Below are 57,671 nucleotides of genomic sequence, written 5' to 3' on the forward strand. Positions count from 1 at the left end.
AGGTGAAACCGGCGCCGGCAAGACCATGGTGGTGACCGCCGTCGGGCTCTTGCTCGGCGCCCGGTCCGACGCCGGCGCCGTGCGCAGCGGCGCGAAGAGCGCCTCGGCCGAGGCAACGGTGAAGCTCGACGCCGGGCACCCGGCTGTGGCGCGCGCCCGAGAGGCCGGCGCTGACGTCGAGGAGTTCGACGGTGCAGCGGAGCTGCTGCTCGCCCGCAGCGTGGGCGCGGACGGCCGCAGCCGCGCATACCTGGGCGGACGCGCCGCGCCCGTGGGTGTCCTCGGCGAGATCGGCGAAACCCTCGTGGTGGTTCATGGCCAGTCCGGGCAGATCCGGCTCAAAAGCCCGGTGGCCCAGCGCGAGGCGCTGGACAAATTTGCGGGGCAGAACCTCGCGGCGGAACTCGGCTCCTACCAGGAACTTTATGCCCAGTGGAAGTCCAGCCAGGCCGAGCTCGACGAGCTGCGCAGCGCTGCCAGGGAACGCCTCCGCGAGGCCGAGTCCCTGGAGGCTGCCCTGGCCGAGATCGACGGCGTGGATCCGCAGCCAGGGGAGGATGAGTCCCTCAAAGCGGAGGCCGTCAAACTCGCCAATGTCGAGGAACTTCGGATCGCTGCTACAACCGCGCACCAGGCACTCATCGCCGAGGACTTCGGTGACGGCAATGACGCCACGGCGCTGGTCGATGCCGCTAAGCGCACCCTCGAGCACGTCGCGGAACACGACGAGGAACTCGGGTCCGCGGCCGGACGGCTGGCAGAGGTGGGGTTCCTGCTCAACGATATCGCCACCGAACTCGCAAGCTACCAGACGTCCCTGGATACCGAGGGCCCGGAACGGCTCGCGGAGATAGAGGACCGCCGGGGGGCCCTCGCGAAGCTGGTGCGGAAATACGCACCCAGCATTGACGAAGTGCTGGTGTGGGCCGAACAGTCCCGGGAGCGGTTCCTGGAACTCCAGGACGACTCCAGCCGGATCGAGGCGCTGGACGCCGCCGTGGCGAGTGCCGGGACGGAGCTGGTCAAGCGGGCCGCGGGAATCAGCAAGCTGCGCAAAAAGGCCTCCAAGGACCTCTCTGCCCGCGTCAGTGCCGAACTCAAGGCCCTGGCGATGGCCGACGCCACGCTCGTGATCACCATCGAATCCGGCGGGCAGCCGGGGCCGCATGGTGCGGACGAGATCGCGTTCCTGCTGCAGCCTCATTCAGGCGCCCCCGCCCGTCCGCTCGGCAAGGGTGCCTCCGGCGGTGAACTGTCGCGCGTCATGCTCGCCATCGAGGTGGTGCTGGCCGCCGTCGATCCTGTTCCCACGTTCGTCTTCGACGAGGTGGACGCCGGCGTGGGTGGGCGTGCCGCCGTCGAGATCGGCCGACGCCTGGCGATGCTGGCCCGGCATGTCCAGGTTCTCGTGGTCACCCACCTGCCGCAGGTGGCGGCCTTCGCCGACCATCACATCCGGGTCACCAAAACCTCGGTGCGGGGAGCTGACGGAGCAACGGCGACCGGCTTCACCTCCAGCGACGTCAAACTCCTTGACGCCGGTGAGCGCGTCCGGGAGCTGGCCCGGATGCTCGCCGGCCAGGAGGATTCCGAATCCGCGCAGGCCCACGCCCAGGAGCTGTTGGACGACGCCAGGCTCCTGCCGCAGCAGGCCTGACCACCGTAAACGGCGGACCCGTACGGCAACCACAATTCCAGCGGGATGCCGGCAACCGACTCTTGAAAGGCCGAATCGATGATAGGCTCGAACTCCGTGGTGCAGCGATCAAATTCCCGTGTAAATTCCCGGTTTCCGGGCTCGTCCAAGACGACCAAACACATCTTCGTAACCGGTGGTGTGGCGTCCTCGCTCGGTAAGGGACTGACGGCTTCGAGCCTCGGTCACCTCCTGCGGGCACGCGGCTTGTCTGTAACTATGCAAAAGCTCGATCCCTACCTGAACGTGGATCCGGGCACGATGAACCCCTTCCAGCATGGCGAAGTTTTCGTCACCGACGACGGCGCCGAGACGGACCTCGACATTGGCCACTACGAACGCTTCCTGGACGAGAACCTCGAGGGTTCGGCCAACGTCACGACCGGCCAGGTCTACTCCACCGTCATCGCCAAGGAACGCCGCGGCGAGTACCTTGGTGACACCGTCCAGGTCATCCCGCACATCACCGATGAAATCAAGCGCCGCATGCGGCTTCCCGCCGAGGGCAAGCACGCCCCCGACGTCATCATCACCGAAATTGGCGGCACCGTGGGCGACATCGAGTCGCAGCCGTTCCTCGAATCCGCCCGCCAGGTGCGCCAGGACATCGGCCGCGGAAATGTCTTCTTCCTGCATGTCTCGCTCGTGCCCTACATTGGCCCGTCGCAGGAACTGAAGACCAAGCCAACCCAGCACTCCGTTGCCGCGCTTCGCTCCATCGGCATCCAGCCCGAGGCGATCGTGATCCGGTCGGACCGGGACGTTCCGCAGCCGATGCGCGACAAGATCGGCCGCATGTGCGACGTCGACATCGACGCCGTCATCGGCTGTCCCGACGCCCCCAGCATCTACGACATCCCCAAGACGCTGCACTCCCAGGGCCTGGACTCCTACATCGTCCGCGCCCTGGACCTGCCGTTCAAGGACGTCGACTGGACCAGCTGGGACAAGCTCCTCGACGCGGTCCACAACCCCAAGCACGAGGTGGAGATTGCCCTGGTGGGCAAGTACATCGACCTGCCGGACGCCTACCTGTCGGTGACCGAGGCTTTGCGGGCAGGCGGCTTCGCCAACGACACCAAGGTCAAAATCCGTTGGGTGCCCTCGGACGAATGCGACTCCCATGAGGGTGCGCTCAAGGCCCTGGCGGGAGTGGACGCCATCTGTGTCCCCGGCGGCTTCGGCATCCGCGGACTGGAAGGCAAACTCGGTGCGCTCAAGTACGCCCGGGAATCCAAGCTCCCGGTCCTGGGTCTCTGCCTGGGCCTGCAGTGCATGGTGATCGAATACGCCCGCAACGTCGTCGGCCTGGAGGGTGCTTCCTCCTCCGAGTTCGAGCCGGCTTCCAAATACCCCGTGATCGCCACGATGGAAGAGCAGCTGGACATCGTCGACGGCAAGGGTGACCTCGGCGGCACCATGCGTCTGGGCCTGTACGAGGCCAAGCTGGACGAAGGGTCCGTCGTTGCCGAGACCTACGGCACCACCAAGGTCAGCGAACGTCACCGCCACCGCTACGAGGTCAACAACAAGTACCGCGAGCAGATCGCAGCCCATGGCCTGGTGTTCTCCGGAACCTCGCCCGATGGCAAACTGGTGGAGTATGTCGAACTTCCCCGCGAAGTCCACCCGTACTACGTCGCCACGCAGGCGCACCCGGAACTCAGCTCACGCCCCACCCGGCCGCACGCGCTGTTCGCCGGGCTGGTCAAGGCAGCACTGCAGCACCAGAAGGGCGGCGGCCAGCCGGCTTCTGCCGCCAAGGCTGCTGCCAAGGCGACTCCGGCAGAGTTAAAGTAACCTCCACCAGAACCGAAGGACGGCGCGATGCCCGGTATGTCTGAGACCCCCAATGCTGCACGGCTGGTTTTGGATGAACCGAGCCCGCGCCGTCTTTTGTCGTCGGAAACGGTCTACGAAGGCCGGATCTGGGACGTCGTCAGCGACACGTTCCAGCTCCACGACGACGGCGGTCCGCTCGTCCGCGACTACATCGAACACCCCGGCGCCGTCGCCATACTGCCGATGAATGCGGACGGGCACGTGTTGCTGATCAAGCAGTACCGGCACCCCGTCGGCATGGACCTTTGGGAGATCCCGGCCGGGCTCCTCGACGTCGAAGGCGAGGACTTTGTGGCCGGTGCGGCGAGGGAGCTCGCAGAGGAAGCGGACCTGGTTGCCGGCCGATGGAACGTGCTGGCAGACTTTTTCAATTCCCCCGGGTCCTCCAGTGAAGCCATCCGCATCTACCTCGCCCGGGACCTCAGTGACGTGCCCGGCCACGAACTCCATGTCCGCACCGACGAGGAAGCCGAAATCGAGCTCCACTGGATCCCCCTCGACGCAGCTGTTGTGGCGGTGCTGGAGGGTCGCCTCCACAACCCGTCCGCCGTCGTCGGGGTCCTGGCCGCCGCAGCCGCCCGTGCCGAGGACTTCAAGAGCCTCCGCCCCGGCGACGCGCCGTGGACTGCTCATCCCAGCCAGCGCTGATGACAGAACCGCTGATCACCGCACCGGAAGCCCCGGCCAGGACCCCCACGGCGATCGACCGCGCCATGACGGACTACCTCCAGCACATGGGGGTGGAGCGAGGATTGGCGGCGAACACCCTTTCCGCGTACCGGCGGGACCTGGCGCGCTACGCCCGGCATCTCGACCACACCGGCCGGCAGCGCCCTGGTGAGATCACCCGGCACGACGTCACCGGTTTCGTCCGCGCCCTTTCCGACGGCTCCGACGGCGGCTCTGCCTTGGGTATCCGCTCAGCGGCCCGGACAGTGGTGGCCGTGCGCGGGCTCCACAAGTTCTGGGCACTCGAAGGTCTCACGCCTACCGACCCGGCGAGTGACGTCCACCCGCCCATGCCCGGAAAGCGACTGCCCAAAGCCATCAGCGTCGACGAGGTCACCAGGATCCTGGAAGCGGTGGGCACCGATACGGCCACCGGCCTGCGGGACCGGGCCCTGCTGGAGTTCCTCTATTCCACCGGCGCCCGTATCAGCGAAGCCGTCGGGCTCGACGTCGACGACATCTCCCTCGACACCGCCGGGGACGAAGGGCCCCCGATCGTCAGGCTGTTCGGGAAAGGTTCCAAGGAGCGGCTGGTCCCGCTGGGCTCCTTCGGTGCCCGCGCGCTTGACGCCTACCTCGTCCGCGGCCGCCCCCTGCTGTCCGCCAAGGGAAAGGGGACCCCGGCGCTGTTCCTGAACGCCCGCGGCGGACGGATCAGCCGGCAAAGCGCCTGGACCATTCTCAAAACAGCTGCAGAGAAGGCAAACATCACCAAGGACGTCTCGCCGCACACCCTGCGGCACTCCTTCGCCACGCATTTGCTGGAGGGCGGAGCCGACGTCCGGGTGGTCCAGGAGCTGCTCGGCCATGCCTCTGTCACCACCACGCAGGTCTACACCCTGGTCACAGCCGACACTCTGCGGGAAATCTACGCTGCCGCCCATCCGAGGGCGCTGGGATAGGGCCACAGCACTCCGGCTTCGCCGGGCCCGCTATAGGCTGGATTCATGGCGTCCACTCCGGTCACACTTTGTTTCCTCCTCCGCGACGCCGGCTCCGGCACCGAGGTCCTCTTGGGCCTGAAACGGACCGGGTTCGGCACCGGCAAGATTGTGGGGGTCGGCGGCCACGTCGAAGCAGGCGAGACTGATGCCGAGGCCGTGGTCCGGGAAGTCCGGGAGGAAGCAGGCGTCGTCGTCCGGCAGGAAGATCTGGCGCACGCGGGACTGGTCGAGTTCATCTTTCCGGCACGGTCGGAGTGGAACATGTCGTGCCGGCTGTTCACCACCCGGCGCTGGGAGGGCGAGCCCGCAGAAAGTCCGGAACTCACACCGGAGTGGTTCGATGTCGCGGCCCTTCCGCTGCATCAGATGTGGCAGGATGCGGAGCACTGGTTGCCGCCGGCGCTGGCCGGCGGCAGGATCGACGTCGTGGTGGTCCTCAACGAGGACAACGAGACCGTTGCGTCGGTCCGGCATGCTTCGACCCGGGCTGAGCCCGGTATCCACTCAGACTCCTTCGGCGAGCCGTGATCCGCAGCGCTTCACAGTGCCGATAACCTGCAATCCGGACAACCAAGGCTACCGGGGGACTGACATGGACTTGACCAACACCCACACCAGCAACAGCAGCACAAGAACAGCCGCTTTCAGCGCTGACACACCGCCGCCTGGTTCCGCCGCCCCTGCAGCCGCCCGACGCCGGCGGCCCTGGATCGCGGCGTTCGCGGCCGGCGCCGTCGCAACGGTTGCGGCCGGTGCCCTGGTGGCCTGCGGCCCGGGCCCGGCGCCGGGCGTGACCGCCGGGAGTGAGGCGGTTCCTTCCGCCTCGGCGCCGCCCGCGGCGGCAGCGAGCAGTGCTGCCCCGGTGAGCCCGAGCGCCCGGCCAACCGCCAGCCCACGTGTTCCAACTGTCCTGCCCAGTGTCAGCCCGAGCGTCCAGCCCAGTGCCAGCCCGGGCGTCCAGCCGCCGGCGAGTGCAGTTTCCGGAACCACCAACGGGCGCTACGTCAGTGCCTCAGCCGGAGCCTCCTTCGCCCTGCCCGACGGCTGGACGGTGGAAGAGTCCGCAGCCCGGACCGCCGGTTCTCCGGGAACCACCATTGTTGTGTTTAACGAAGCCAGGATGCAGGTTGCCGAGCTCAACCACGGCAGAGCCGGCGGGGCCGGCGGGGTCGGCGGCGCCTGCGGCCCGGGCCCGTACCCGATGACCGAGTTGGACACGGCCCCCGTCCTGGACAACCCGTGGGCAACCGCGGCGGGTGTGCGGTTTTCCTATCGGGTGCTCGATCTGCAGGCCGACGGCGGCGCTTTCGACTACCAGATTGGGCTGGTCGACAACGTCAGCGGCCAGCTGCAGGACACCTGCCTGATGTACTCCTTCGTGGCCGGCGCGCCCCAGGGCACGCTGTCCTTTGCGGACCGGGCCTCCCAAAGCCCCCGGCACGATGATCCCATCTTCAACTCGATGGCCGAGGCGAAGGCCTACCTGCTGACACCCGAGTATCGGAAGCTCAAGGCCATGATCCTCAGCCTGGAGATGCAGAACTAGGAGCCGACGATGAACGGCCGGTCACCCGAGGGTGACCGGCCGTTCATCGTCGGCGCGCCGCCGTGTGGCTGGTCGGCGCTCACCAGGTGTTCGCGCCCTACTGCAGGTGCCGTTCCTCAACGCCGTTGTACTCGCTCAAGGGACGAATGAGTGAGTTCGAGTCCAGCTGCTCCATGATGTGCGCCGTCCAGCCGGTGATGCGGCTGGCGACGAACAGGGGCGTGAAGGTGGGGGTGTCGAAGCCCATGAGGTGGTACGTGGGACCGGCGGGGTAATCCAGGTTCGGCTTGATCGACTTGGCCTCGTCCATCGCCGACTCCAGACCGTTGTACAGCCCCAGCAATTCCGGCCGGCCGTAGTGCGCAATCATCTTGTCCAGGGCGGCCTTCATGGTGGGTACCCGGGAGTCGCCGTGCTTGTAGACCCGGTGGCCGAAGCCCATGACCTTTTTCTTCTTGGCCAGGGCATCTTCCATCCAGGCTTTCGCGCGGGTGGCTGCCTCGTCCAGGGACTCCTCAGGGCGGATGCCGATCTCGTCGAACGTGTGCATGACGGCCTCATTCGCGCCGCCGTGCAGCGGGCCCTTCAGTGCGCCGATCGCCCCGGTCACGGCCGAATGCAGGTCCGACAGGGTCGAGGTGATCACACGGGCCGTGAACGTCGAGGCGTTGAAGGAGTGCTCGGCGTAAAGGATCATCGAGACGTTGAAAGCCTCCACGACCTCCTGTACAGGCTCTTCGCCGAAAGCCATCCACAGGAAGTTCGCGGAGTAATCCAGGTCCTCCCGGGGAGCAACGACCTCCTCACCGTGACGGCGGCGCTGGTCATAGGAGACCACCGCCGGCATCGCGGCAAACAGATCCACGGCCTTTGCCATGTTGGCCTCGCGCGAGGAGTCCTCGGCCAGCGGGTGCCGGGCGCCCATCACGGAAGCCGCAGTCCGGCAGACGTCCATCGGGTGCGCGGTGGTGGGCAGCGCATCGATGACCTGCTTGATGACAGGATCCAAAGCCCGCCCGGCGCGTTCCCGGGCCGTAAACTCCGCCAGCTGTCCGGGAGTCGGCAGCTCACCGTTCCAGAGCAGGTAGGCGACTTCCTCGAAACTGCACTTGGCGGCCAGCTCCTGCACAGGGTAGCCGCGGTAGAGCAGTGAATTGGTGTCGGGGTTCACCTTGGAGACCGCGGTGTAGTCCACCACGACGCCGGCGAGGCCCTTTTTGATGTCTTGTTCAGCCATTGCTGAAACTCCTTTGTTCCTGTCGCCTGTCGAACCGGCCGGAGCCGGAAGTCCGATGCGGGGCTTAGTGGCCGGGGATCTGGAAATTGAAGACCCCGGTGTCGAAGCTGTTGTAAGCCTCGTAGTCGACGAGGTCATACAAACGCGCCCGGGTCAGCATGTTCCCGACCTGGGCCTCCTGGGTACCGTCAGCCTTAATCGTCTCCAGCGTACGCTCCGCAGCGCCCATGGCACTACGGAGCAAGGTCACCGGATAGATGACCATGTTGACGCCGACGCCGGCGAGTTGCTCCACCGTGAACAAGGCACTCTGGCCAAACTCGGTCATATTGGCCAGGATCGGCACGTCGACGGCGTCCCGGATGGCCTGGAACTCGCTAAGATCCTTCATGGCTTCCGGGAAGATGGCGTCAGCCCCGGCCTCAACGAGAGCCACTGCGCGGTCCTGCGCGGCCTTGAGCCCGTCGGTGGCACGGATATCGGTCCGGGCCATGATCAGGAAGTTCGGGTCCCGCCGGGCGTCGGCCGCGGCCCGGATCCGCTTGGTGGCGGTGTCCAGGTCCACGACGTTCTTCCCGTCGAGGTGACCGCAGCGCTTGGGATTGAACTGGTCTTCGATGTGGCAGCCGGCGAGGCCTGCGTTCTCGAGTTCCTGCACAGAACGGGCCACATTCATCGGCTCACCAAAGCCGGTGTCGGCGTCAACGATGCTCGGCAGATCGGTCATGCGGGCGATCTGCCCGGCACGGGTGGCCACCTCGGTGAGCGTGGTCAGCCCGATGTCCGGCAGGCCCAGATCGTTGGCCAGCACGGCACCGGAGATGTAGACCCCGGCGAAGCCCTTTTCCTCGATCAGCCGCGCCGAGAGCGGGTTGAATGCGCCCGGGAACTGCTGGATGGTCCCGGACGCCAGAAGCTCGCGGAACGTGATCCGCTTCTGCTCGGCGGTGACTTTCGAATACAGCATTAGAAGAGTCCCTTCGGTGCTGCTGCCAGGTCGATCACGCCGTCGGCAGCCCGGATGTTCAGCTGGTCCAACTCACCGGCGGCCAGTTCGGGCAGGCGTGCGGCGGCGGCCAGGAAGCGTTCAATCTCCGCTTCGTCGACAACGCCGGCGGCGAGGGTGCGGAACTTGTGCACGTACTGTTCCCGTGCGAACGGCCGGGCGCCCAGCGGGTGCGCGTCGGCGACGGCGATCTCATCGGTGATGACCGTGCCGTCCTTGAGGGTGATCACCACGGTGCCGCCAAAGGCCTTCTCGGCGATGTCCAGGGAGTGGTACCGGCGGGTCCATTCCGGATCCTCGACGGTGGTGACCTTGTGCCAGAGTTCCACGGTGTCCGGGCGGGCCGCGCGCTCCGGGGCGTAGGAATCCACGTGGTGCCAGGCGCCGTCCTGCAGAGCCACCGTGAAAATGTACGGGATGGAGTGGTCCAGCGTTTCGCGGCTCGCAGTGGGGCTGTACTTCTGCGGGTCATTGGCGCCGGAACCAATCACATAGTGCGTGTGATGGCTGGTCTTGATGAGCACGGATTCCACGTTGGCCGGGTCGGTAACCTCCGGGTGCCCGCCGTGGAGCTTGCGGGCCAGATCGATCCACGCCTGGGCCTGGTATTCGGCGGAATGTTCCTTGGTGTAGGTGTCCAGGATGGCCCGCTTGGCCTCGCCCGGCGTCGGCAGCGGCACGGTGTAAGAGGCATCCGGGCCGTCAAGCATCCACGCGATGACGCCGTCTTCGCCCTCGTAGATCGGTACTGGGGAGGTCTGGCCGCGCATGGCACGATCCGCGGCCTCGACGGCCATTTTGCCGGCGAACGCGGGCGCGTGTGCCTTCCAGGTGGAGATCTCACCCTTGCGGGACTGCCGGGTGGCGGTGGTGGTGTGCAACCCCTGGCCGACGGACTGGAAGATGGTCTCGACGTCGAGTCCCAGCAGGGTGCCGATGCCGGCGGCGGCGGAGGGGCCCAGGTGCGCCACATGGTCGATCTTGTGCTTGTGCAGGCAGATGGCCTTGACCAGGTTGACCTGGATCTCGTAGCCGGTGGCGATCCCGCGGATCAGGTCCCGGCCGGTGGAGCCGACGTGCTGGGCTACGGCGAGGATCGGCGGGATGTTGTCGCCGGGGTGGGAGTATTCCGCGGCGAGGAACGTGTCATGGTAGTCGAGTTCGCGGACGGCGACGCCGTTGGCCCAGGCTGCCCATTCGGGCGCGACGCGCTCTTCGATGCCGAAGACTTTCGAACCCTTGCCGCCGGTGGTGGGGCCGTGGGTCAGGGCCTGGGCGCGGGCGGCGACGATCGGTGCCCGGTTCAGTGAGGCGATGGCGACGGAGGCGTTGTCGATCACCCGGTTGATCACCATGTCGGTGACCTCGTCGGAGACGGCGACGGGATCCGCGGCCACCGTGGCGATCTTGAACGCGAGCTGGTCCTCGCGGGGCAGGTTTTCCTCGCTCTTGTAAACGCGGACGTGGTGTTCCTTGACCATGATGCTCCTTCGTTAGTGGGGTTCGTGGGTGGCTTTGACATGGGACAGACTGCGGTGCAGATGAAGGGTGGTGGCGGCCTCGGCGAGGCGCGGGTTTCCGGCGGCGATCGCCTCGGCAATGGCGGCGTGCTCGGCGGCGGCAGCTGTGAGCCGTTCGGCGTCGTCCGCCGCCAACCGCCGGACCCGGACCAGGTGGACACGCAGGCCGCGCATCGCCTGGGCGAGATAGGAGTTCTTGATGGCGGCGTCAATGGCGGCGTCCAGTCGACCCACCAGAGAGTAGTACTCATGCCGGGCGGGGTCATCGCCGCTGATCAGCGCGGGGGCCCGGCGCAGCTCGTCGCGGAGCTGTTCGAACGTGACGGCGTCGCCGCGTTCGGCCGCCAGGGCCGCGGCTTTGCCCTCGAGGGTTTCGCGCAGTTCGAACAGTTCGTCGATGTCCTCCAGTGAGATATCGGTGACGACGACGCCGCGGCCGCCCGCCGTCGTCGTCAGGCCCTCCGCGGTGAGCCGGCTCAGGGCCTCCCGCAGCGGGGTGCGGGAGATGCCCAGCCGTTCGGACTGCTCTACTTCCGCGAGAACAGTCCCGGGCAGGAGGCGCCACTCGATTATGTCCTCGCGCAGGGCCGCGTAGGCCTTGTCGCTGGCGCGCATCCGAACTCCTTTGGTGGGTGACGTTGTCCAGTGTATACACGGCCGCAACATTTGCCCACTATATCCGGACTGGAAGCGGAATTGCCGCATTCATGTATACAGACGTCTTGTCTTGGACGTACCGCCGGGACTACCATGAGCTCCATCACATCGTCGTGGACGGGACTCATCTTCATGGTTACCAAGAACTACCAGGACAGCTACGCACGCAGCCTGGCTACGCCCGAAGCATTCTGGCTGGAAGCCGCGGACAAGGTCTCCTGGACTACGCCGCCGCAGCAAGCGCTGGATTCCGGCAGGGCGCCGCTGTACAACTGGTTTCCCGACGGCATACTCAACACCTCCTACAACGCGCTGGACCGGCACGTCGAGGAGGGGCGCGGCGGGCAGGACGCCCTCATCTACGACTCCGCCATGCTGGGCACGCAGCAACGATTCAGCTACGCCGAGCTGACGGACCTCGTGGCCCGGTTCGCCGGGGTCCTGCGCAGCCAGGGCGTGGGCAAGGGCGACCGCGTCGTCATCTATATGCCGATGATCCCCGAGGCGGCCATCGCCATGCTCGCCACGGCCCGGCTCGGTGCTGTCCACTCCGTCGTATTCGGCGGATTCGCCCCCAAGGAACTCGCCGCACGGATCCGTGACGCGGCGCCCGCAGCGGTGGTCACGGCCTCCGGGGGAATCGAGCCCTCGCGCCGGATCGAGTACCTTCCCGCCGTCGCGGAAGCCCTGGGCCTGGCCGGGGTGCCGGAAACCCCGGTCCTGGTCAAAAGCCGGGAGGGTTTCCTCTCCTCCGCGGCCGACCACGCCGGCTGGCTCGACTGGGACTGCGCAATGGCCACCGCCGCCCCGGCCGCCCCGGTGGATGTCCAGGCCACCGACCCGCTGTACATTCTCTACACCTCCGGAACCACCGGCACGCCCAAGGGCGTGGTCCGGGACAACGGCGGCCACGCAGTGGCGCTCAGCTGGACCCTCGAAAACATCTATGACATCGGCCCCGGCGACGTGATGTGGACTGCCTCCGACGTCGGCTGGGTGGTGGGGCACTCCTACATCGTGTACGGCCCGCTGCTGGCCGGCGCCACCACCGTCCTCTACGAGGGCAAGCCGGTGGGCACCCCCGACGCCGGCGCCTTCTGGCGCGTCATCCAGGACCACAAGGTCAACGTGCTGTTCACCGCCCCCACTGCCCTGCGGGCCATCCGGAAGGCCGACCCGGAGGCCGAGCTGCTGGGGAACTACGACATTTCCAGTCTGCGGACCCTTTTTGCGGCCGGCGAACGGCTGGACACCGACACCTTCCACTGGGCCTCCCGGATCCTGAACGTCCCCGTGGTGGACCACTGGTGGCAGACCGAGACCGGCTGGGCCATCTGCGCCAACCCGCGTGGTTTGGACGGGCTGCCGGTCAAAGCGGGCTCGCCCAGTGTCCCGATGCCCGGCTTCAAGCTCAACATTGTCGACGGATCGGGGGAAGACGTTGAGGCCGGGACGGAGGGCAACATCGTCCTGGCGCTTCCGCTGCCCCCCGGCACGCTGACCACCTTGTGGGGCAACGACGAGCGCTACATTTCCTCGTACCTGCAGGCGTTTGAGGGGTACTACGCCACGGGAGACTCCGGCTACCGGGATGCGGACGGGTACCTCTTCGTCATGGGCCGCACGGATGACATCATCAACGTCGCCGGGCACCGGCTCTCCACCGGAGCCATGGAACAAGTGATTGGCCAGCACCCGGCCGTGGCCGAGTGCGCCGTGATCGGGCTTGCGGACCCGCTCAAGGGCCAGCGTCCCAGCGGCTACGTGGTCCTGAAGTCCGGCGTGGATGTGCCCGAAGAGATCCTCGTCAAGGATCTGATTGCCCTGGTCCGGCGCGACATTGGCGCCGTCGCGGACTTCAAGCACGTCACCGTGGTGGAGGCCTTGCCGAAGACCCGCTCGGGCAAAATCCTGCGCAAGACCATGCGCCAGATTGCCGACGGCGACGACTACGTCGTGCCCTCAACCATTGAGGATGCCGGCGTCATAGACCAGCTCCTCGGGGCCCTGCGGCCGTCACAGCCGATGATGCCCTAGCAGGGCGCTGCGTTGGCATCCCGACGGCGGGGGAGTCGGCGGCAGGGTCCCTATGCCCCCGGCCGGGTCCAGCGGTATTCGTTTTCCGGCCGCCCGGGCGCGCCGTAGCGTGCCATCCGGGACACAGTGCCGGCGTCGGCGAGGTATTCGAGGTAGCGCCGGGCGGTCACCCGGGACATGCCCAGTGCCTCCATTACCTCGCTGGCCGACACCGCGCCGGACTGGCGCTTCAAAAAGTCCTGCACGGAGTCCAGCGTGGACGCGGAGAGCCCCTTGGGCAGCGGCAGCTCAGACGGAGCCCGCAGGCTGGCAAATGCCTGGTCCACGTCGCTCTGAGAGGCGCCGGGACCTGCCGGTCCCGCGGCGGGGGAGGCCAGTTGCTGCCGGAAGAGCCGGTAACTGGTGAGCTTGTCCGCGAACGTGGCAAACGTAAACGGCTTGATCAGGTACTGGACGACGCCGGTGGCCACGGCGCTGCGGACAATCGTCAGTTCCCGGACGGCGGTGATGGCGATGATGTCCGCGAACAGCCCGGCAGCACGCATGCGCCGTGCGATGTCGAGCCCGTGCAGGTCCGGCAGATTCATATCCAGCAGCACCAGCTCCACCGGAGTGCCAGCGGCCGCGAAGTCCGTCATGAGGCGGAGAGCGGACTGGCCGTCCGGAGCCGAGCCGGCCAGGACAAACCCCTCCAGCCGGCCGATGTAGGCGGCGTGGGCCGCCGCAGCGATGGGCTCGTCTTCGACGACGAGTACACGGATCTCGCTCATTGCTGTCCCTCTGTGGTCACTGTCGCCGGCGATGCAGCCGGCGACACTGCCGGCGGCGCCGGCAGTGTGACGCGGAACAGGGCCCCGGCCGGGCTCGTGATTGTCATGGTACCGCCCAGCCGCTGGACCGCCTGCCGGACCAGGGCAAGGCCGAGCCCCCGCCCGAAGGGCCCCGGTGTTTTGGTGCTGAAACCGTGCCGGAAAATGGCCTCCACGGCCTGCGGATCAATGCCCGGTCCGCTGTCCTCCACCGTGATGTCCAGGGACTCCGCGCCCGCCTCCACGGTGAGTTCCACGAGTTTCGGAGCCGGCGACTCGGCGGCGGCGTCAATCGCGTTGTCCAGCAGGTTGCCCAGGATCGCCACGAGGTCCTGCACGGCCAAACCGGTCACAGCCGGTTCTCCGGTGCCGTTCCCCACGGTGTTGAGCGTCAGTTCGACGCCCCGCTCATGGGCCTCGGCGGCTTTGCCCATGATGAGGGCTCCCAGCACGGGTTCGTCCAGGGAGCTCACCAGGTCATCGGTCAGCCGCTGGCTCAGCTCCAGGTCCTGGGTGGCGAACGCCAGTGCTTCCGTGCCGCGTCCGAGCTCCATCAGCGACACGATCGTGTGGAGCCGGTTGGCGTGCTCGTGGGTCTGGGCGCGCAGGGCATCGGAGAGGGTGCGCATGGTCTCCAGCTCGCTGCCCAGGGATTCGATTTCCGTGCGGTCGCGGATGGTGGCTACAGTCCCGTAAACGGCCGGGCTGGTCCGTCCGCCGGCGGAACGGGGTCCGATGGCGGGACCCTGGTTCACCACGAGGATCCGCGGGCCGGTCAGGTGGATCTCGTCCAGCGTGGTCCGGCCGGACTCGAACAGCTCCCTCAGGCTGGGTGCCAGGGGGAGCTCAGCGAGCGACGGCGCGTCCCGCCCGCCGCCCTCGGACGCGCCGCCGGCGTCGGACGCGCCCGGCGGAAGTTCCAACAACTCCGCGGCCTGGTCGTTGTACATGACAACCTTGCCCTTGGGATCAATGAGAATGACGCCCTCCCGCACGGAGTGGAGCACCGATTCGTAATACGCGAAGAGCTGGGCGAGCTGCTCGGGGCCCCAGCCGCGCGTGACCCGGCGCAAATACCGCCCCAACAGCCAGGACGCCACCGATCCGCCGGCCAGCAGGGCCAGCGCAATCGCGATGAGAGCCGGCAGCCGGCCGGAGACGGCAACGTCCACGGTGCGGACGGTTACGCCCGCCGCCACCAGCGCCCGCACCGTGCCCTCGGCGTCCTTGACCGGAGCGATGGTCCGCACGGAGGGGCCCAGAGTGCCGGCCATGATCTCGGTAAACACCTGGCCCTGCAGTGCGGCGTCGATCGAACCAATGTACGGCCGGCCCAGTTCCTCTTCACGGGGATGCGTCCACCGGGTGCGGTCCGGTGCCATGATCGTGATGAAATCAGCGTCGGCGTCCGCCATCACCTTCAAGGCATACGGCTGGAGCAAGGCAGCAGGATCTGCAGCGCTCGCCGCGTCCAGCACCAGCGGGTTGTCCGCCACCGCCGTCGCGACGGCGGCCATCCTGCGGCCGGCTTCGTCGTAGGCATGGTCGCGTGCATCGACAAAAGTGGCCGTGCCGACGACGGCCGTCAAGCTGAGGATAAACAGCAGATGCGCCACGAAGAGCCGCCTGGCGATGCTCCAGCGGTGGATCATCAACACCCTCCATGACCAATATGAACGCAACGGTGATGCGCGTCACTGAATCCCCAATGATGGTGGAACACGCAGAACGGACGCGATGGGCCCACAGCCGGTGCCGCACCAACGTCCAGCCTATCCAAGGAGAACACCATGACCTCTCAACGAGGAGAGTCAGCGGCAAAGGTCGCGACGCCGGTCAAGAAGCGCAAGAGGCTCGACAAGTCCCATTATCTCTACATCGCGGTCATCGTGGCCGTCGTCCTGGGCGCCCTCGTCGGGCTGATGTTCCCGGAGGTCGGCAAGTCCCTGAAGCCGCTGGGTGACGGATTCATCAAACTCATCAAAATGATGATCGGCCCGGTTATTTTCTGCACCATCGTCCTGGGCATCGGTTCCATCGCCAAGGCGGCCACTGTGGGCAAGGTCGGCGGCCTGGCCCTCGGGTACTTCATGGTGATGTCCACCTTCGCGCTGGCCATCGGCCTGGTCGTTGGTAACCTGATCCACCCGGGCGAGGGCCTCAAGCTCGCACCCTATGACCCGAACAAAAAGGCGGCCACCGACAGCACGGTCGACTTCCTGCTGGGCATCATCCCGGGCGACATCCCGGTCCTGCCGACGCTGCTCGCCGCTCTGCTGGTGGGCTTCGCCCTCCAGCAGATGGGCAAACAGGGCGCTCCCATCCTCAAAACCATCGGGTACGCCCAGGCCCTCGTGTTCCGCATTTTGGTCATGATCATGTGGCTGGCCCCGGTCGGCGCCTTCGGTGCGATCGCCGCCGTCGTCGGCGCCACGGGCGTGCAGGCCATCTTCAGCATGGCCACCTTGATGATTGCTTTCTACATCACCTGCGCCCTCTTCATCGTCGTGATCCTCGGCGGCCTGCTCAAGATTGTCGCCGGCGTCAACATCTTCCGGCTGATGAAGTACCTGGGCCGCGAGTACCTGCTGATCTTCTCCACCTCATCCTCCGAAGCTGCGCTGCCCCGCCTGATCGCGAAAATGGAACACCTCGGCGTGTCCAAGCCCGTTGTTGGTGTCACGGTCCCCACCGGCTACTCCTTCAACCTGGACGGCACCGCGATTTACCTGACAATGGCTTCACTGTTTGTCGCCAACGCCATGGGCACCCCGCTGGACCTCGGTGCGCAGGTGTCGCTGCTGATCTTCATGATCATTGCTTCCAAGGGTGCCGCCGGCGTCACCGGCGCCGGCCTGGCCACGCTGGCCGCCGGACTCCAGGCGCATGCGCCCCAGCTCCTGGGCGGCGTGGGCATGATCGTGGGCATCGACCGCTTCATGTCCGAAGCCCGGGCCTTGACGAACTTCACCGGCAACGCCGTGGCCACCGTGCTGATCGGCACGTGGGTCAAGGAGATCGACGGCGGACAGGTCGAGCGAGTCCTCTCCGGCAACGAGCCCTTCAACGAGCAGACCATGATCGCCGGCCACGGTGAGATTGGCGAGGAAGCAGCGCCCAAGCAGCCGGTTCTGGCCAACGCCTGAGCCGCTCCGGACCGCACCGGACCGCCCGGACGCCGCAAGGCCTCCGGGCGGTTTTCCGTGCCGCGGTCGGAACGTTAGACTTCTACCAGAGGGTTGAGGCTCAGGCAAGAGCCGCTGTCAAGGTTCGTGGATTACCGTGTCGGGAGCTGTAACCTTGGGAGGAATAAGCTCCATGCTGGATCTTCAGCGGAGCGCTACAAGCACCACCATCACCGTCATCGAAAGTGTGGATAGATACGTGAGCAGCGAACAGGGTTCAGCAACTCTGGAAGGCACCGGACTCGATCTGGAAGACGCCGTCATGGGCCCCACGGGGCGCCCTCACCGCGAGTTTCCGGAGCCCACGCCACTGTCGTCCCACGGCCCGGCGCGGGTTATCGCCATGGTGAACCAGAAGGGCGGGGTGGGGAAAACCACCTCCACCATTAACCTGGCCGCCGCGCTGGCGGAATTTGGCCGCCGTGTGCTGGTAGTGGACTTCGACCCGCAGGGGGCTTTGTCCGCCGGGCTCGGCATCAACCCACACGAACTGGACCTCACGGTCTACAACGTGCTGATGGACCGCAAAGTGGACATCCGGGACGCCATCCACAAGACCGGCGTCGAGAACCTGGACCTGCTTCCGGCCAATATCGACCTCTCCGCCGCGGAAGTCCAGCTTGTCAACGAAGTCGCACGCGAACAGGTGCTGGACCGGGCGCTGAAGAAAGTCGAGGATGACTACGACGTCGTCCTGATCGACTGCCAGCCTTCGCTGGGGTTGTTGACCGTCAACGCGCTGACGGCCTCCCATGGCGTCATCATCCCGCTGATTTGCGAATTCTTTGCCTTGCGCGCGGTCGCCCTGCTGGTGGAGACCATCGATAAGGTCCAGGACCGGCTCAACCCGCGGCTCCAGGTCGATGGCGTCCTTGCCACCATGTACGACGCCCGCACCCTGCACAGCCGCGAGGTCATCTCCCGGCTCGTGGAGGCCTTCGGCGACAAGGTCTTTGAAACCGTTATCAAACGGTCCATCAAGTTCGCGGATGCCACCGTCGCCGCAGAGCCCATCACCAGCTACGCCGGCAACCACATCGGCGCCGACGCGTACCGGAACCTGGCCAAAGAGCTCATTTCGCGCGGCGGCGCACCCTAGTCAGGACCGTGGCAGAAACAGGCACTCCGGCGGCGGAGCTCGCTCCGGCCGGCAGGAAACCGGGTTTCGAGGTCCGGCTGGCCAACTTCACCGGCCCGTTCGACCTTCTGCTGGGCTTGATTTCCAAACACCAGCTGGACATCACGGAAGTGGCACTGTCCACCGTCACCGACGAGTTCATCAAATACACCAAGGGCCTGCAGAGCCTCGGTGCGGAATGGGCCCTCGATGAAGCCAGCGAGTTCCTCGTCATCGCGGCCACCCTGCTCGACCTCAAAGCAGCCCGGCTGCTGCCGGCCGGTGACGTTGAGGACGAGGACGACATCGCGTTGCTGGAGGCCCGGGACCTGCTTTTCGCCCGGCTCCTGCAGTACAAGGCGTTCAAGCAGGTGGCTGGCATGCTCGGTTCCACCCTCGAACGTGAGGCCGATCGATATCCGCGCCAGGTGGCACTGGAGGGACATTTTGCAGCGCTGCTGCCGGAACTGCTCTGGCGGCACACCCCCCGGCAGTTTGCGGCCCTGGCCGAGGCAGCGCTCCGGCCGAAAGAGGCGGCGCCCACCGAGGTGGGCCTGGCCCACCTGCACGGCAGCCCCGTCAGCGTCAAGGAACAGGCAGAACTGCTGGGCCGCCGGCTGCGGCGCGGCTCCCCGCTGACTTTCCGGGCCCTGGTCGCGGACGCCGAATCCACCCTCGTCGTGGTGGCACGCTTCCTGGCGTTGCTGGAGCTGTTCCGGGACCATGCGGTTTCGTTCGAGCAATTGCTCCCGCTGGGGGACCTGACAGTGCGGTGGACCACCACAGCCGGGGCCTGGAGCAGCGAACACGTGAGCGAAGAATACGGAGAACAGCCATGACCGATGCCCCCGCCCGCGCCGGATCCGATCCGGCAGAATCCAGGGGTCCCGGTGCGGAGACCCTCCCGGGCGGCGCCCGTGCGGCCCTTGAGGCTGTCCTGATGGTCATCGATCAGCCGGCAACCGCGACCGAGCTCGCCGCAGGACTGGACGTGACCGTCGACGCCGTCGAAGCACTGCTGGCGGACCTGCAACGGGAGTATAACGGCTATACTGTTAATGCCCCGGCTGTGGACGACGCCAGTTTCATCGGTTTCACCTCCACCCCCCGGGGTTTTGAATTGCGGAATATCGCCGGAGGCTGGCGGATTTACTCGCGCGCTGATTTTGCCGACATCGTCGGCAGGTTCGTGCTGGAGGGACAGAGTGCCAGGCTGACGCAGGCGGCGCTTGAAACGCTCGCCGTCATCGCTTACCGCCAGCCCGTTTCACGGGCGCGGGTGTCTGCAATTCGAGGAGTCAACGTTGACTCTGTCGTTCGGACGCTGACACAGCGGGGGTTGATCGAGGATTCGGGAACGGATCCCGAATCCGGGGCCCTCCTGTACCGGACGACGCCGCATTTCCTGGAGCGGATGGGAATCGGCTCGGTAGCGGACTTGCCGCAACTTTCCCCCCATCTTCCGGGGCTGGAGGGCATCGAAGAGTTTTATGACGCAGCAAGAATGTAGGCAGGAACTACTGCCTGCGCACGGAATCCACCGGGGCAGAAGCTTTTTGCCCCAGCCGGCGGGTGTTGTCGGGAGACAGCGGCCGCAGGCCAATAACGAAGGACGGGTCATGACACAGGCGGGACGCCAGGGTTCACCACGTAACAGTTCGGGACGCAACAGTGCCGGACAAAATTCGGCGCAGGGCTCAGGCCGCAGCGCGCAGGGCGGCGGATACCGCAGCGGCGGAGCCGGCTTCAAGGGCGGCAGTGACCGCCCCTTCAAGCGGCCCAAACCGCGCGAAGAGGCCTTCATCGACCCTGACCTGCAGGGCCCCGACGGTGCCGCCGCGGCCGGCCGTCCGGCCTCCGGGGACTGGAGGTCCAAGGCCCCTTCCGGCAAGGAAGCCGCCCGCAAGGCCGCCGCCCGCAAGCCCGGTTCCGGCAAGGCCCCCGGTACCCCCGGCGCCCTCAAACCCAAGCCGCGCACGGGCGCCGCTAAGTCCGCTGGGCCCCGCGCCTTCGGCAGCGAACGCTTCGGCCAGAATCTCGGACCGGTGCGCAAGCCGGCCCGTAAGCGCGGACCCCGCGCCGACGTGCCCCAGTCCGAGGTTCACGACCAGGACGGCACCCGCCTGCAAAAAGTCATGGCCTCGGCCGGCGTCGCGTCACGGCGCGTCTGTGAGGAGATGATCGCGGAAGGCCGTGTGGAGGTCGACGGCCAGGTGGTTACCGAACTCGGCGTCCGCGTCGACCCGAAGACCGCCGTGATCCATGTGGACGGCCTGCGCATCCAGCTCGACGAAAACATGGTCTACATGGTGTTCAACAAGCCCAAGGGCGTTGTTTCGACCATGGAGGACCCGGACGGACGTCCCTGCGTCAGTGACTTCGTCCGCAACCACCACGGCGAACGCCTCTTCCACGTCGGCCGTCTCGACGTCGCCACCGAGGGCCTGCTGCTCCTGACGAACGACGGCGAGCTCGCCAACCGCCTGACCCATCCCTCGTACGAAGTCCCCAAGACCTACCTCGTGCAGGTCCGCGGGCCCTTCCCGCAGGGCATCGGTGCCGAGCTCAAGGCCGGCGTCGAGCTCGAAGACGGCATCGCCTCGGTGGATTCCTTCAAACTCGTCGACTCCACCCCGGGACATGTGCTGATCGAGGTAGTACTGCACTCCGGGAAAAACCGGATCGTACGGCGTCTTTTTGATGCCGTCGGTTTCCCCGTGCTCCGCCTGGTCCGGGTCAAGGTTGGTCCCATCGGCCTGGGCGACCAGCGCCAAGGCAGCATCCGAAACCTCGGCAAGCAGGAAGTCGGCCATCTGCTGGCATCCGTAGGGCTGTAGGCGTGTCGGCCTTTCGCACCCACGGCCGCGGCCACCTCAGCGGTCCGGTGGTGGTCGTGGGGACCGGGCTCCTTGGCACCAGCATCGGGCTGGGGCTGCGGGGCCGCGGAGTGGCAGTGTTCCTCTCCGACCCCTCGCCCACCAACCAGGCTGTGGCCGTTGATATCGGCGCCGGCCTGCCTTTGGCGCGCCTTGACGGCGAACGGCCCGAACTTGTGGTCGTCGCTGCGCCGCCGGACGTCACGGCTGCCGTGGTGCAGCGCGCCCTTGCGGACTATCCCGAAGCAACGGTCGTGGACATCGCCAGCGTGAAAGCCGGCATCCTGGCCGAGCTCCGTGCCAGCGGTGCCGACCTCAGCCGCTACGTCGGCACCCACCCGATGGCCGGCCGGGAGAAGTCCGGCCCCGTGGCTGCCCGCGGTGAACTGTTCACCTCCATGCCGTGGGTCCTTTGCCCCGCGGAGGAGACGCTGCCCCAGGCCGTGCAGGCAGCACGTGCGCTGGCCGGAGACCTCGGCGCCGTCGTCTCCGATTTCGGGGCCGAGGAACACGATGCGGCGGTAGCGCTGGTCTCACATGTGCCGCAGGTGGTGTCCTCGCTTGTGGCCAGCAGGCTGCAGGCCACGCCCCTGCATGCGCTGTCCCTCGCCGGCAACGGGCTGCGGGACGTCACCCGGATCGCGGCAAGTGATCCCACCTTATGGGTGCAGATCCTCGGCGCGAATGCGGACAAGGTGGTGGAGATCCTGCACGGTGTGCGCGAGGACCTCAACCGGGTCATCGGCACCCTGGAAAACCCGACAGCCCCCGGCGCCCGGTTGGATCTCGCCCAGTTGATCAGCGAAGGCAACGCCGGCCAGTCCCGCATCCCGGGCAAGCACGGCGGACCCCCGCAGGCCTACTCCTGGCTGACCGTCCTGGTGGATGACACGCCCGGACAAATCGCCAGGCTCCTGACCGAGATCGGCGAAATCGGCGTCAACCTGGAGGACCTCCGCCTGGACCACTCCTCAGGACAGAACGTGGGCATGGTGGAAATCTCCGTCCTGCCCAGCAAGCACGAACTCCTTATCGAAGCTCTCAACGACCGCGGATGGCGGGTACTCCAGTAATGACCCAGGAACTTATCTCTTCCGTGGACGTCCTCCGCCCCGGAAAGAGCCTCGTCGTGGCCATCGACGGGCCGTCCGGTTCGGGCAAGTCCAGCGTCAGCAAAGAGGTGGCACGCCGGCTCAAACTGGCCTACCTCGACACCGGCGCCATGTACCGGGCCCTGACCTGGTTTTGCCTGGACGCCGGCACGGACCTGGACGACGGCGCCGCCGTCGAGGCAGCCTCCAGGACTTTCCCGCTGCAGATCAGCACGAGCCCGCAGGAAGAATTCGTCCGGGTCGGCGGCACCGATATCACCGACGCCATCCGGGAACCATCGATCTCGGCCGCCGTCAGCGCTGTCGCCACCACCCTTGGCGCCCGCACCGAACTGATCCGCCGGCAGCGTGAGCTGATCGAGAAGCATCACCACCGCATGGTGGTCGAAGGGCGGGACATCACCACCGTCGTCGCCCCTTCCGCCGAAGTGCGGATGCTGCTGACAGCTAGCGAGGAGGCGCGCCTGCGCCGGCGGGGCATTCAGCTCGGGGGCAGCCAGAACGCCGAACAGCTCGCGGCCCAGGTCACGGCCCGGGACGCCAAGGACTCCACTGTGGTGAACTTCACCCGGGCCGCCGACGGCGTGGTGACGCTGGACTCCTCGGACCTCGATTTCGCCGGGACCGTCGACGCCGCCCTCAGCATTGTTTCCCGCATCGTCAACCACGAAGCGCTCCACCGTGACTGAGGCCCGGCAGCGTCAACCGCTCCAGGCTCCCTCGCCGGCACCGGCCCGGGTGCCGGCCCGCTGGACCATGGCCTGGAGCCGGCCCGTCGGCTGGCTCCTGGACCATGTCCTCTACCGGACCGCGGTCACCGGGCGGTCGAATGTGCCGGCGACGGGCCCGGTGATCTTCGCCGGCAACCACATCAGCTTTCTGGACGGACCGGTGATGTTCGGGGCGTCCCCGCGAGCCATGCACATCCTGGTCAAGAAGGAAATGTTCGCTGGCTTCCTGGGCCGGGTGCTGCAGGCCTCCGGCCAGCTGGCCGTGGACCGCGCCGGCGGCCGGGCCGCCCTGCTTACGGCCAAGAGCGTGCTCGACGCCGGACGGTGCGTTGGCATTCTCCCCGAAGGCACCCGGGGGAGCGGAGAAGCCGCCGCCATCAACAATGGCGTCGCCTGGCTCGCCCTGAACTCCGGGGCGACCGTGGTCCCCGTGGCCATTCTCGGTACCCGAACCGGCGGCGAACACCTCGACGCCGTGCCGCGGTTCCGCCGCCGGCTGCATGTCAGCTTCGGCGGTGCCCTCAATGTCAGCCGCAGGCCCGGCGAGACGGGCCGTGTTTCAATGGACAGGGCCGGAACTGAGATCCGGGCCGCGCTGGCACACCACGTCCAGGATTCGATCCACAAAACCGGGCAGCCTTTGCCCGACGCGGATTCCCCGCAAGAACGTCATGAAGCAGTAGCCGGGACGCCGGCAGATCACCCCATAAGGAAAGTGCAATGAGCGATACGACTCAAAACTCCGGCCCGTCTGGCGCCGGCGAAGACGAATACACGCCCACCGGCACGGACCAGGTGGCCGAGAACCTCGCCGCCCTGGACGATGAGGAAGCTGAGCTCCGCGCGGCCTCCCTTCGGGCCGGCCTGGACGATTACGAACTCGATGATGAGGATGCCGCCCTCCTCAGTGGCGAGTACGACGACGAAGACTTCGACGGCCCGGTCAAACTGGACCCGGTCCTGGCCATCATTGGCCGCCCCAACGTGGGCAAGTCCACCCTGGTGAACCGTATCCTCGGCCGCCGCGAAGCCGTGGTCGAAGACACCCCCGGCGTTACACGCGACCGTGTCATGTACTCGGCCACCTGGAACGGGCGGAACTTCACGGTCGTCGACACCGGCGGCTGGGAGCACGACGCCCGTGGCATCCACGCCCGGGTCGCCGAACAGGCCGAGATGGCCGTGGAACTCGCGGACGCCGTGCTGTTCGTCGTCGACTCCGCCGTTGGCGCCACCGCCACTGACGAAGCCGTCGTGAAGATGCTCCGCAAGTCCAAGAAACCGGTCATCATGGTGGCCAACAAGGTCGATGACTTCGCGCAGGAAGCCGACTCGGCACGGCTCTGGGGCCTCGGCTTCGGCGAACCGTACCCGGTCTCCGCACTGCACGGCCGGGGCGTTGCCGACCTCCTGGACCACGTCATGGACACCCTGCCCGAGTACTCCACCATCGAAGGCCTGGAGCGCTCCGGCGGTCCGCGCCGCATCGCCCTGATTGGGCGTCCGAACGTGGGTAAGTCCTCGCTGCTGAACAAGCTGGCCGGTTCCGAGCGGGTTGTTGTGGACAACACCGCAGGCACCACGCGCGACCCGGTCGATGAATTCATCGAACTCGGCGAGCGTACCTGGCGTTTCGTGGATACCGCCGGCATCCGCCGCCGCCAGCACATGGCTCAGGGCGCCGATTTCTACGCCTCGCTGCGGACGCAGAGCGCCCTCGAGAAGGCTGAGGTCGCCGTCGTGCTTCTCGCGGTGGATGAAGTGCTCAGCGAGCAGGACGTCCGGATCCTGCAGCTGGCCATCGAATCCGGCCGTGCCCTGGTCCTGGCGTTCAACAAGTGGGACCTGCTGGACGATGAACGGCGCAGCTACCTCGAGCGTGAGATCGAACAGGACCTCGCCCACGTGGCGTGGGCTCCGAGGGTTAACATCTCGGCGAAAACAGGCTGGCACAAGGACCGGCTCGTTCCCGCCTTGGACACCGCGCTGGAAAGCTGGGACAAGCGCATTGCCACCGGCCGGCTCAACGCCTTCCTCGGCGAACTGGTGGCCGCACACCCCCACCCGGTCCGCGGTGGAAAGCAGCCCCGCATCCTCTTCGGCACGCAGGCATCGAGCCGTCCGCCGAAGTTCGTACTCTTCACCACCGGGTTCCTGGACCCGGGCTACCGACGCTTCATCACCCGACGGCTCCGCGAAACCTTCGGGTTCGAGGGCACGCCGATCGAGGTCAACATGCGCGTGCGTGAAAAGCGCGGCAAGAAGCGGTAATTCCGGCACGCCTTGCCCGTGAGAGGGTGAGAGTGTTCCGGGCACCCTCCGGAATCGTGTAAGCTTTTGGAGGTGGTTCGGCCGGACTGCTCAGATGACATTACTTGACACACTCAAGGACATGACATTGCGAGCGGAGAACGGCGGAACCAACGGGCTGTAGCGCAGCTTGGTAGCGCACTTGACTGGGGGTCAAGGGGTCGCAGGTTCAAATCCTGTCAGCCCGACCAACAGAAAGAACCCCGCCATTCCTGATGAGGGAATGGCGGGGTTTTTCTGTTGTCAGGAGCGGCCGGGACGGTGCGCCCACTTCCGACGGACGCTTACTTCAAAAAGCGGGACGTCCGCCGGTCGGCCAGTATTTTCCCGTGCGTCTGGCAGTGCGGGCAGTATTGCAGGGCCGTGTCCGCGAAGGAGACCTCGCGGACGGTGTCCCCGCAAACAGGGCAAGCCTCGCCTGTCCTGCCATGGACCCGCATGTTGCTTCGCTTCGTGTCCTTGAGTTCCGTGGGGGGCTTGCCGCCCGCTTCCTGCAGAGCCGTTCCAAGAATGCCGTGGATGGCGTCATACAGCCGTTGCACAGCCTCCCCGTCGAGTGACTTGGCGAGGGCGAAGGGAGAAATGCGCGCAGCGTGCAGAATTTCGTCGCTATAGGCATTACCGATGCCGGCTATCACGCTCTGGCTGCGCAGGACGCCCTTGATTTGCTGTGAACTGGCCGCCAGGATCCCGGCCAGGGCGCCGACGTCGAACCCGGGACTGAACGGATCCGGCCCCAACGCTGCAATTCCGGGGACCTCGCCCGGGTCCCGGACCACGTAGATGGCCAAACCCTTCTTTGTGCCGGCCTCGGTCAGGTCCAGGCCCAGCGGACCGGAACCGCCGGAGAACAGCAGCCGCGCAGCAATGTGCCCTTTACCCATTTTCAGGGGCGTGTCGTTGGGTGTGCTGGTGAAGCGGACCCAGCCCGCCCTCGCCAAATGGAAGACAAAATGCAGCCCGTCCGTGTCGAGGCTGACAAACTTGCCGAACCGCCGTACCCCCGTCACGGTCCGGCCCGCAAGTCCGGTGAAGGGGGGATCCGCCGTCTTGAGCACCGCGAAGGAGGCGATTTGGACGTTCGTAACCGCCGCGCCGAGCAGCTGGCCGGCTAAAAAGTCCGTCAGGGCTGCGACTTCGGGAAGCTCAGGCATGGCTAGCCGGTACCGGCTTGTTCCGTCATGGCCCCATCATGTCAGAGACCTGACCGGGCCGGACGGATATGCCTATACTTTCAGCGGCGGAGAGTTCACGTGACCGCCGTCGCAATTGGTGATTGACCCGATGAAAGGCCCATCATGAGCATCATTCCCGAAGAGCTGTCCTACACCGCGGAGCACGAGTGGGTGTCCTCCCCGGACGCCGACGGCGTGGTGCGCGTGGGCATCACCGACTTTGCCCAGGATGCCCTGGGCGACGTCGTCTATGCACAGATGCCCGAGCCCGGCACGACGGTCAAGGCAAATGACGTCATCGGTGAGGTCGAATCCACCAAGAGTGTCAGTGACATCTACGCGCCGGTGTCCGGTGAAGTCGTGACCCGCAACGAATCCCTGGACACCGATTCGGCCCTCATCAATTCCGATCCCTACGGCGAAGGCTGGCTCATGGAAATCAAGCTGGCGGAAGCCGACGCGATCGAGTCGCTCCTCAGTGCATCGGAGTACGAACAACAGGTAGGCTAATGCAAAGCCTCTTTAGGCCGGGGTCGTTGGGACCGGTGCTGGGAAACCAGCCCCGCAACGCCCCGGAGAAGGGCTGATTCCGGATTGGCACGGCTTTTCCGGACGGCATGCGTTGTTTGCAGGCGGGACACCTGCAGCGAATGGAGGAATCAATGTTTGGGCACGAACGGGACAACACCGGTGACGGCTATGGCGCGGGTGGAGTGAAGGCTTCGGAGACCACATCGATCAACCTCACCCCGATCCGCGAGGAACCCAGCATCGCCCCGAAGCTGGCCGCCGAAGAGCGGGCCGCTGTTGAGGCGTTGCCGTTCGGCTCGGCCCTGCTGGTGGCGCACAGCGGCCCCAACGCGGGGGCGCGCTTCCTGCTTGATACGGACGTTACGACGGCGGGCCGGCACCCGGACGCCGATATCTTCCTCGATGACGTGACGGTCTCACGCCGGCACGTGGAATTCCGACGCACAGCGCGCAGCTTCGAGGTGGTGGACACCGGAAGCTTGAACGGTACCTACGTCAACAACGACCGCGTCGACAGCGTTGAACTGAGGTCCGGTAACGAGGTCCAGATCGGTAAGTTCCGCCTCACCTTCTACCTGAGCCCTGCCCGCGCAGCAGGCAACGTCTGATTCCGGGGTAGCTGCCTGTGGGCATGGCACAAGCGGAACGGCGCGGACCCCAGATCCTGAACATCGGGGAAGTCCTGGCTCAATTGAGCGACGACTTCCCCACCATGACGGCGTCCAAAATCCGGTTTCTGGAAGAAAAAGGACTCATTAACCCGCAGCGGACCCCTGCGGGGTACCGGCAGTACGCCGAAAGCGACGTCGAACGGCTGCGTTTCGTTCTTGCCCTCCAGCGGGATCAATACCTGCCGCTGAAGGTCATCAAGGACTACCTTGACGCGATCGATCGCGGGGAACGCCCCGACAACCTGCCACCGGGCGTCACGGTGTCGCCGCGGATTGTCTCGGCGGAGCTGGCGTCGGAACTGCAGAACCGGGTCCGCCGGCTCAGCGAGGAGCAGCTGCGGGCCGAGTCGGGCGCCAGCGTCCCCTTGCTGGAATCCCTCCTGAGCTTTGGCCTGATCGGGCACGTCAACGGAAAATTCGATGAACACGCCCTTCAGGTGGCGCGCGCCTGCGTCCAGTTGGAGGGCCACGGCCTGGAACCGAGGCACCTGCGGCCGTTCCAGGCTGCCGCCGAACGCGAGTTTGGCCTCGTGGAGCGGGCCGTGTCCACCCTGAGCTCCCGCAAGGATGCCGCCTCCCACGCCCGGGCCGCGGAAGCCGCCCGGGAGATCAGTGAGCTGTGCCTGACGCTGCACCGGGCACTGGTCCAGGACCGCATCTCACGAATGGACATCTGATGATTGAGGTGGAGATTGTTGGAGTGCGGATCGAGCTTCCCTCCAACCAGCCACTTGTTCTGCTCAAGGAGATCCACGGGGAACGGCACGTGCCGATCTGGATCGGCACCCCCGAAGCCAGTGCCATCGCCCTGGCCCAGCAGGGCGTGGTGCCGCCGCGCCCCATGACGCACGACCTCCTGGTGGACGTCGTGGAAACACTCGGCCACACAATCGTCAGCGTCAACATTGTGGCGGTGGAAGACAACATCTTCTACGGGCAGCTCCAGTTCGAGAACGGGACCACCGTCAGCTCCCGCGCCTCCGACGCCCTGGCCCTGGCCCTGCGCGCCAAGTGCCGGATCTGGTGCGCGGACGCCGTGATGGAAGAAGCCGGTGTCCGGATCACCGAGCACGACGAGGGTGAAGACACCAAGCAGGGTCCCGCCGTCGACGAAGAGGGCGAGTTGCGCCGCTTCCGTGAGTTCCTCGACGACGTGGAACCCGAAGATTTCGCGGGCTGAGATTCCGCAAAGGTTAAAGTCGAGGATGAAAGTTTCGACACGCCCCGGCAATACCCCCAACGTCTTTGACCTTGGGCCCGCGCAGGCCTAACGTCGGGAGTACAAGTTCCCATTGCACGCAACGCACCGCTGAGGTCACACTGGAAAGTGCAGCCCGCACGGAATTATACGGATGAATTTTATCGGACCGTGTGTTGTACAGGACAGATGTAACCGGTTGCCGCATTTTCCGCAGGGAGCCACGACAAGGAGGATCCACGTGAGTCCTAAAGGCGAAGCGGGCGGGCTCACACAGCCCCCGGCAGCCGGTGTGGCTGTGCCTGCCAGCGGGGCCCAGGGCCTGCTGTTCACCGAGGATCTCCCTGTTCTGGACGAAGACGCCGGCTACCGCGGCCCTACCGCCTGCAAAGCCGCCGGAATTACCTACCGGCAACTGGACTACTGGGCCCGCACCGGACTCGTGGAACCCGCTGTCCGTGGGGCCGCCGGTTCAGGCTCCCAACGGCTGTACGGCTTCCGGGACATTCTGGTCCTCAAAGTCGTCAAGCGCCTGCTCGACACCGGCGTATCACTCCAGCAGATCCGCACTGCCGTGGAACATCTCCGGGAGCGCGGCGTCGAGGATCTCGCCCAAATCACCCTGATGAGCGACGGCGCGAGTGTCTACGAATGCACCTCCGCTGACGAAGTCATTGACCTCGTCCAGGGCGGACAAGGAGTATTCGGCATCGCTGTCGGCCGCGTCTGGCGCGAGGTCGAAGGCAGCCTTGCTGCCCTTCCCAGCGAACACGCCAGCGATCAGTCTTTCCCCGACGACGAACTCAGCAAGCGCAGGGTCACCCGCAAAATCGGTTAACATCCCGCTGGCAAGATAAAGGCCGGCTTCCCCGGGCATCGGTAACAACCAGGGAAAGCCGGCCTTTGCTGTGTGGCGGCCGCGGAGTTGCTAGCGGTTGGCGCGGTCCCGGACCGGCGCCGCAGGCACCCGCCCGTTCGCACCGAGCAGGTTGGCCAGCAGGGACCCGAACAGCACAGCGGCCTTCTTGGCGGACTCCCCGGGCCAGTGGTGGATGGCGTGCGCAGCGCCTTGGATCTGCTGCCAGTTGGCCTGCTCCGGAATGTGCGGGGTCAGCAGCAGCGGACCGAACATTGACTCCATCTCGGCGAGCCGGAAGGTGTGCTCCGCGGAGCTGGTCCGGACCCGGTTGGCGACGATGCCGGCGGAGGAGAGCCTGGGAGCGAACTCCTGTTTGAACAGCTGGATAGCCCGCATGGTGCGTTCCGTGCCCGCGACCGAGAAGAGCGCCGGTTCAGCGACGAGGGCCACCTTGTCGCTGGCGGACCACGCCATTCTGGTGAGTCCGTTCAAAGACGGCGGGCAGTCCACGAGGACCAGATCATAGGTGCCCGCGCCGGCCAGGACTGACGAGAGCCGGCGGAGGTCGCGGCGGCCGAGGTCGGGCCGGTCGTAGATGCCCGTATAGGCCGACCCGACGGCAACATCCAGGACAGGTGCCTGGCTGCCGGCGGACGCGCCGCCAATGGCGGCCTCGCGGTCCACCCAGCCACTGGCTACGACGTTCTCGGCCAGGCGGGTCCGCCGCGGAGACTTGAGCATCCGGCCAATGTCCAGCTGGGCTCCCGGCCGAACGCCGAGGGCTGTACTCGCATCGGCGTGGGGGTCAAGGTCGACGACGAGGGTGCGGATACCGGCGGACAGGGCCGCGGATGCCAGCCCAGTGGTCACGGAGGTCTTGCCGACGCCGCCTTTGAGGCTGCTGATGCTAACGACTTGCACTTGAGAAACCAATACCTAACGCCGGTTACCGGGACGGGTTGTGCCTGCTCCGGCATTCTTTCGGAGCCCGGGCGCGCATGCGCCACCCACCTGTTCATCATAGGGTGCGGGCCGCCTAAGACTGGTTCATCGGGTCCCCGGGGCGGCAGATCGCGGATATGCTGCACTCGGGGCCTGCACGCACCCCAGGTGCTGCCGCCGTCGGCAGCACCTGCCTAATCCGGCGAACGTGACGCGCACCGCTGTGACAGTCGCCACAATGATTTGTATTTCCCAGTACCGTTCTTAGACACTGTGACCAACTACTGACACACCCGCGATGATGCAGGAGAAGCATGTTTTCGAAGATTCTGGTGGCAAATCGAGGCGAAATCGCGATCCGTGCCTTCCGCGCCAGCTACGAGCTGGGCGCCAAGACCGTGGCCGTTTTCCCGACCGAGGACCGCAACTCTATCCACCGCCAAAAGGCCGACGAGGCGTACCTGATTGGGAACGAGGGCCACCCCGTCCGGGCCTACCTCGATGTCGATGAGGTGGTGCGGGTCGCCAAGGAAGCCGGAGCCGACGCCATCTACCCCGGCTACGGCTTCCTCTCGGAGAACCCCAACCTGGCCCGGGCCGCCGCGAAGGCAGGCATCACGTTCGTGGGCCCGCCGGCCGAAGTCCTGGAACTGGCCGGCAACAAGGTCGCCGCCCTCGAAGCGGCCCGCAAGGCCGGCGTGCCGGTGCTCAAATCCAGCCAGCCCTCCAAAGACGTCGACGAGCTCATCGCCGCTGCCGACGTCATCGGGTTCCCCATCTTCGCCAAGGCCGTCGCCGGTGGCGGCGGGCGCGGCATGCGCCGCGTCGATACCCGCGAGGCGCTCCCGGAAGCGCTGCAGGCCGCCATGCGCGAGGCCGACGCAGCTTTCGGCGACCCCACCATGTTCCTGGAGCAGGCCGTCCTGCGTCCGCGCCACATCGAGGTCCAGATCCTGGCCGACGCCGAGGGCAATGTCATGCACCTCTTCGAGCGTGACTGCTCCATCCAGCGCCGCCACCAGAAGGTCATCGAGATCGCGCCGGCACCGAACCTGGACGAAGGCATCCGCCAGGCGCTCTACCGCGACGCCGTGAAATTTGCCAAGGCGCTGAACTACGTCAACGCCGGCACCGTGGAATTCCTGATCGACACTGTGGGGGAGCGCGCAGGCCAGCACGTCTTCATCGAAATGAACCCGCGCATCCAGGTTGAGCACACGGTCACCGAGGAAGTCACCGACGTTGACCTCGTCCAGGCGCAGCTGCGCATCGCTGCCGGTGAGACCCTGGCCGACCTGGGCCTGTCGCAGGAGACGGTCCAGCTCAAGGGCGCTGCCCTGCAGTGCCGCATCACGACGGAGGACCCGGCCAACGGTTTCCGGCCCGACGTCGGCAAGATCACCGGCTACCGTTCGGCCGGTGGTGCCGGCGTCCGGCTCGACGGCGGCACCGTCTACTCGGGAGCCGAGATCAGCCCGCACTTCGACTCGATGCTGGTCAAGCTGACCTGCCGCGGCCGCGACTACCCGGCCGCAGTAGCGCGGGCCCGCCGTGCCCTCGCCGAGTTCCGCATCCGCGGGGTCTCCACCAACATCTCCTTCCTGCAGGCAGTCCTCGACGACGCCGACTTCATCGCAGGAAACGTCGCCACCTCCTTCATTGACGAACGTCCCGAGCTGCTGAAGGCCCGCGTCTCCGCGGACCGGGGCACGAAACTGCTGACCTGGCTCGCCGAAGTCACCGTCAACAAACCCAACGGCGAACTTACGGTCCACAGCGATCCGGCGGCCAAGCTCCCCGCCCTCGGCGAGGACGTTGCCGCGCCGGGTTCCCGGCAGCGGTTGCTGGAACTGGGGCCGGAGGGCTTCGCGAAAGCCCTGCGGGGCCAGGATGCCGTCGCCGTTACGGACACCACCTTCCGCGATGCCCACCAGTCGCTGCTGGCTACCCGGGTCCGTACCCGCGACCTCGTGGCGGCCGGACCGGCAGTGTCCAAGCTGCTGCCGGAACTGCTGTCCGTCGAAGCCTGGGGCGGCGCCACCTACGACGTCGCCTTGCGCTTCCTGGGCGAGGACCCCTGGGACCGGCTCGCGGCGCTGCGCAAGGCGCTGCCGAATCTCTGCCTGCAGATGCTGCTCCGCGGCCGCAACACCGTTGGCTACACGCCGTACCCGGAAGAGGTCACGGTGGCTTTCGTCAATGAAGCCGCAGCCACCGGCATCGACATCTTCCGCATTTTCGACGCCCTCAACGACGTCAACCAGATGGCCCCCGCCATCCGTGCCGTCCGTGAGACCGGCACCGCCGTCGCCGAGGTGGCCCTGTGCTACACCGCCGACATGCTGGACCCCGACGAGACGCTCTACACCCTGGACTACTACCTGGAGCTGGCGCAGAAAATCGTCGACGCCGGCGCGCACATCCTGGCGATCAAGGACATGGCGGGACTGCTGCGTCCCGCCGCCGCCGCCCGTCTCGTGGCAGCCCTCCGCGAACGGTTCGACCTGCCGGTCCACCTGCACACCCACGACACCGCCGGCGGGCAGCTGGCAACACTGCTGGCCGCCGTTGACGCCGGGGTGGACGCTGTGGACGTCGCTTCCGCATCCTTGGCCGGCACCACCAGCCAGCCCTCCGCCTCGGCGCTGGTGGCAGCCCTGGCCCACACGCCCCGCGACACCGGCCTGAGCCTGGCCAACGTGTGCGCCCTGGAGCCGTACTGGGAAGCGGTCCGCCGCGTCTACGCCCCGTTCGAGTCCGGACTGCCGGGCCCCACCGGGCGGGTCTACCAGCACGAAATCCCCGGCGGCCAGCTGTCCAACCTGCGCCAGCAGGCGATTGCCCTGGGCCTCGGGGAAAGGTTCGAAGCCATTGAGGATATGTACACCGCAGCGGACCGGATCCTGGGCCGGCTGGTGAAGGTCACGCCGTCTTCGAAGGTGGTGGGTGACCTCGCCCTGCATCTGGTGGGCCTCAACGCTGATCCGGCGGACTTCAACGAGAATCCGCAGAAATACGACATTCCCGACTCGGTGATCGGCTTCCTGTCCGGTGAACTGGGGGACCCTCCCGGAGGCTGGCCGGAACCCTTCCGCGCCAAAGCGTTGCAGGGCCGCACCGTGAAGGTCCGCGACGTCGAGCTCAGCGGCGAGGACAGTGCAGCGCTCAAGGGTGATTCCAGGACCGTGCAGCAGACGCTCAACCGGTTGCTCTTCGCCGGGCCCACCAAGGATTACCAGAAGAGTGTCGAGTCCTACGGCAATCTGTCAGTCCTTGACACCCGCGATTACCTCTTCGGGCTGCAGCGCGGCGCCGAGCACGAGATCGAACTCGAGAAGGGTGTCCGCCTGATCGCCTCACTCGAGGCGGTCTCCGAACCGGATGAGAAGGGCATGCGCACCGTGATGTGCACGCTCAACGGCCAGTCCAGGCCCGTCGTCGTCCGGGACCGTTCCGTTGTCAGCAACGTTAAGGCCGCCGAACGCGCCGATACCTCCCAGCCGGGCCACGTGGCAGCACCGTTCGCCGGCGCCGTCACCCTGACGGTCAAGGCCGGCGACGCCGTCAAGGCCGGTGACACGGTCGCCACGATCGAGGCCATGAAGATGGAAGCATCCATCACGACGCCGGCAGCCGGCACCGTCTCACGGCTCGCCGTAGGCGCGATCGAACAAGTCCAGGGCGGAGACCTTCTGCTCGTCGTCGAGTAGCTCAGCGAAAGGCAGCAGAAAAGGCTCCTCCGGCGTCGGCCGGAGGAGCCTTTTTCGTGGGGTGCGCCGCGCGGTGCGCCCGGTGGGACGGATCAGCCCTACGAGGGTCGCGGGGCTCCGTACATCTCCTCGATGACGTTCTCGAAGTCCTTCATTACCTGGGCGCGCTTGACCTTCATCGACGGCGTCAGGTGGCCGGAGGCCTCCGTGAAGTCGGCGGGAACGATCCGGAACGACTTGATGGCCTCCGCCTTTGAGACGGACTGGTTGGCGCCGTTAATGAGTTCCTGCACTGCGGCCTTGACCGCTGCGTTGTCGGTGGCCTCGGCGAGGGTGGTGGAGGCGGGCAGCCCGTGGCGGTGCAGCCAGCCAGGCAGTGCCTCCTCGTCCAAGGTCACCAGTGCGCCGATGAAGGGGCGGTTGTCACCGACCACCAGTACCTGTGAGACCAGTGCATCGGCCCGGATCTGATCCTCCAGAAGGGCCGGTACGACGTTCTTGCCGCTGGCAGTGACGATGATTTCCTTCTTGCGCCCGGTGATGGTCAGGAATCCCCGGTCATCCAACTGCCCGATGTCGCCGGTCCGGAACCAGCCGTCTTCAAAGGATTCGGCCGAGAGGTCCTCGCGTTTGTAGTAGCCGCGCATGACGCACACGCCCTTGGCAAGGATCTCGCCGTCCTCAGCGATTTTTACCGCGTTTCCGGGAATCGGGGCGCCGACGGTGCCGATCCTGATCAGGTCCGGGGTGTTGACGGTCACCGGGGCCGTGGTCTCGGTCAAGCCGTAGCCCTCCAGGATCTGCATGCCGATGCCCTGGAAGAAGTGCCCCAGGCGTTCTCCCAGCGGACCTCCCCCCGAGACAGCGTGGGCAACTTCGCCGCCCATCGCCGCGCGCAACTTGCCGTAAACCAGCTTGTCAAAGAGGGCGTGCTTCAGTTTCAGGCCCACACCGATTTTTCCGGCCTGGCGGGCACGGGAGAACTCGATGGCGGTGTCCGCGGCGCGGTGGAAGATCGCGCCTTTGCCGCCGTCCTCCGCCTTGGTCAGGGCCGAGTTGTAGACCTTCTCAAACACCCGCGGCACGGCAAGGATAAAGGTCGGCTTGTAGCTTTGGAGGTCCGGCAGCAGGTTCTTGATGTCGGGGGTGTGCGCCACCGTGACACCGGCCGCAACCGCCAGCACGGAGATGAAGCGCGCAAAGACGTGCGCGAGCGGCAGGAACATGATGGTCCGCGCCTGCTCGTGGACGATGCTGTTCAGCGACGTGGCCAATGCGTTTTCGGAGAGTTCCACGAAGTTGCCGTGGGTGAGCTCGCATCCCTTGGGGCGTCCGGTGGTGCCTGAGGTGTAGATGATGGTGGCGAGGTCGGCAAGGCCTGCGAGGCTTCGCCGCGCTTCCAGGTCCTCGTCACTGACGGCTGCGCCGGCGGCACGGACTTCGTCGAGGCCGGAACCTTCGAGCTGCCAGACGTGGGCCAGGCCCGTGAGGCCTTCGGAGGTGGCCGCCTGCCGGATGATGTCCTCGTGATGGGCGGATTCGCCGAAGGCAGCGACCGCGCCGGAATCGCCAAGGTTCCAGGCCACCTGCGAGGGTGAGGAGGTCTCATAGATCGGCACGGAGACGGCACCGGCGAACCAGATCGCGAAGTCCACGAGCACCCATTCGTAGCGTGTGCGGGACATGATGCCCACCCTGTCGCCTGCGGAGACGCCGCTGGCCATCAAGCCCTTGGCGAGCAGGGAAACATCGGCCAGGAAATCGGTGGCCCGGACGTCCTTCCACTGCCCGGCCGCGTCGAGGCGGGAGAACAGGGCCGGGTTGGAAGCCTTGGCGGCCTGCCGCAGGACCAGGTCTGTGACGTTCGTTTCCGGAGGGACGATGACTAGGGGCGGGACACTGATTTCTCGCACGGTAGCTCCTTTGATATCCATGAACCCGCGAGGGGTACGACTAAGACTAGTATGCGGTCCGGGGTATGTGTGTTGCACCACACCTACTCGTCGGTAACTTTACGATTTGGGGCGGCGGACGCCAAACCGGAAGCGTGCGGCTCCCGGAGCGCGCGGGGGTGGGAAGAGGAGCGGAATAGGATAGGGAATCATGCACACACCAACACCCGGGCAGCAGCCTGGCCCATACCGCCGAACGGGCGCCTGGCGGCGGCGGACCACGGCCGGCGTGGCGGCCGTGCCCCCCGGACAGGGGTTTCGCGAGCACCTGCGGCTTGGCCGCAAGGGCCTGGCCATCGGGGTGGATATCGGCGGCACCAAGGTGGCGGCCGGGGTGGTCGATGCGGACGGCAGGATCCTCGCCCAGGCGAGGCGCTCCACTCCCGGCAACGACCCCCGCGCAGTCGAACAGGTGATCGTCGAACTGGTTGAGGAGCTGGGCGAAGGCCATCGGATCTGGTCCGTGGGCATCGGCGCGGCCGGCTGGATGGACCTTGACGGCGGCACCGTCCTGTTCAGCCCCCATCTCGCATGGCGCAATGAACCCCTTCGGGACAACCTGCAGCGGCTGCTCCGCCGGCCTGTGCTGCTGACCAACGACGCAGATGCCGCAGGCTGGGCGGAATGGCGGTTCGGAGCCGGCCAGGGGCAGAACCGGCTGGTGTGCATCACGCTCGGAACCGGGATCGGCGGTGCCATGGTGATGGATGGCCGGCTGGAACGCGGACGGTTCGGTGTGGCCGGGGAGTTCGGCCATCAAATCATCTTCCCCGGTGGCCACCGCTGCGAGTGTGGAAATCGGGGCTGCTGGGAGCAGTACGCATCCGGCAACGCCCTCGGCCGGGAAGCCCGGGAACTGGCCGCCGCTAATTCCCCGGTGGCCCAGGAGCTGTTGAAAGCGGTGGACGGGCACGCGGAGCGCATCACCGGAGTGATTGTCACTGAATTGGCAAAAGCCGGGGACGCGACCTCCCGGGAGCTGCTCGAGGACGTCGGCGAATGGCTTGGACTGGGCCTCGCCAACCTGGCGGCAGCCCTGGACCCGGGAAAATTCGTCATAGGCGGTGGTCTCTGCGACGCCGGTGAGCTGCTGGTCGGGCCCGCGCGGAAGGCGTTCGCCCGGAACCTGACGGGCCGCGGCTTCCGGCCCGCGGCCGCGATCGAGCTGGCCGCCCTGGGCCCGAACGCCGGCCTGATTGGTGCCGCAGACCTGTCCCGGGTCAGCAGCCGAATGCACAGCTAGCTGCGGGCATGGCCGGATTCAGGCAGTACTAGATGCGGGCGCCGTCGTCGTGTTCGTCCTTCTCGCCGGGCAGCTGCATTATCAAGAACACCACCGACGCCGCGAAGGCAGCCACCATGGCGAGGATGGCCACCAACGGGGCCGCACGCCAGAACATTGCGCACATCACGAGCGCCACGGGAGCACCCACAGCACCCAGCCACGCCAGGACTGTCAGCGGGTCCGCGCCGGCGAGGCTGGGCGGTTCTTCCGGCACGAATTCGTCCGGGGCAAAGGGGTCGTCCGCCGCGCCCTCATAGTCCCGTGGGCCCCGCGGTGCCTCCGGTGCTGCGGAAGCTGCAGCGCCGGCACCCTCCGGCCGGCGCTGGGCGATCCGTTCCTCGGCGGAGAGTTCAATCGGAACTCCGGCGGACAGCCCCAGCGGATCGAAATCCCTGAAGGGCCGTGCGGAGGGGCCGCCGGTTCCCGCAGTGTCCGTGGCCGGCGCCTGTGCACTCTCCCGGTCCTCCCCGGGGGCGGGGGTGGCGGGGCCCGCCGGGCCGCTCTCTTCCAGCCTGGCCACCAGGTCGAGCCAGACCGCGTCATCCTGGTTGGCGCTTGAATCCGGAGAATTGGGGTCCGGTCTAGTCATCTGCCGTGTCCTTCTCGCTAGCGTGCGCGGCGTCCTGGACGCCCTCCGCAACCAGCGACCGGATGAACTCGGCCGAGCCGCGGAAGATCTCCGGCGCGTCATTGTCCATCGTCGCCACGTGATAGCTGTTTTCGAGCCGGATGACCTCCAGCGGGGCGTGGGTCAGGCCGCGGCGCAGGGCCACCATGCTTGAGTCCGAGACCACGTGGTCCACCGCCGAGCGGTAGACGCGGACGGGAGCGGTAATCCGGGGGAGGAGCCGGACGGTGTCCTTGAACATCCGGTCCAGCTCGTGCGCGGCCGCGACCGGTGTCCGAGGGTAGGCGCCCTCGTCGATGCCCGCTTTGAGGATGTCATTGGCGATGGCGGGGGTGCTCTTCAGCACAAATTTCAGGATGCCGGCGAGCGGAGCCCGGCGGTCGTCGATGACGAGACCCGGGTTGACCAGCACGGCGCCGGCGACGGGACGCGTGGCGGCGATACGCAGGGCCAGCGCCCCACCCATCGACAACCCGGCAACCACCACCTGGTCACACTCGCCGGCGAGCTCAAGGTAGGCGGCGTCAAGGGCTGCATGCCAGTCCTGCCAGCGTGTCCGGGCCAATTCCTGCCAGCTGGTTCCATGCCCCGGCAGCAGGGGCATCCGTACGGCGTAGCCGGCGTCGGCCAGGAATGTGGCCCAGTCCCTGACGCCGTGCGGGCTGCCGGTGAATCCGTGCGACACCACGACGCCGGTGCGGGTGCCGGTTCCGGTGAACGGGCTGCTGAACGGCGAGTGGTCCAGGGGGATGGTCATCGGGACTCCGGGATCGTGGGGGTGGGCTCAGTTGGGCCGGTTCCCGTTCGGGGGACGGGCCCTGCGTGGCGCAGGAAGAACTGAACGGATTGGTCAAAAATCAGGGGGGCGTCGACGTCGAGCGTGGCCACGTGGCCGCTGCCCGGCAGGCTGACCACGGCCAGCTCCGCGGACCCCAGCTTTCGCCGGATCAGCTGGACCGACGTGGGCGGAACCACGCTGTCGGTTTCGGACTTGAACACCAGCGCCGGCGCGGCGACGGCCGGCAGTTCGCGCAGCGTTTGATTGAAGAGCCTGCTCAGCTGATGGACCGCCGCCAGCGGGGTGAGCGAATAATCGCCGTCCGCGGTGGTCGCCGCCGTCGGATTCGCTTCCTGGGCAGGGACAGTGGTGCGTTGGAAGTGTTTTAACACACTGATGTAGCGAACCCGGCGGTCATAGAAGCTCAGCCCCGGGTTGACGACGGCGACGCCGGCGACGCGGTGGCGGGCCGCGGCACGCAAGGCGATGGTCCCGCCCATGGAAAGTCCGGCCACGTAGCAGCGGCTGGTTTCGGCGGCGAGGTCCAGGTACGCGGACTCGAAGGCCCCGTACCATTCCTGCCAGCTGCTGCGGGCAAGGTCCCGCCAGTGCGTGCCGTGCCCGGGCAACAGCGGAACGGACACCGCGAAGCCCTGCCCGGCCAAGTGCTCTGCCCAGGGAAGGATGCTCAGGGGACTGCCGGTGAAGCCATGGCAGATGGCCACGCCGATGCCCGCGTTCGCGCCATGGCCGGGATAACTGAACGCTGCGGGCGCCAGGGGAGTGCTTGCGGTCATGCGCCCATCGTGTCACTGTTCCGGACAAAACTCACTAGAGTAGGGTGTCATTGAAGTGCTGGCCGGGTCCGATGCAGGGCCGGCCAGACGCCTTCCGGAGAGGTACGCCACGTGTTTTATTGGTTCATGAAGACGTTTGTCCTGGGGCCGGTCCTGAAAACACTTTTCAGGCCCTGGGTTAAAGGCCTGGACAACGTCCCCGCCGAAGGTGCCGCCATTCTGGCGTCCAACCACCTGTCTTTTTCCGACTCCATCTTCATGCCGCTCATGGTGCCCCGTCCGGTCGTCTTCCTGGCAAAATCGGAGTATTTCACCGGCAAAGGCGTCAAGGGCCGGCTGACGGCGACGTTCTTCCGGCTCACCAACCAGCTTCCGATGGACCGCTCCGGCGGCGCGGCGTCGCTCCAGTCGCTCAATGCGGGCATGGACGTGTTAAAAAACGGCTCGCTCCTGGGCATCTACCCCGAAGGCACCCGCAGCCCGGATTCCCGGTTGTACCGCGGCAAGGTAGGGGTGGCGCGGCTGGTCCTGCAGGCGCGGGTTCCGGTCATCCCGGTCGCCATGATCGGCACGGACAAAGTCCAGCCCATCGGCAAGCGGATGCCCAACATCCGGCGCATCGGGATGATCTTCGGTGAACCCCTGGACTTCAGCCGGTACTACGGCATGGAGGACGACCGGCTGATCCAGCGCTCCGTCACGGACGAGATCATGTACGAACTCATGCGCCTCTCGGGCCAGGAATACGTCGATGAGTATGCCGCCGTCGTGAAACTCCGGCTCGCCGGAAAGGCCGCGGACGTGGCGAAGGACGGCCGCTCAGGCTCAGGTCCCGCCGGCGCCGGGCCTGAGTGAGAGGACCGTGTGACGGTGACGGCGCCGTCAATGACGGTCAGGAACCGACGATCGCCGGAGAGCCAACTATCCTTAGAGGGTGACTGAGCTATCTGCGCCTACGGCCTACCCCCTGAACAGTTCCCTGAACGGCTCACCCCTGGCGGGTTCGGCCCTGACCAGCACCGCCCAGAGCGGTGCCGCCAACTATCCCGGTCTGGACCGCTGGCGGGAGCTGCCCGCCTCGCAGCAGCCGACCTGGTCGGATAAGGCTGTCTTTGACGCCTCCGTTAAGGAACTCTCCGTCCTTCCGCCGCTTGTTTTCGCCGGCGAAGTGGACATCCTGCGCGAACGCCTTGCGGCGGCGGCGCAGGGCAAGGCATTCCTGCTCCAGGGCGGTGACTGCGCGGAAACGTTTGAGGCGGCCACGGCGGACAAGATCAGTGCGCGGGTCCGCACTATCCTTCAGATGGCGGTTGTTCTGACGTACGGCGCCGCCATGCCCGTCATTAAGATGGGCCGGATGGCCGGGCAATTCGCCAAGCCGCGTTCCTCCAACGATGAGACCCGCGAGGGCGTTACGCTGCCGGCCTACCGCGGCGACATCGTCAATGGCTATGACTTCACGCCGGAGTCCCGGGCGCACGACGCCGGTCGGATGCTCAAGGCGTACCACACCTCCGCCTCCACCCTGAATCTGATCCGCGCATTCACCCAGGGCGGCTTCGCTGACCTGCGGCTTGTGCACCAGTGGAACAAGGGCTTCACGGAGAACCCCGCCCACGCCCGCTACGAGTCGTTGGCCCGTGATATCGACCGGGCCATCAAGTTCATGTCCTCCTGTGGCGCGGACTTTGAGGCCCTCAAACGGGTGGAGTTCTACGCCAGCCACGAAGCGCTGCTGCTGGACTATGAACGCGCCCTGACCCGCATCGATTCCCGTACCGGCTTCCCCTACGATACGTCCGCGCATTTCCTGTGGATCGGAGAGCGGACCCGCGAGCTGGAGCACGCCCACGTCGACTTCCTCTCCCGGGTGCGGAACCCCATTGGTGTGAAGCTTGGGCCGGGCACCTCCGGCGACGACGCACTGCGCCTGATCGACAAGCTGGATCCGGACCGCGAACCGGGCCGCCTGACCTTCATCACCCGGATGGGTGCCGGGAACATCCGTGAGAAGCTGCCTCCGATCGTGGAACGCGTCACCGCCTCCGGCGCCCAGGTCCTCTGGGTCACCGATCCCATGCACGGCAACACTGTGACCTCACCCAACGGCTACAAGACCCGTAACTTCGACGACGTCATCGACGAGGTGCGCGGGTTCTTCGAGGTCCACCACACACTCGGCACGGTCCCCGGCGGCCTGCACGTTGAAATGACCGGCGATGACGTCGCGGAGTGCCTTGGCGGGGCCGACCCGGTGGACCAGGAAGCCTTCCTGGACCGGTACGAATCGGTCTGCGATCCCCGCCTGAACCACATGCAGTCCCTCGAGATGGCATTCCTGGTATCCGGGGCCCTGTCCAAGCGCTGACCCGGCCAGTCTGAGAACAAGAGAAGCTCCGCCCGGCTGGTCCGGCCGGGCGGAGCTTCTCTTGGGGCGGCGCTTTTATAGGTGGCTGAGCCACGTCAGAACTGGGCCGGATCCCTCACACCACGGTCAGGGTGACGACGGATCCCTCCGGGGCTTTGGTGTTCTTTGGATCCTGGTCCCGAACGGTGCCGAAGAAACCGCCCAGGAAATTCTCGACGCGGACCTCAAACCCCAGGTCCTCAAGTGCCTTGCGGGCCTCGCCGACCTGCTTGCCAATGAAGCTCGGAAGGTCAATCAGCTTCGGTCCCTTGGAAACGGTCAAGGTGACGGTGCCGCCCTTGGTCAGATTCCCGGAGGCCGGATCCTGCGAAACCACGGCGCCCTTGGGCACGTTCCGGTCAAAGACGGTGTCCGGTGCCACGGCAGCCTTCAGGCCGGCAGCTTCGATGGCCTTGACCGCGGCGGCCTGCTCCAGCCCGCGCACATTTGGCACCGGAATGGGTTGCGGTCCTTTGGAGACAGTGAGGCTTACCGGAGTGCCGTGCCGGACGGGGTTGCCGCTGCGGGGCGCCTGTCCCAGAACCGTGCCGGCGGGCGCGGATTCGTCGTATGTTTCAGATATCTGCCCCAGCGCCATTCCCGCGCCGTTGAGGATGGTCTTGGCATCCTCCAACGACTTACCGGACAGCTCGGGGAGCGCAAACAGTTCAGGACCCTTGGAAACAGCCAGTGACACCGGCTGGAACTTCCGGATGACTTCCCCGGCTCCGGGCTCCGATCCCACCACCAGCCCGGGGGCAACGTCGTCGTCGAAGACGTCCTGGATGCTGGACTGGAATCCGGCCGTGCGCAACAGCTGCTGGGCCTCGGCCACCGTCTTGTTCGCGAGCTGCGGGATCGTCCCGGGGGAGCCCGGCCCCATGCCGAAAAACCAGCCAGCACCGCCCGCCAGGAGCGCTGCAATCACCAGCAGGAGAATCCAGAGCAAACCGCGCCGGCGCGGATCTCCGTCATGCAGGCTCCGGACCGGCGTGGACGCCGCCCGCAGACGGGCTCTCTCCGCATCGCGGTCCTGCCTGCGCTGGATCCGCTTGCTGGCAGGAATCGCGCCGGCCTGCCCGGAGCCGATGTGCGGGGCGTAACTGCCGGGGTAGGGCTGCTCGGCGGGCGCGGACAGCGGGCCGTAGCCGGGGCGGCGCGGGGCGGACGACATCACGGTGGTCGGGTTGCTGCCGCGGGCGAGAAATTCCGTTGGCTGGGCTGGGTTGCCGATGACCTCGGTGGCACCGCCGCCGGCAGCGGTGCCGGCCCCGGAAGCCGGCGCCGCGCCGGAATCCGGGGTGCCGCCGGGCCGCGGGACTGGCCGGCCGGGCGTGGGCGGCAGGGCCGGGTGAGCGGCGGGGGGTCGCAGGTCGAGCTCGGCATCGCTGAGGTTCCGCCGGATGTGGCGCAACTCCGAGAGTAACGAGTTTCCATCGACCGGGCGGTTTTCCGGGTCGTTGGCGGTGCACCACTGCACGAGTTCGTCGATTTCGGCAGCGAGCCCCGGCACGTGCTCGGAGGGGGCGCCGACAGCGGAGTTGACGTGCTGGTAGGCGACCTGGATGGGAACCTCGCCCTCGAACGGCTGCCTGCCGGTGATCATTTCGTAGAGCATGATGCCGACCGAGTAGATGTCGCTGCGCGCGTCGGCCTGCCGGCCGAGCACAAGCTCAGGGGAGAGGTACGCCACTGTGCCGATCAGGGCTCCGGTACTGGTCGAGGTCGAAATGGCACGGGCCAACCCGAAATCTCCGAGTTTGATCCGGCCATCGTCCGCGATCAGCACATTCTCGGGTTTGATGTCGCGGTGGATGAGGCCCGCTTCGTGGGCGGTACCCAGGCCTTCAACGACCGGGTCGATCAGTGCCAGTGCCAGCCTCGGCGGGAGCGCGCCTTTGTCCTTGAGGACGTCGCGGAGGGTGTGGCCTTTGATGTATTCCATCACCAGGTAGGCGACGCCGCCATCTTCGCCCTGGTCCAGCACCCCCACGACGTGCGGGTGCGACAGGCGGGCGGCGGCTTTGGCCTCGCGGCCCAGCCGGTCGAGGAACTGCGGGTCCCCGGCCATGTGCGGGTGCAGCACCTTGAGCGCCACATCCCGTTCCAGCCTTTGGTCCGTAGCGACGTAGACAGTGGACATGCCGCCGCTGGCGAGCCTGGACTGAATCAGGTACCGGCCATCCACCAGGGTGCCAACGAGAGGGTCCGACGAATAATCCTGCACTCTACGATCCTAAGCGCTGGACAGAAACGGGCCCGAACCAACATGCGATCCGGACCCGTATCGTTATCCGCCGGGTTTTCCCGCAGGGGTGAATTCCCGCGGCGCGCCCCCGGGGCTTCTAGCCGAAAGTGTTCCGGTGCGCCTTAATCGACTGTACGTAACGCTTGGTGTCCTCGTACAGGCCGTACTTACTGACGGAGTACTGACCCTGGTAGTAGCCTGCGATGGCTGAGTCCAGGTTCGGGCTGGAACGGACCAGCTGGCGGATGATGGCGACGCCTGCCGTGGCGTTGTCATACGGGTCCAGCAAGTTCAACTTGCGCCCCACGAGGTCCGAGGCCCACTGGCCGGAGGACGGAATGACCTGCATGGTGCCGATCGCGTTGGCCGGGGACACCGAGCGGTGGTCGAAGCTGGATTCCTGGAAGGCGAAGGCCAGGGCGAGCGCCGGGTCCACTCCCATGCGGCGGGCGGAGTCCGTCACGATGGTCTTCATCTGCGCGCGGCTGGGGACCGGCGAAGCATTGAGCAGGGCCTTGTTCTGGTTGGCGGAATTGACCACGGCGGCCGGGTAGCTGTAGCCAAGGAAGGTGCTCGGAACGAGGGGAGTCACCGTGGCTCCGGGCTTCGTGGCGGCCGGTGCAAGGGACCCGCCCCGAAGCGCGAGCTTCTGGCCGGGGTAGATGATGCTGCTCATGCTCAGCCGGTTGGCGGAGAGGAGGTCAGCAAGCTTGATGCCGTTCCTGGCCGCGATGCCGGAGAGGGTATCGCCGGATTTAATGGTGTAGGAAGCCGGTGCCGGAGTGGCGGCCGGCGCCACCGGAGCTGGAGCCGAAGGTGTGGCCGGAGCAGAGGGGGCGGGGGCAGCACTGCCGCCGCCAATCCTGATCTTCTGGCCAGGGTAGATAGTGGAGCCCATGTTGAGCCCGTTCCAGCTAAGCACTTCCGAGAGCTTGGCACCGTGGCGGGCCGAGATGGCGCTGAGGGTGTCGCCTGATTTCACGGTATAGGAGCTGCTGGGAGCCGCGGGAACGGCCGGGGCCGCGGGAACGGCCGGGGCTGCCGCCTGGCCGCCGAGCGTGATCTTCTGGCCGGGGTAGATGATGGTGTTGGCCTGCAGCTGGTTCAGCTTCAGGATGGCATGGGTGTCCATGCCGAACTTGCCGGCGATCCCGCTGATCGTGTCACCGCGGGCAATCGTGTACTGGGCCGGAGCCGGGACCTGGGTGGGGCGGAAAGCGGACGGCACGGCGGCCGGAAGGAAGCCCGCAGGGATAACGGCCGGAGCCAGCGACCGGACAGTGTGGGACTGGGCCTGCGCCTGCATCGCTGCGGCAAGGGTGGCCGGGATGGCGCTGGGGCGCGACTCCGCCGCGGCCGGCTGGGCGATCGCCAGGGAAGACAGAATGACGGCGGGAAGGGCCGCCGTTGTGGCCGCGATCATGGGCAGGCTGGGCCTCGCGGCAGGTCTAGGCGAACGAAACGTCGTCATGGGAAAGGTCCTCTTCTCAGCGGCGAACGCTGGGGGTATGGCCGGCATTACTGGTGATACCAGTGTGACCAAAGTTATTGCTGTGGCGAATGTGATCTAGGTGAATCTCTCATGAATTGGGAATTAGCACAAGAACTGTTTGACAAAATACAAAGAGTTGTTTTGGGAGGTTCGCCCGGGCGGCCCGGGACCGGGCCCGAAGCGGTACGGGAACCGCAGCTGCCGGCGGCGACGCCGACTAGGCGCAGGGGTCCCCGGCATGGCAATCTTGATCCGTGAGTAATGTAGAAAGCCTTGTGGGCGAATGGCTGCCCCTGCCCGATGTCGCACAGCTGTTGAACGTATCGATTACCAAGGTCCACGCCCTCCTGGACGAGCGGGCGGTGGCCGCGCTGCGGGTCGGTGAGCGCCGGATCCGCTGTGTCCCCGCGGAGTTCATCCAGGACGGTCACGCCGTTGAGAGTCTCAAGGGAACCATTGTGGTCCTGGCCGATGCGGGTTATTCCGATGAGGAACTTATCACCTGGCTGTTCACCCCTGATGAATCACTGCGGGGCCGTCCGATCGACGCCCTGCGTGAAGGCCGCAAAACCGAAATCCGTCGCCGGGCACAGTCCCTGGCCTGGTAGCAGCCGCCGCCGGGACGATCACCGCACACGCTTTATGCGACGCAGGCCCTACACCTCCTATAGAGGTGCAGGGCCTGCGTCGTCACCGGCCGTTAAACATGTCGGGGCACCGGGGCTGGGCGAACGCGGCAAACGCCCCGACAGCTCAGGCGGCGCGGCTGACGGTGGCCTCCGCCAGCTTGCGGAGCGCCGTTTTCGGCAGCTCCTCCAGCGGCAGAAGATCCAAGGCGGAATAAGCGGCACGCCCAAATTCGTCAATGAGCGACTCTGTGGCCTGGAGCGCCCCGCAGTCCGCGATGATCCGGCGGATTTCGTCCACGTCGGTGTCGTCCAGGCCGGGGCGGCCCAGCTTTGCGTCAATGAACTCCGACTCGGCCGGGCTGGCCATGTCCAGGGCGAAGGCGATCAATACTGTCCGCTTTCCCTCGCGGAGATCATCTCCGGCCGGTTTGCCGGTCGTGACGGGGTCGCCGAAGACTCCCAGAACGTCATCACGGAGCTGGAAGGCCTCGCCGAGGGGGAGGGCGAACGCCGAGTAGCCGCGCAGCAGCTCGTCGTGGGCGCCGGCAAGGGCGCCACCGAGCGCCAGCGGGTGTTCAGTGGAGTATTTGGCCGACTTGAAGCGGATGATCGACTGGGCCCGGCTGACGGCACCGGCCCGGTCACGCCTCGGTCCGGCGACTTCCTCAAGGATGTCAAGATACTGCCCTGCCATGACCTCGGCGCGCATCAGGTTGAAGATCAGCCGGGCACGGGTTCCGGAAGCAGCGCTCGGGCCAATCTCGGTAAACGATTCCTCGCTGAAGGACAGGCACAAATCCCCGGTCAGAATGGCAGCCGCGTGCCCGAATCGTTCGCTGTCCAGCGCCCAATCCTGCGCCGCGTGCAGTTCGCTGAACCGCCGGTGCACGCTGGGTCCGCCCCGGCGGGTGTCCGAGCGGTCGATGATGTCATCATGAATCAGCGCCGCGGCCTGGAAAAGCTCCAACGCCGACCCTGCGGTCACCACCTCTTCGGCTCCGGCCGTCCCGCCGGCGCCGCGCCAACCCCAGTAGCACATGAGGGCACGCAGGCGTTTCCCGCCCGTAACGAGGTTGGAGATTGATCCCATCAATGGATCGATGTCCGGGGAGATCGAGGACATCACCGATTGGCGGGCGGTGAGGAACTCGGTGAGCTTTCCGGCGACGGCGGCTACGTAGGCTGCCTGTTCCAGGCGCAACTGCTCCGCGAGGGTCACTTGACGGACTCAGCGGCGACGTTCGCGCCGATGGTGAAGGTGGAAACGCCGGCGGCTTCGATCACGGAAAGATTGACCGTTTCGTTGTCGCCGCGGAGGAAGTCCTTGGACGGGACGGCGCCGACGGCTTCCCCCGGGACGGCCTGGAAGCCCTGGGCAAGAAGTTCCTTCGTGTAGAACGCCAGCACGTCGGCGGACGGTGCGGTGATGCTGCCCACCAGTGCCACGGTGGCTGGCGTAGTGGTCTTATCAAAACTGCTCGAGACAACTTTGGCGCCGGGCATCACCGGCAGGAGCGTCGCCGGAAATCCTGGTACCAGGGCGCCGACAGTGGCCGATGTGCCTGGTTCTGCGGAGGGGCTGGCGGACGCCGTCGTGGCGGGCTGGGCCGCGGAGGACGAGGCCGAAGCCGAGGGGGAGTCCGGGGAAACAGCTCCGGGGCCGGCGGGCGTGCATGCGGCCAGGGCCGCCATCGTGGCCGCCGCCACAAGGGCTCCCGCGGCGCGGTTGCGCTGTCCAAATACCTTCACAGAGACTGTCCTCCTGGTGTTGACGCCGGATGCAGCCTCCAGTTTAGTCAGTCCCCGGGCATAGGATTGAAGTCGTGCGGCCGGACCAGGATAAACAGCAGCGGGAGCAGTCTCCCCAAGGCACAGCCAGACGGTTCAGCGAAGAGCAATTGCGCGAGCTTCGGCGGAGCAGCATCATGCACGTGGACATGGACGCGTTCTATGTTTCCGTGGAGCTGCGCAGCCGCCCGGGGCTCGTTGGCAGGCCTGTCATTGTCGGCTACCCCGCCGACCGCTCCGTCGTACTGTCTGCCTCGTACGAAGCCCGCAGGTTTGGCGTGAAATCGGCCATGCCCATGGCGGTTGCCATGCGCATGTGTCCTGCCGCGACCGTGATCGAGCCCCGGCACAGGGTGTATCAGGAGGTATCGGGCCAGATCATGGCGATCTTCGGGTCGATCACCGATCTTGTGGAGCCACTCAGTGTTGACGAGGCCTTCCTCGACGTCGGCGGCGCCATCCGGCGGCTTGGCCCGCCCCGCCAGATTGGCGAACTCATCCGGACCCGCGTCCGCAGCGAACTGGGCATCACCGCATCCGTGGGTATAGCCGCCAGCAAGTTCGTGGCGAAGATCGCGTCCACCCGCTGCAAGCCGGACGGGTTGTTGCTCATTGGTCCGGAGGAAACAGTCCCGTACCTGCACAGCCTTCCGGTGAGCGCCCTCTGGGGCGTCGGGGCCAAAACAGTGGAGGTGTTGTCCCGGATGGGCATCCGGACCGTCGCCGACGTCGCGGCGTCTCCGCTGCCATCGCTGCGGAAAGTGCTCGGCGCTTCGGGAGAGCACGTATACCGGCTGTCGTGGGGGATTGACCCCCGCCCGGTGACGCCTGTCCGGCTTGAAAAGAGCATAGGTGCGGAAGAGACGTTTGCCGTGGACACGGCGGACGAGGCGTTGCTGCACCGGGAACTGCTGCGCCTTGCGCACCGCACCGCGGAACGGCTCCGCAGCGCCGGCATGCATGCACGCACCGTGGCCCTGAAACTGCGCTACGCCGACTTCTCCACTATCACCCGCAGCCGAACGGTGAACACCCCGATCGACAGCGCGCAGCTGCTGTACGCCGTCGCCGTCCAACTGCTCGAATCCCTCGGCGACCGTCCCATGACCGTACGGCTCGTGGGCATCCGGGCCGAACAGCTCGAGGAGGCAGCGCAGGCACCGCTGCAGTTGAGCCTTGACCGCCGGGACGACAACTGGCGCGCTGCAGAGCAAGTCCTGGACCAAGTGACCCGGAAATTCGGGACAAAGTCGGTGCTGCCGGCGCGGCTCCTGGACCCCGGAAACACGCCGGGCTGATGCCCGCAACCTGAGGTGCCGGGGCGGCGGGCGGAGGGGACCTCCGGCACCTTTCAGAACGGCGCGCAACAATCTATTCTTAGTTATACGTAAGTGTGACAATGACTGGATCGAGCGTTCGCCACCGATGCATGACCTGCTGAACACCCCGGAAGCGGCCGTTAAAATCCCCATTCGGCCAGCGACGGAGAAGGGGAACCACACGGTCTTCCCGCACGTTGTGGGGTTAAAGACACTGGCCACGTCAGTTGGACGCTGGTCGACTCAAGGAGGTCGTGATGCCGCTCTCGGAGCATGAACAGAAGTTGCTGGAGCAACTTGAGAAGCAGCTGCATGAGGACGATCCCAAATTCGCCAGTTCCATGGGCTCGGACGCCGGGCGGTCGTGGTCGACGCGCCATCTGGTGATCGGCGTTCTGGCCACGTTGGCCGGCGTGGTCCTGTTGCTCCTGGGCGTGACGATCCAAAGCATCCTGGTTGGAGTCCTGGGTTTTGTTGTCATGGGCGCCGGCGTTTATTACGCCACCATGCGTGGTGCCGGGGCCGGCACGGCGAAGGCTTCGGGACCGGCCGGGAAATCCGGCAAGCCCAGGAGTTCATTCATGAGCAATCTCGAGCAACGCTGGGACGAGCGGCACCGCGGCGAGCCCTGATCCGCCGGCCTTCGGCCAACCACTCCACTTCCCGCCACCGGCCGTACCCGGTGGCGTGAAAGACCCGCTTCGGCGGGCCTTTTTTGGTTAATGCCGGCGTCGGCCAGTTGATCAAGCCAGGAATTCCGCCCGCACAGCCTGCAGCCAGCCGGCCAACCCCGGCTGCCGGCAGTTGGCCGATAAAATTCCTCCACTTCGCCCCACCAGGCTGCGTGGCCCGTCGTTGCAGGGATCGTGCCGGCAGTTGCCCCATAAACAGGGGCGGCAACCTGCGGCGTGTCGTTGACTGTGGAGGGAAGTGGAGTACTGTGGAGGACGTAAGGTGGTAGTGGCAACACGGGGGACGTTGGGCTTCCTACGATCAGACAGGCGGTGGGCCGTGTTTCTCGGCACACATTCGCCGCGCCTGGACGAAAAAGGCCGGATTATTCTCCCCGCCAAGTTCCGCGAGGAGCTCGCGGGCGGACTGGTTCTCACAAGGGGCCAGGAACGCTGCATCTACGTCTTTAGTGAGGCGGAATTCGGCCGGGTTCACGAGCAGATGCGGGAGGCCCCTATCTCCAGCAAGCAGGCGCGGGACTACATCCGTGTGTTCCTCTCAGGAGCCTCCGACGAGGTACCTGACAAGCAAGGGCGCGTGACCATTCCCGCAGCGCTCCGGGAGTACGCAGGGCTCGGCCGGGAACTCGCTGTCATTGGCGCAGGAACCCGCGCGGAAATCTGGGACGCCGACGCTTGGACCGAGTACCTCGCTGAGAAGGAAACGGCCTTCTCGGAGACCGATGACGCAATACCGGGGATTCTCTAGAACCCCACCTGCAACAACCAGCAGTGCACCGTTCTTGATTGAGATCTCCAGCCGCCCACCCGGTTGTTCTCCTGGCTCACTTCCCCGGAGCCAGGCGAACGCGGGTAGGCGCGGATGGGGATCTGAATCAAGAAGCGGCACTGGCAGTCAGCCGCCCACCAATCATCAGCCGGACAACGAAAGGACGCAGGTATGACGGACGCCAACCAGTCGAAGCCCACGTCCGAACGGCATGTGCCGGTCCTGAAGGACCGGTGCATCAGTTTGTTGGCCCCGGGATTCGAGGCGGCGCGCCGCCGTGGCGAAACCCCCGTGGTCATCGACGCCACCCTGGGCATGGGCGGCCATGCCGAGGCCATGCTGCAGCGGTTCCCGGACCTGCACCTGATCGGGATCGACCGTGATGAGGAAGCCCTGGCACTCGCGGGGGAGCGCCTTCGGCCCTTCGCCGACCGGATTGACTTGGTGCACGCCGTGTATGACGAAATTCCTGACGTCCTGGAGGACCTCGGCTTTGAAGAGGTCCATGGCGTCCTTTTGGACCTCGGCGTCTCCTCGCTCCAGCTCGACGAACGCCAACGCGGATTCGCTTACTCGTTCGACGCCCCGCTGGACATGCGCATGGACATGAGCCGCGGCCAGACTGCCGCGGACGTCGTCAACAACTACAGCGAAGAGGACCTCGTCCGGATCATTCGGAAATGGGGCGAGGAGAAATTCGCCGGCCGCATCGCCAACCGCATCGTCACCACACGTTCCGAGAAACCGTTCACCACGACGGGAGAGCTCGTCGAACAAATCCGGGATGTCGTCCCGTCCGGCGCGGCCAAGTCGGGAGGACACCCCGCGAAGCGCACCTTCCAGGCGCTCCGGATTGAGGTCAATGAAGAGCTCGACGTCCTGGAACGCGCCATTCCGGCTGCCATCGCAGCGACCGCCGTCGGCGGCCGCGTGGTGGCGATGTCCTACCACTCATTGGAAGACAAGATCGTCAAAACGTTCTTCCAGGCAGGATCCAAATCCTCCGCGCCCCTCGGCTTCCCCGTGGAGCTCGAAGAGCACAAAGCCGAACTGAAAACTTTGACGAAGGGTACTGAGGTACCCACCGCCGACGAAATCGCAGAAAATCCACGTGCCGCTTCCGCCAGGCTCCGCGCCGTGGAACGCATCAAAGCCAGGAGGGCCGCATGAGCACCGCCGCTGTCAGCAGATACCCCGTTGCCTCAGGTGCGACGGCCCGAGCCCTGCCCGGGATTACTCCCGATACCGGCCCGTCCCGGAAAGCGCGCACCCCGCTCTCGCTGGTGAGGTCGGCGCCGCGCAAACGCCGGGCGCCGTTCGTGGTGCTTTGCTTCGGTCTTCTGGCCGTGGCCCTGATGGCCGTGCTGGTCCTGAACATCTCTGTTTCCACCGCCCAGTACCAGCTGGTCCAGCTGCGGAGCGAGCAGTCCTCGCTCACCAAGCAGAACCAGGACCTTGCGCAGCAGGTGCAGAACTTTGACGCCCCGCAGAACCTGGCCGCCAAGGCTGCCGGGCTGGGCATGGTGGCCTCCACCACCAAGGGCCAGATCGACCTGTCCACCCTGGCCGTCACGGGCAAGGCCAAGCCGGCAGTGAAGGGTGACGCCGCCGGAGCCGTTATTGCCGCGCCGGCGGTGGCGGGACAACTCAGCATCGTTCCGCCGGCCACCGTGCAGGAACCGCTCGCCAACCGGAGGCCCGCCGACGGGGCCGGAGACGGCGCAGCAGCGGGTACCGTTGGAGCAGCGCCCGCAGCGGAAACCGCACCGGCCGCCGTCGCGCCGGCAGCACCCGCGGCCGAACTCCACGGAGGGTCAGTACCGGCCCCCGCGCAAAAAGTCCCGGGACACTAACGCAGGACGGACCACCAGCCAGGCAAGCAGCAAGGATTTATCGTGGCGCAGAAGACCGGCAAGGCCGTCAAGACGAAAGCGCCGAGCGCGACGCGGCGCCTGCGGCTGGGGCTCGGCGTCATGCTGACGCTCCTGCTCGTCGTCGGCGGAAAACTCTTCATGGTCCAGGGCCTGGACGCAGGGGGCATGGCCGAGGCCGCGCTCCAGAACAGACTGACTCCCATTGAACTGCCCGCTGAGCGCGGCAGCATCCTTGACTCCAACGGAAACATCCTGGCCAGCAGCGTCATCCGCTACAACCTGGTTGTTGACCAGACAGTCAACACCAAAACCGAGTCGTTCCGCCGGCTGGAGCCGGTGGACGGCAAAGAAGAGCTCGTCAAGATCTCCCGCGACCAGGGCATCTCGGAGCTGGCCGACGTTCTGGGCATGGACGAAGACGCCGTCAAGACCGCCCTGACCGGGGACCAGCGCTATTACATCGTGGCGAAGGACCTCAAGCCTGACGTCGAGGACCGGATCTCCAAGCTCCAAATCCCCGGCGTCGTCACCGAAGGCACCAGCAAACGGGTGTACCCCAACGGCTCGGTGGCCGGCGGAATTGTCGGATTCCTGAAGGACGGCACCACCGGCCAGGCGGGGTTGGAGCAGACCCAGGACGAGATCCTCAAGGGCACCCCGGGCAAACGGCTGTTCGAGATCGGTGCCGACGGCCTGCGCATCCCGGTCGGGGTAGACCAGCTGACTCCGGCCGTGGACGGCAAGGACGTCAAACTCACCCTGAACTCCGACCTCCAGTACTTTGCCCAACAAGCGATCCAGAGCCAGCGGGACAAGCTCAGCGCCGAGTGGGGCGTCGTGATCGTCCAGGACATCAAGACCGGCAACATCGTCGCCATGGCGGACACCAACGCACCGGACCCCAACGACCCTGGCAAAGTCGATGCCAAGGACCGCGGTGTCCGCGCAGTGACCGCCGCCTACGAGCCCGGGTCGGTGGAAAAGATGATCACAGCTTCCGCCCTGATCGAGGAGGGACTGTCCAGCCCGCTGGACAAGTTCACCATTCCGCCCTCCTACACCGTCGATGGCCAGACGTTCAATGACGCCTTCACCCATGGCACCGAGGACCGGACCCTCGCCGGCATCCTCGGCTGGTCCATGAACACCGGTACCGTCATGGCCGGGCAACGGCTCAGCAAAGAGCAGCGCTACAACTGGTTGAAGAAGTTCGGCATCGGGGAAGCTCCGGACGTCGGCCTTCCGGCGCAGGCCCAGGGCATCCTGACCCCCTACGAGCAATGGGACGGCCGCCAGGAGTACACCGTTTTGTTCGGCCAGGGCGTCTCGCAGTCGACGCTGCAGACTGTCCGGGCATTCCAGAGCATCGCCAACAACGGTGTGATGCTCCAGCCGAGGTTGATCGACAGTTACGTCAATCCGGACGGCACCGAGGAAAAAGCACCTGTGCAGGATCCGCGGACAATTGTTTCCCCGGACACCGCCCGGCAGGTGCGGGACATCCTGGAGAGCGCCGTCACCGAAGGCCAGATCAAGGAAGCAGGACTCGACGGCTACCGGGTCGGAGCAAAAACGGGCACGTCGCAATCTCCCTGCGATGACGGGACCGCCGGCTTCTGCGGCTTCACGGCGTCCATGGTGGGGATGGCGCCGATGGATGATCCGCGGTTTATTGTTGAAGTGGTCCTGCAACGGCCCAAGGGCGATATCTACGGAATCTCGAACGGACCGGTCTTCCGGTCGGTCATGAGCCAGGCACTGCGGACTTACAACGTCCCGCCGTCCACCGGTACGCCCGCCCGGCTGCCGCAATACGCCAAGAAATAGCACCACCCCGCACGTCCGCGAACCTGCAGCGGGAAACTGGGCCAGTGGGCCGGAGCCTTCCTCCGCGCGCAACGCCAGATCCACCAGCACCACCAATGGAGATCCACTTGTCAGATCAGAATGCCCCCGGCACCTCCGCCGAGCCGGCCGGTCAAGGTTCAGCCCCGGGCTTCCGGCCCACAGCGGTCGCTGCAGTTCCGTTGGCCACCATCGGGGCGTCGATCGGCGTCGTGGTTCCCGGAGCCTCCGGCTCGGTACCGGTCACCGGGATTTCGCTCAACTCCCGCACCGTGCAGCCCGGCGACCTGTACGTCGCACTTCCCGGCGCCAGCCGGCACGGGGCCGACTTTGTCTCCCAGGCTGTGGCGGCCGGAGCCGCCGCCGTGCTGACGGACGACGCCGGTGCACGCCTGCTGGCCTTCTCGCACGACATGGCCGTCCCCGTGCTGCTGGCCGAGGAGCCCCGCAACCTGGTCGGCGGGCTGTCCGCCCTGATCTACCGCAGCAGGCCCGTCGATGCAGCGTCGCCGGCTCTTTACGGCGTGACCGGCACCAACGGCAAGACCACCACCACCTACTTCCTCAACGCCCTGTTGCAGGCCCTCGGCAAGAAGACGGGACTGATCGGCACCATCGAAATCCTGGCCGGCGGCGAGCCGATACCCAGCCTCCTTACGACGCCGGAGTCCACCGATGTCCACGCCCTCCTGGCGCTGATGCGTGAACGCGGCCTCGACGCCGCTTCGATGGAGGTCTCCTCGCATGCGGTCGCGTTCCACCGCGTCGACGGCGTCGAGTTCGACGTCGCCGGGTTTACCAACCTGACCCAGGACCACCTGGACCTGCACGGGAGCATGGAGGAGTACTTCCAGACCAAGGCGCAGCTGTTCACGCCCGGGCGGGCGCGCTCCGCCGTCGTGACGGTCGACGACGACTGGGGCGTCAGGCTCGCCGCGGCCGCGGGTGTCCCGGTCACCACGCTGGCCACACAGCCCTCCAGCCCATCGCGGGAGACCCCCGCAGCAGCCGACTGGGTGGTGCTTGAGCCGGCCCCGCGCGGACTCGGGACGAACTTCACCCTCCGGCACCGGGACGGCACGGCCCTGCGCGTCCATACCGGCCTGCCCGGAAGCTTCAACGTCGCCAACGCGGCGCTTGCGACGGTTATGGTGCTCGCCGGCGGCCAGGATGCCGCCACAGTCCAGTCCGCGCTCGACGCGGCCGACCCCTTCACCGTCGCCGTCCCCGGCCGCATGCAGCTCGTATCGACGGCGCCCGCAGCAGTGGTTGATTTTGCCCATAACCCGGATGCCCTGGCCCGCGCACTCGAAGCCGTCCGCTCGCCGGTGCCCGGGTCCCGGGTGATCGTCGTCTTCGGCGCCACGGGACAGCGGGACCAGAGCAAACGGCCCGCCATGGGTGCCATCGCAGCACGCCTGGCCGACACGGTTCTCGTCAGCGACGATGACCCGCACGACGAGGACGCCGCAGGAATCCGCGCCGACGTCTTGGCCGGGGCGGTGGAGGCCAAAGAACGCGAGGGGCTGGACTGCACCATCCTTGAGGTCTTCCCCCGCGCCGCAGCCATCCGGAAAGCCGCGGAGATTGCGGGTCCGGCCGACACCATCCTTGTCGCAGGGCGGGGCCACGAAATTTGGCAGGAAGTCAAGGGCGTCAACCTCGCCCTCGACGACAGGGTGGAGCTCCGCTCCGCCTTGACAGCCCGGGGATTCACCGTTCTCGAAGACCAGCGGATAGAGTCCTAAACCGAGATGATTGCATTTACCGCGGCGGAAATCGCCGACATAACCAACGGCCGGCTGGCCGCCGCACCGGACATTACACCCGGCTCGGTGGTGACCGACTCCCGTGCAGCCTCCCCGGGGTCCCTCTACGTGGCCAAGCCCGGGGAGAGGGCCGACGGGCACGACTTCGTGGCCGCGGCTTTCGAACGCGGCGCCATGCTGGCACTGGTCGAACACGAAGTTGCCGACGGCGCCGGGGGCACCTTTCCCGCCGTCGTGGTCCAGGACTCGGTCCTGGCGATGGGCGCCCTCGCTGCGGAAGCCGTCCGGCGGATCCGCACCAGCCGCGCCGCCAACGGTGAGCCGCTGACCGTGATCGGCATCACCGGGTCCGCCGGGAAAACCACCACCAAGGACCTGCTGGCCGGGATCCTCGGCGCGGAGGGCATGACTGTCGCACCGCAGGGTTCCTACAACGGCGAAGTCGGGGTGCCGCTGACCGTTTTCCACGCCGGGCTGGACACCCGGTACCTCGTGATCGAAATGGGCGCCACAGGAGTGGGCCACATCAGCTACCTCGCCGCGATGGTCCGCCCCGACATTGGAGTGGTTCTCGGCGTCGGCACCGCCCATGCCGGCGAGTTTGGCGGCGTCGAGAACATCGCCCGGGCCAAGGGCGAGCTCGTCGAAGCCCTTGCGGCCAGCGGCACCGCCGTCCTGAACCTTGACGACGCCCGTGTCGCTGCAATGGCTGCCCGCACCCGGGCCGGCATCCTTGGCTACACCGCCCAGCCGTCCCACGGCGGCCCGCCCCAACCAGCCGGTGCAGAGCTGGTCCGCGCCGACAGCGTGGAGCTCACGGCCGGCGGCTGCCCCGAATTTGACATGTTCCTGCCCGGTGACAGCGCAGCGCACCACGTCGCAGCCAAGCTGATCGGCGCCCACCACACCGCCAATTTGCTGGCAGCGGCAGCGGCAGCGCACGCGGCCGGCGTCCCCGC

General features: G+C 66.5%; 51 protein-coding genes and 1 tRNA gene (2 of these 52 running past the window's edge). 35 read left to right on the forward strand and 17 right to left on the reverse strand.

The genetic code is table 11. The features are described 5' to 3' along the window. The 5 genes from recN to VUN84_06345 form a co-directional block, all read left to right on the forward strand. A protein-coding gene (recN, locus tag VUN84_06325) for a DNA repair protein RecN (GenBank protein XAS65270.1) crosses the window boundary here: on the forward strand, nucleotides 1-1,657 show its 3' portion. Its footprint begins 83 nt before the window's first position; the window shows 1,657 of its 1,740 coding nt (coding positions 84-1,740); its start codon lies beyond the left edge, outside the window; its stop codon occupies nucleotides 1,655-1,657. Between the two features lie 78 nt (nucleotides 1,658-1,735). Then, nucleotides 1,736-3,496: a CTP synthase gene (locus VUN84_06330; protein XAS65271.1), complete on the forward strand. Its 1,761-nt coding sequence runs from the start codon at nucleotides 1,736-1,738 to the stop codon at nucleotides 3,494-3,496. 27 nt (nucleotides 3,497-3,523) lie between these two features. Beyond that, complete coding sequence (locus tag VUN84_06335) at nucleotides 3,524-4,186, forward strand: NUDIX hydrolase (GenBank protein XAS65272.1); 663 nt, start codon at nucleotides 3,524-3,526, stop codon at nucleotides 4,184-4,186. Then, nucleotides 4,186-5,169 carry a site-specific tyrosine recombinase XerD gene (xerD, locus tag VUN84_06340; protein ID XAS65273.1) on the forward strand — a complete coding sequence of 328 codons (984 nt, stop codon included), beginning with the start codon at nucleotides 4,186-4,188 and terminating at the stop codon, nucleotides 5,167-5,169. The genes VUN84_06335 and xerD overlap by 1 nt, the downstream gene beginning before the upstream one ends. Before the next feature lie 45 nt (nucleotides 5,170-5,214). Then, nucleotides 5,215-5,739 carry an 8-oxo-dGTP diphosphatase gene (locus tag VUN84_06345; protein XAS65274.1) on the forward strand — a complete coding sequence of 175 codons (525 nt, stop codon included), beginning with the start codon at nucleotides 5,215-5,217 and terminating at the stop codon, nucleotides 5,737-5,739. A gap of 48 nt (nucleotides 5,740-5,787) precedes the next feature. Here VUN84_06345 and VUN84_06350 read toward each other — a convergent pair whose 3' ends face one another. Continuing rightward, a complete protein-coding gene (locus VUN84_06350; protein XAS65275.1) occupies nucleotides 5,788-6,201 on the reverse strand; it encodes a hypothetical protein in 414 nt (137 codons plus the stop codon). Nucleotides 6,202-6,262: 61 nt separating this feature from the next. On the opposite strand from VUN84_06350, the gene VUN84_06355 reads away from it, so the two are divergent. Continuing rightward, the gene (locus VUN84_06355; protein XAS65276.1) at nucleotides 6,263-6,757 is read left to right on the forward strand and encodes a hypothetical protein; all 495 of its coding nucleotides are present in this window, start codon (nucleotides 6,263-6,265) and stop codon (nucleotides 6,755-6,757) included. Nucleotides 6,758-6,854: 97 nt separating this feature from the next. Here the strand turns inward: VUN84_06355 and VUN84_06360 are convergent, their stop codons facing one another. The 4 genes from VUN84_06360 to VUN84_06375 form a co-directional block, all read right to left on the reverse strand. After that, on the reverse strand, nucleotides 6,855-7,994 hold the full coding sequence (locus VUN84_06360) for a bifunctional 2-methylcitrate synthase/citrate synthase (protein XAS65277.1): 1,140 nt from the start codon (nucleotides 7,992-7,994) through the stop codon (nucleotides 6,855-6,857). Nucleotides 7,995-8,058: 64 nt separating this feature from the next. Beyond that, entirely contained in the window at nucleotides 8,059-8,961 is a 903-nt protein-coding gene (prpB, locus tag VUN84_06365) for a methylisocitrate lyase (GenBank protein XAS65278.1), read from the reverse strand. Next, complete coding sequence (locus tag VUN84_06370; GenBank protein XAS65279.1) at nucleotides 8,961-10,481, reverse strand: MmgE/PrpD family protein; 1,521 nt, start codon at nucleotides 10,479-10,481, stop codon at nucleotides 8,961-8,963. Before VUN84_06370 ends, prpB begins: the two co-directional genes overlap by 1 nt. Before the next feature lie 12 nt (nucleotides 10,482-10,493). After that, nucleotides 10,494-11,135 carry a GntR family transcriptional regulator gene (locus VUN84_06375; protein ID XAS65280.1) on the reverse strand — a complete coding sequence of 214 codons (642 nt, stop codon included), beginning with the start codon at nucleotides 11,133-11,135 and terminating at the stop codon, nucleotides 10,494-10,496. Nucleotides 11,136-11,309: 174 nt separating this feature from the next. Between VUN84_06375 and VUN84_06380 the strand changes: the two genes are divergently transcribed. After that, nucleotides 11,310-13,214: an AMP-binding protein gene (locus VUN84_06380; GenBank protein ID XAS65778.1), complete on the forward strand. Its 1,905-nt coding sequence runs from the start codon at nucleotides 11,310-11,312 to the stop codon at nucleotides 13,212-13,214. A gap of 50 nt (nucleotides 13,215-13,264) precedes the next feature. Here VUN84_06380 and VUN84_06385 read toward each other — a convergent pair whose 3' ends face one another. Together VUN84_06385 and VUN84_06390 are read right to left on the reverse strand one after the other, a co-directional pair. Beyond that, the gene (locus tag VUN84_06385; protein ID XAS65281.1) at nucleotides 13,265-13,984 is read right to left on the reverse strand and encodes a response regulator; all 720 of its coding nucleotides are present in this window, start codon (nucleotides 13,982-13,984) and stop codon (nucleotides 13,265-13,267) included. Further along, nucleotides 13,981-15,675, reverse strand: a complete 1,695-nt coding sequence (locus VUN84_06390; protein XAS65282.1) for a sensor histidine kinase — start codon at nucleotides 15,673-15,675, stop codon at nucleotides 13,981-13,983. Before VUN84_06390 ends, VUN84_06385 begins: the two co-directional genes overlap by 4 nt. 138 nt (nucleotides 15,676-15,813) lie before the next feature. On the opposite strand from VUN84_06390, the gene VUN84_06395 reads away from it, so the two are divergent. The 10 genes from VUN84_06395 to VUN84_06440 all read left to right on the forward strand — a co-directional run bounded on the left by VUN84_06395 (nucleotide 15,814) and on the right by VUN84_06440 (nucleotide 25,545). Beyond that, on the forward strand, nucleotides 15,814-17,169 hold the full coding sequence (locus VUN84_06395; GenBank protein ID XAS65283.1) for a cation:dicarboxylase symporter family transporter: 1,356 nt from the start codon (nucleotides 15,814-15,816) through the stop codon (nucleotides 17,167-17,169). Between the two features lie 238 nt (nucleotides 17,170-17,407). Beyond that, entirely contained in the window at nucleotides 17,408-18,307 is a 900-nt protein-coding gene (locus VUN84_06400; GenBank protein XAS65779.1) for an AAA family ATPase, read from the forward strand. 8 nt (nucleotides 18,308-18,315) lie between these two features. Further along, a complete protein-coding gene (locus VUN84_06405; GenBank protein ID XAS65284.1) occupies nucleotides 18,316-19,164 on the forward strand; it encodes a ScpA family protein in 849 nt (282 codons plus the stop codon). Continuing rightward, nucleotides 19,161-19,835, forward strand: a complete 675-nt coding sequence (locus tag VUN84_06410; GenBank protein ID XAS65285.1) for an SMC-Scp complex subunit ScpB — start codon at nucleotides 19,161-19,163, stop codon at nucleotides 19,833-19,835. Before VUN84_06405 ends, VUN84_06410 begins: the two co-directional genes overlap by 4 nt. A 109-nt stretch (nucleotides 19,836-19,944) precedes the next feature. Beyond that, the gene (locus tag VUN84_06415; protein ID XAS65286.1) at nucleotides 19,945-21,162 is read left to right on the forward strand and encodes a pseudouridine synthase; all 1,218 of its coding nucleotides are present in this window, start codon (nucleotides 19,945-19,947) and stop codon (nucleotides 21,160-21,162) included. 2 nt (nucleotides 21,163-21,164) lie between these two features. After that, the gene (locus VUN84_06420) at nucleotides 21,165-22,274 is read left to right on the forward strand and encodes a prephenate dehydrogenase (GenBank protein ID XAS65287.1); all 1,110 of its coding nucleotides are present in this window, start codon (nucleotides 21,165-21,167) and stop codon (nucleotides 22,272-22,274) included. After that, the gene (cmk, locus tag VUN84_06425; protein XAS65288.1) at nucleotides 22,274-23,002 is read left to right on the forward strand and encodes a (d)CMP kinase; all 729 of its coding nucleotides are present in this window, start codon (nucleotides 22,274-22,276) and stop codon (nucleotides 23,000-23,002) included. The genes VUN84_06420 and cmk overlap by 1 nt, the downstream gene beginning before the upstream one ends. A 67-nt stretch (nucleotides 23,003-23,069) precedes the next feature. Then, on the forward strand, nucleotides 23,070-23,768 hold the full coding sequence (locus VUN84_06430; GenBank protein ID XAS65780.1) for a lysophospholipid acyltransferase family protein: 699 nt from the start codon (nucleotides 23,070-23,072) through the stop codon (nucleotides 23,766-23,768). Continuing rightward, nucleotides 23,765-25,315: a ribosome biogenesis GTPase Der gene (der, locus tag VUN84_06435; GenBank protein ID XAS65289.1), complete on the forward strand. Its 1,551-nt coding sequence runs from the start codon at nucleotides 23,765-23,767 to the stop codon at nucleotides 25,313-25,315. Before VUN84_06430 ends, der begins: the two co-directional genes overlap by 4 nt. Before the next feature lie 153 nt (nucleotides 25,316-25,468). Beyond that, nucleotides 25,469-25,545: transfer RNA gene (locus VUN84_06440), tRNA-Pro, on the forward strand. 93 nt (nucleotides 25,546-25,638) lie between these two features. On the opposite strand, the gene VUN84_06445 is transcribed toward VUN84_06440, so the two are convergent. Then, nucleotides 25,639-26,508: a DNA-formamidopyrimidine glycosylase family protein gene (locus VUN84_06445; protein ID XAS65290.1), complete on the reverse strand. Its 870-nt coding sequence runs from the start codon at nucleotides 26,506-26,508 to the stop codon at nucleotides 25,639-25,641. A gap of 144 nt (nucleotides 26,509-26,652) precedes the next feature. Between VUN84_06445 and gcvH the strand changes: the two genes are divergently transcribed. From gcvH to VUN84_06470, 5 genes are all read left to right on the forward strand, one after another. Next, nucleotides 26,653-27,039: a glycine cleavage system protein GcvH gene (gcvH, locus tag VUN84_06450; GenBank protein ID XAS65291.1), complete on the forward strand. Its 387-nt coding sequence runs from the start codon at nucleotides 26,653-26,655 to the stop codon at nucleotides 27,037-27,039. A 152-nt stretch (nucleotides 27,040-27,191) separates the two neighbouring features. Continuing rightward, nucleotides 27,192-27,668 carry an FHA domain-containing protein gene (locus tag VUN84_06455; protein ID XAS65292.1) on the forward strand — a complete coding sequence of 159 codons (477 nt, stop codon included), beginning with the start codon at nucleotides 27,192-27,194 and terminating at the stop codon, nucleotides 27,666-27,668. 23 nt (nucleotides 27,669-27,691) lie between these two features. After that, nucleotides 27,692-28,408, forward strand: a complete 717-nt coding sequence (locus tag VUN84_06460; GenBank protein ID XAS65293.1) for a MerR family transcriptional regulator — start codon at nucleotides 27,692-27,694, stop codon at nucleotides 28,406-28,408. Beyond that, a complete protein-coding gene (locus tag VUN84_06465; GenBank protein ID XAS65294.1) occupies nucleotides 28,408-28,911 on the forward strand; it encodes a bifunctional nuclease family protein in 504 nt (167 codons plus the stop codon). Before VUN84_06460 ends, VUN84_06465 begins: the two co-directional genes overlap by 1 nt. Nucleotides 28,912-29,170: 259 nt before the next feature. After that, nucleotides 29,171-29,767 (forward strand): MerR family transcriptional regulator, encoded by a 597-nt coding sequence (locus VUN84_06470; protein ID XAS65295.1) that lies wholly within the window; start codon nucleotides 29,171-29,173, stop codon nucleotides 29,765-29,767. A 90-nt stretch (nucleotides 29,768-29,857) separates the two neighbouring features. Here the strand turns inward: VUN84_06470 and VUN84_06475 are convergent, their stop codons facing one another. Then, on the reverse strand, nucleotides 29,858-30,709 hold the full coding sequence (locus VUN84_06475) for a ParA family protein (GenBank protein ID XAS65296.1): 852 nt from the start codon (nucleotides 30,707-30,709) through the stop codon (nucleotides 29,858-29,860). A 335-nt stretch (nucleotides 30,710-31,044) separates the two neighbouring features. Between VUN84_06475 and VUN84_06480 the strand changes: the two genes are divergently transcribed. After that, complete coding sequence (locus tag VUN84_06480) at nucleotides 31,045-34,440, forward strand: pyruvate carboxylase (protein XAS65297.1); 3,396 nt, start codon at nucleotides 31,045-31,047, stop codon at nucleotides 34,438-34,440. A 98-nt stretch (nucleotides 34,441-34,538) separates the two neighbouring features. Here the strand turns inward: VUN84_06480 and VUN84_06485 are convergent, their stop codons facing one another. Further along, nucleotides 34,539-36,353, reverse strand: a complete 1,815-nt coding sequence (locus tag VUN84_06485) for a long-chain fatty acid--CoA ligase (GenBank protein ID XAS65298.1) — start codon at nucleotides 36,351-36,353, stop codon at nucleotides 34,539-34,541. Between the two features lie 190 nt (nucleotides 36,354-36,543). Between VUN84_06485 and VUN84_06490 the strand changes: the two genes are divergently transcribed. Continuing rightward, a complete protein-coding gene (locus VUN84_06490) occupies nucleotides 36,544-37,635 on the forward strand; it encodes an ROK family glucokinase (GenBank protein XAS65299.1) in 1,092 nt (363 codons plus the stop codon). A gap of 28 nt (nucleotides 37,636-37,663) precedes the next feature. Here VUN84_06490 and VUN84_06495 read toward each other — a convergent pair whose 3' ends face one another. Genes VUN84_06495 through VUN84_06505 form a run of 3 tightly spaced genes read right to left on the reverse strand, consistent with a single transcriptional unit; the run spans nucleotide 37,664 to nucleotide 39,880 of the window. Continuing rightward, nucleotides 37,664-38,266, reverse strand: coding sequence for a hypothetical protein (locus VUN84_06495; protein XAS65300.1), 603 nt, complete (start codon nucleotides 38,264-38,266; stop codon nucleotides 37,664-37,666). Continuing rightward, complete coding sequence (locus VUN84_06500) at nucleotides 38,259-39,062, reverse strand: alpha/beta fold hydrolase (GenBank protein ID XAS65301.1); 804 nt, start codon at nucleotides 39,060-39,062, stop codon at nucleotides 38,259-38,261. The genes VUN84_06495 and VUN84_06500 overlap by 8 nt, the downstream gene beginning before the upstream one ends. After that, nucleotides 39,059-39,880, reverse strand: a complete 822-nt coding sequence (locus VUN84_06505) for an alpha/beta fold hydrolase (GenBank protein XAS65302.1) — start codon at nucleotides 39,878-39,880, stop codon at nucleotides 39,059-39,061. Before VUN84_06505 ends, VUN84_06500 begins: the two co-directional genes overlap by 4 nt. A 111-nt stretch (nucleotides 39,881-39,991) precedes the next feature. Between VUN84_06505 and VUN84_06510 the strand changes: the two genes are divergently transcribed. Together VUN84_06510 and VUN84_06515 are read left to right on the forward strand one after the other, a co-directional pair. After that, a complete protein-coding gene (locus tag VUN84_06510) occupies nucleotides 39,992-40,735 on the forward strand; it encodes a lysophospholipid acyltransferase family protein (GenBank protein XAS65303.1) in 744 nt (247 codons plus the stop codon). A 139-nt stretch (nucleotides 40,736-40,874) separates the two neighbouring features. Next, nucleotides 40,875-42,248 (forward strand): 3-deoxy-7-phosphoheptulonate synthase class II, encoded by a 1,374-nt coding sequence (locus VUN84_06515; GenBank protein ID XAS65781.1) that lies wholly within the window; start codon nucleotides 40,875-40,877, stop codon nucleotides 42,246-42,248. A 115-nt stretch (nucleotides 42,249-42,363) separates the two neighbouring features. On the opposite strand, the gene VUN84_06520 is transcribed toward VUN84_06515, so the two are convergent. Next, a complete protein-coding gene (locus tag VUN84_06520) occupies nucleotides 42,364-44,514 on the reverse strand; it encodes a PASTA domain-containing protein (protein XAS65304.1) in 2,151 nt (716 codons plus the stop codon). A gap of 118 nt (nucleotides 44,515-44,632) precedes the next feature. After that, nucleotides 44,633-46,006, reverse strand: a complete 1,374-nt coding sequence (locus tag VUN84_06525; protein XAS65305.1) for a LysM peptidoglycan-binding domain-containing protein — start codon at nucleotides 46,004-46,006, stop codon at nucleotides 44,633-44,635. Nucleotides 46,007-46,281: 275 nt separating this feature from the next. Between VUN84_06525 and VUN84_06530 the strand changes: the two genes are divergently transcribed. Next, on the forward strand, nucleotides 46,282-46,635 hold the full coding sequence (locus VUN84_06530; protein ID XAS65306.1) for an Rv2175c family DNA-binding protein: 354 nt from the start codon (nucleotides 46,282-46,284) through the stop codon (nucleotides 46,633-46,635). 145 nt (nucleotides 46,636-46,780) lie between these two features. On the opposite strand, the gene VUN84_06535 is transcribed toward VUN84_06530, so the two are convergent. Both VUN84_06535 and VUN84_06540 read right to left on the reverse strand, forming a co-directional pair. After that, nucleotides 46,781-47,875, reverse strand: a complete 1,095-nt coding sequence (locus VUN84_06535; protein ID XAS65307.1) for a polyprenyl synthetase family protein — start codon at nucleotides 47,873-47,875, stop codon at nucleotides 46,781-46,783. Next, a complete protein-coding gene (locus VUN84_06540; GenBank protein ID XAS65308.1) occupies nucleotides 47,872-48,405 on the reverse strand; it encodes a hypothetical protein in 534 nt (177 codons plus the stop codon). Before VUN84_06540 ends, VUN84_06535 begins: the two co-directional genes overlap by 4 nt. Nucleotides 48,406-48,581: 176 nt before the next feature. Here VUN84_06540 and dinB point away from each other — a divergent pair, with 176 nt between their 5' ends. From dinB to murF, 8 genes are all read left to right on the forward strand, one after another. Continuing rightward, entirely contained in the window at nucleotides 48,582-49,742 is a 1,161-nt protein-coding gene (gene dinB, locus VUN84_06545; protein XAS65782.1) for a DNA polymerase IV, read from the forward strand. A gap of 278 nt (nucleotides 49,743-50,020) precedes the next feature. Continuing rightward, nucleotides 50,021-50,395 carry a DUF3040 domain-containing protein gene (locus tag VUN84_06550; protein XAS65309.1) on the forward strand — a complete coding sequence of 125 codons (375 nt, stop codon included), beginning with the start codon at nucleotides 50,021-50,023 and terminating at the stop codon, nucleotides 50,393-50,395. A 379-nt stretch (nucleotides 50,396-50,774) separates the two neighbouring features. After that, the gene (gene mraZ, locus VUN84_06555; protein XAS65310.1) at nucleotides 50,775-51,203 is read left to right on the forward strand and encodes a division/cell wall cluster transcriptional repressor MraZ; all 429 of its coding nucleotides are present in this window, start codon (nucleotides 50,775-50,777) and stop codon (nucleotides 51,201-51,203) included. A gap of 192 nt (nucleotides 51,204-51,395) precedes the next feature. Beyond that, complete coding sequence (gene rsmH / locus VUN84_06560; protein XAS65311.1) at nucleotides 51,396-52,394, forward strand: 16S rRNA (cytosine(1402)-N(4))-methyltransferase RsmH; 999 nt, start codon at nucleotides 51,396-51,398, stop codon at nucleotides 52,392-52,394. Next, the gene (locus VUN84_06565) at nucleotides 52,391-53,077 is read left to right on the forward strand and encodes a hypothetical protein (protein ID XAS65312.1); all 687 of its coding nucleotides are present in this window, start codon (nucleotides 52,391-52,393) and stop codon (nucleotides 53,075-53,077) included. Before rsmH ends, VUN84_06565 begins: the two co-directional genes overlap by 4 nt. A 42-nt stretch (nucleotides 53,078-53,119) precedes the next feature. Then, on the forward strand, nucleotides 53,120-54,925 hold the full coding sequence (locus VUN84_06570; GenBank protein XAS65313.1) for a penicillin-binding protein 2: 1,806 nt from the start codon (nucleotides 53,120-53,122) through the stop codon (nucleotides 54,923-54,925). Nucleotides 54,926-55,020: 95 nt separating this feature from the next. Further along, the gene (locus VUN84_06575; protein ID XAS65314.1) at nucleotides 55,021-56,691 is read left to right on the forward strand and encodes a UDP-N-acetylmuramoyl-L-alanyl-D-glutamate--2,6-diaminopimelate ligase; all 1,671 of its coding nucleotides are present in this window, start codon (nucleotides 55,021-55,023) and stop codon (nucleotides 56,689-56,691) included. Nucleotides 56,692-56,697: 6 nt separating this feature from the next. Then, nucleotides 56,698-57,671: the 5' portion of a UDP-N-acetylmuramoyl-tripeptide--D-alanyl-D-alanine ligase gene (murF, locus tag VUN84_06580; protein ID XAS65315.1), read on the forward strand. Its footprint extends 574 nt past the window's final position; only the first 974 of its 1,548 coding nucleotides appear in the window; its start codon is at nucleotides 56,698-56,700; its stop codon lies off the right edge, out of view.

Source organism: Micrococcaceae bacterium Sec5.8, assembly GCA_039636775.1.
Taxonomy (GTDB): domain Bacteria; phylum Actinomycetota; class Actinomycetes; order Actinomycetales; family Micrococcaceae; genus Arthrobacter.

Excerpts from the sequence above, each read along its gene's own strand:
- der (XAS65289.1), top strand. The coding sequence starts at position 23,765 with ATGAGCGATACGACTCAAAACTCCGGCCCGTCTGGCGCCGGCGAAGAC.
- VUN84_06455 (XAS65292.1), top strand. The coding sequence starts at position 27,192 with ATGTTTGGGCACGAACGGGACAACACCGGTGACGGCTATGGCGCGGGT.
- VUN84_06375 (XAS65280.1), bottom strand. The coding sequence starts at position 11,135 with ATGCGCGCCAGCGACAAGGCCTACGCGGCCCTGCGCGAGGACATAATC.
- VUN84_06465 (XAS65294.1), top strand. The coding sequence starts at position 28,408 with ATGATTGAGGTGGAGATTGTTGGAGTGCGGATCGAGCTTCCCTCCAAC.
- gcvH (XAS65291.1), top strand. The coding sequence starts at position 26,653 with ATGAGCATCATTCCCGAAGAGCTGTCCTACACCGCGGAGCACGAGTGG.
- prpB (XAS65278.1), bottom strand. The coding sequence starts at position 8,961 with ATGCTGTATTCGAAAGTCACCGCCGAGCAGAAGCGGATCACGTTCCGC.
- xerD (XAS65273.1), top strand. The coding sequence starts at position 4,186 with ATGACAGAACCGCTGATCACCGCACCGGAAGCCCCGGCCAGGACCCCC.
- VUN84_06335 (XAS65272.1), top strand. The coding sequence starts at position 3,524 with ATGCCCGGTATGTCTGAGACCCCCAATGCTGCACGGCTGGTTTTGGAT.
- VUN84_06495 (XAS65300.1), bottom strand. The coding sequence starts at position 38,266 with ATGACTAGACCGGACCCCAATTCTCCGGATTCAAGCGCCAACCAGGAT.
- VUN84_06360 (XAS65277.1), bottom strand. The coding sequence starts at position 7,994 with ATGGCTGAACAAGACATCAAAAAGGGCCTCGCCGGCGTCGTGGTGGAC.
- VUN84_06410 (XAS65285.1), top strand. The coding sequence starts at position 19,161 with ATGACCGATGCCCCCGCCCGCGCCGGATCCGATCCGGCAGAATCCAGG.
- VUN84_06415 (XAS65286.1), top strand. The coding sequence starts at position 19,945 with ATGACACAGGCGGGACGCCAGGGTTCACCACGTAACAGTTCGGGACGC.
- VUN84_06490 (XAS65299.1), top strand. The coding sequence starts at position 36,544 with ATGCACACACCAACACCCGGGCAGCAGCCTGGCCCATACCGCCGAACG.
- VUN84_06395 (XAS65283.1), top strand. The coding sequence starts at position 15,814 with ATGACCTCTCAACGAGGAGAGTCAGCGGCAAAGGTCGCGACGCCGGTC.
- VUN84_06380 (XAS65778.1), top strand. The coding sequence starts at position 11,310 with ATGGTTACCAAGAACTACCAGGACAGCTACGCACGCAGCCTGGCTACG.
- VUN84_06430 (XAS65780.1), top strand. The coding sequence starts at position 23,070 with ATGGCCTGGAGCCGGCCCGTCGGCTGGCTCCTGGACCATGTCCTCTAC.
- VUN84_06390 (XAS65282.1), bottom strand. The coding sequence starts at position 15,675 with ATGATCCACCGCTGGAGCATCGCCAGGCGGCTCTTCGTGGCGCATCTG.
- VUN84_06575 (XAS65314.1), top strand. The coding sequence starts at position 55,021 with ATGGAGATCCACTTGTCAGATCAGAATGCCCCCGGCACCTCCGCCGAG.
- rsmH (XAS65311.1), top strand. The coding sequence starts at position 51,396 with ATGACGGACGCCAACCAGTCGAAGCCCACGTCCGAACGGCATGTGCCG.
- VUN84_06505 (XAS65302.1), bottom strand. The coding sequence starts at position 39,880 with ATGACCGCAAGCACTCCCCTGGCGCCCGCAGCGTTCAGTTATCCCGGC.
- VUN84_06480 (XAS65297.1), top strand. The coding sequence starts at position 31,045 with ATGTTTTCGAAGATTCTGGTGGCAAATCGAGGCGAAATCGCGATCCGT.
- VUN84_06330 (XAS65271.1), top strand. The coding sequence starts at position 1,736 with ATGATAGGCTCGAACTCCGTGGTGCAGCGATCAAATTCCCGTGTAAAT.
- cmk (XAS65288.1), top strand. The coding sequence starts at position 22,274 with ATGACCCAGGAACTTATCTCTTCCGTGGACGTCCTCCGCCCCGGAAAG.
- dinB (XAS65782.1), top strand. The coding sequence starts at position 48,582 with ATGCACGTGGACATGGACGCGTTCTATGTTTCCGTGGAGCTGCGCAGC.
- VUN84_06385 (XAS65281.1), bottom strand. The coding sequence starts at position 13,984 with ATGAGCGAGATCCGTGTACTCGTCGTCGAAGACGAGCCCATCGCTGCG.
- VUN84_06565 (XAS65312.1), top strand. The coding sequence starts at position 52,391 with ATGAGCACCGCCGCTGTCAGCAGATACCCCGTTGCCTCAGGTGCGACG.
- VUN84_06460 (XAS65293.1), top strand. The coding sequence starts at position 27,692 with ATGGCACAAGCGGAACGGCGCGGACCCCAGATCCTGAACATCGGGGAA.
- VUN84_06445 (XAS65290.1), bottom strand. The coding sequence starts at position 26,508 with ATGCCTGAGCTTCCCGAAGTCGCAGCCCTGACGGACTTTTTAGCCGGC.
- VUN84_06550 (XAS65309.1), top strand. The coding sequence starts at position 50,021 with ATGCCGCTCTCGGAGCATGAACAGAAGTTGCTGGAGCAACTTGAGAAG.
- VUN84_06370 (XAS65279.1), bottom strand. The coding sequence starts at position 10,481 with ATGGTCAAGGAACACCACGTCCGCGTTTACAAGAGCGAGGAAAACCTG.
- VUN84_06500 (XAS65301.1), bottom strand. The coding sequence starts at position 39,062 with ATGACCATCCCCCTGGACCACTCGCCGTTCAGCAGCCCGTTCACCGGA.
- VUN84_06525 (XAS65305.1), bottom strand. The coding sequence starts at position 46,006 with ATGACGACGTTTCGTTCGCCTAGACCTGCCGCGAGGCCCAGCCTGCCC.
- VUN84_06345 (XAS65274.1), top strand. The coding sequence starts at position 5,215 with ATGGCGTCCACTCCGGTCACACTTTGTTTCCTCCTCCGCGACGCCGGC.